The following is a 57,076-nucleotide window of genomic DNA, read 5'->3' as shown; positions in this document are numbered from 1 at the left end:
CAAGGCTGGTCAGAGGCTGATGTGGTACGCCTTGCGCAGCGTCTCGTGCACGGTCCACGTCGTACGGTCGCCCTCGCGCAGCACGCAGGCGTCACCGGGCCCGATCTCCAGCGTGGCGCCGCCCTCGACCGCCACGGTCGCTCGCCCGCTGACCACCACGAACAGCTCGTCGGCCTCGGTGTCCGTGACCACTCCGGGCGTGATCTGCCAGATCCCGCGCAGCTGCTTGCCGTCCGGCGACTCCCACAGCACCTTGCCGCTGACCTCGGGGTCACCCGACACGATCTGCCCGGGCTCGAGGGGTTCCGGTTCGAGCACGGCGTCCGGGATGTGCACGGCGAACGAGGCAGGAGCTTGATCAAATGTGGTCATGGCCGGTCACCTTAGCCACCGCTCTCGGACCTCTCGCCACCAGGACGGGATGAGAGATCGCTGCCGGTGCACCGGTCAACGACTTCCGGCCGCCCGGAGGGGTCCACGTTTGAGCGCATGCCGTCCGCGACAGGGATGTGAACATGTCACAGACTGAGTCGTCCGGCACCACCCCCCGCGTTCCGGTTCTCTCCGCCGAGGTGCGAGACGCCCTCGCCGCGCACCGGCCCGTCGTCGCCCTGGAGTCGACGATCATCGCCCATGGGCTGCCCCGCCCGCGCAATCTTCGCGTCGCCGAGGAGCTGGAGGAGATCGTGCGGTCCGCCGGTGCCGTACCCGCCACGGTCGCCGTGCTGGACGGCAGCGCCCGGGTCGGCCTGGACAAGGTCCAGTTGGAACGGGTCGCCGAGGACCCCGCGATGCGCAAGCTGGGGCATCGGGACCTCGCACCGGCCCTGGCCACGGGGGCGAGCGGTGCGACGACGGTCTCGGCGACCGCGTTCCTCGCCGCACGGGCGGGCCTGCGCGTCTTCGCGACCGGCGGGCTCGGGGGCGTGCACCGGGGCTGGACGGAGACACAGGACGAGTCCGCGGATCTGCGACTGCTGGCGCGGACGGGCATCACCGTGGTCTGCGCGGGAGTGAAGTCGATCCTGGACGTGCCGGCGACGCTGCAGCGACTGGAGACCCTCGGGGTGGGGGTGCTCGGTTACGGCACCGACCGGTTCCCCGGCTTCTATCTGAGCAGTTCGGGCGAGCCGGTCGACTGGACCGCGCGGACGCCCGAAGAGGTGGCGGACGTGATGGGGGCACAGGACATGCTCGGCGGCCCGGAGGCCGCGCTGATCGTGGCCAACCCCGTACCGCAGGACGAGCAGCTGGATCCCGTCCTGCACGACCGGGTGCTGGCCGAGGCGCTGGACGCGTGCCGCGAGCGCGGCATCGCGGGACAGGCGGTCACGCCCTTTCTGCTCGCTCATCTGATGCGGGGCACCAAGGGGGCGTCGCTGGAGGCCAACCTGGCGGCGGTCCGCGGCAATGTGGCGCTCGCGGCACGGATCGCCACGGCCTGGGCCGCCCGGTGACCGGCGGCCTTCTCGTCGTCGGGGACGTGGTCACGGACGTGGTGGCGCGGCACGGTTCGGCGCTGGTCCACGGCACGGACACGACGGCCAGGATCCGGACGCGGGCCGGCGGCGCGGGGGCCAACGTGGCCTGCTGGGCCGTACGTTCAGGAATCCGGGACGTACGGCTGGTGGCCCGCGTCGGCGCCGACTCCGCCGACTGGCACCAGGACCTCCTGCGGCGCGCGGGAGTGCGCGCACTGCTGGCCGTGGACGACGCGGCGCCGACCGGCACGGTCGTCGCACTGGTGGACCCGTCCGCGGAGCGCACCTTCCTCACCGACAGCGGAGCGGTACTCAGGCTCTCCCCCGACGACTGGTCACCTTCGATGCTCGACGGCATCGCCCATCTCCACCTGTCCGGGTACCTCCTCTTCGCGGCGACCAGTCGTGCGACGGCCCTGCTCGCCCTGCGGGAGGCGGGGCGGCGCGGCATTCCGGTGAGCATCGACCCGGCGTCGGCCGGTTTCCTCGCCCACCACGGGGTCGACCGCTTCCTCGCCCTGGCCGAGGGCGCGGATCTCCTGCTGCCCAACGCCGACGAGGCCCGGCTGCTCACCGGGCTCCCCGAACCGGCGGACGCCGCCGCCAAGCTGAGCCTGCTGGTCCGTCAGGTCGTGGTCACCCTGGGCGAGGGCGGCTGTCTGCTGGCCACCGCGGGGGCCGTGACCGCCCGTGTGCCGGCCGGGCAGGTGCCCGCAGCCGTGGACTCCACCGGGGCGGGCGACGCGTTCACCGGGGGCTTTCTCGCGGCCCGGCTGGCGGGCGCCGACGATGCGGCGGCCGCCGCCGCGGGGTGCCGGGCGGGGGCGGAGGCCGTCACGACGGTGGGCGGGCGGCCGCCGCTGCCCGCCGGACAAGGCCGGGCGCGGGACTGACTACCCGCCCTGCCGCAGTCCGGTCCAGGCGGGATGGTGCGGGTCATCGGCCCTGACGACCGCGTCCGCGCTCTCGGCGGGCGCCACCTCGTCCTCGTACCGCGCGAAGGCGGGCAGCGTCCACTGCTCGCCCTCCTCCGTGCGCCGCCGGAGCGCGCCCGGCGACAGCCGCAGGTGCACGCTCAGATCGAAGGGGAACCAGTGTCCCAGCAGCAACGGCCCGTGCAGGACCAGCACTCCGCCCTCCGGCAGGTGCCGGTACGGGCTCCGCGTGGCCCGGTCCGTCGCGGGATCCCACAGGTCGGGCAGCACCCGCCCGCTGCCACTGGGCTCCAGCGGGCCGAACACCTCCCGCCACAGGGCCCCGGTGTCGAACCAGCTGCCGTAGTAGGAGTCGGGGTCCCGCCTGCCGTACTCGTAGCGCAGAGAGGCCGGACGCAGGAACCCGTCGGTCGAGACCGGGAGTACAGCGCGGCCGAGCAGCCGCAGCCCCTGGGCGACGGACTCGGCCAGTTCGCCGGTGCGGGCGGCCGGGGCGCCGTCGACGGCGATCTTGAGCCAGGGCCCGCCGTCGGCCGGCTTCAGCGCATCGGCGTGCGCGGCAAGCCCGTCCGCCAGCCGTTCCCAGGTGATCGCTTCGAATCGCACGTGCCCATCGTGCCCCCGATGCCGAAAATCCGCGGCCCGCGCCGGTTCTGCCCGGTCCGGTCCACTACCGTCCTGCCTATGGATCTCGCATTCGCCCGCACGTTCGCCGCCGACTGGCAGGCCGCCTGGAACTCCCACGACCTGGAACGCATCCTGGCGCACTATCACGAGGACGTGACGTTCAGCTCTCCCATGATCGCGCGGTTCACCGGCGACGCCTCGGGCACGGTCCGCGGCAAGGCCGGGCTGCGCGCGTACTGGGCGCGCGGTCTCGAGCTCATTCCCGACCTCGAGTTCGAGGTGATGGACGTACGGGTGAGCGTCGACACGCTGGTGATCGACTACCGCAATCAGATCGGGGGCCGGGTGTACGAGGTGCTGACCTTCCGCGACGGCCTGGTCAGCGCCGGCCTCGGCGCGTACGGGGAGACACTCGCCCGCTGACGGTCGGCGCCCGGCGGCTCGGTGGCCGGCCGGGGCGCCAGAGAGCGGGTGCCTCGCATCACTTCTCCGTGCCGCAGTCCACCGCATCGGCGTCGTCGGAGAGCGGACTGCCCTCCGGCAGCAGATAGGTCACCCAGAGGACCACGGGCTCGGTGCCCAGGTTGCGTCCGACATGACGGTGCTTCGCCCCGGACGGCTCGATGAAGGACGTGCCCGCCGGGGTCGCCTCGACCGTGCAGTCGTCCAGGGTGCGGGTCAGCGTCCCGGACTTGACGACGACGATGAGCTGGCCGCGGTGGGTGTGCCAGCCGGTGGAACCGCCCGGCTCAACGGTGATCGTCCGGAAGGTGACGTCGGTACGCCCCTTCGGCGCCTTCACCTTCAGCTTGCCCACCGAGGTGCCCACAGCGACCACGGTGCCGCTCACCCCGCTGCCGGGGGTGGCGACGGCCGCCGCCGGTACGAAGCCGAGCGCGGCCACGCAGCCCGCTATGACGAGGCCCTTGCCCAGCCGCCCCGGCTGCCACCGCCGCCCCTGCCGTGCCTGTCGCTCCAGTTGTTCTGCCGTTCTCACGGACAACCCCCTTCAGTTCGGTGTCCCGGACATCCCAAATGCCCCGACACTACCCAGAAGTTGACCGCACGAATCACGCCACTGCGTCCGTCACGCGCCGCGCAGCTCCACCGCCAGCGGCCCCTCGCCCGAGACCTCGATCCGTCCGGCCTCCACCGCTTCGGCGAACGTCAGCTCCCCCCGCCCCAGCGCGAGACACAGCTCGGCATCGAGGACGATGCGCGCATCGGCGCGCGTGGCGGGCCCGTCCCCGTAGACCGGTTCACCCGGCGCCGGCCTCCCCGTACGCACATGGAACTCGCCCTCGTCCAGGTGCACATCGACCACCCCGCCCGCGGCCGCACCGGCGGATCCGTCCAGCGCGCGCAGCAGCGGAAGGGCGAACCAGTGCGCCCGGACCGCGTCCGTGGGCCGCCGCTCCACGAGTGCCGGCGCCCCCCACTCGGCGAGCGCGGCGAGGACGGGCAGCAGCCCATGCCCGCGCTCGGTCAGTTCGTACACCGAGGCGGCGGCGGGCGGCGGCAGCCTGCGACGGGTGACGAGCCCACCCTGTTCCATGTCCCTGAGCCGGGAGGCGAGAACATCCGTGCTGACTCCGGGAAGGTCGGCGTGCAGATCGGTGTAGCGGCGGGGACCGGCCAGCAGTTCACGGACGATCAGCAGGGTCCACCGGTCACCGACCGCGTCGAGCGCCCGGGCACCGGCACAGAACTGGTCGTAACTCCGTCGGCGGACCGGGCGGGTTGCGGGCTGTTGCTGACGTGGCATGCGACGCAGTCTAGACATGTTGTTGGACTTTCCAAGCCCAAGCTTGGTAAAACCAAGTATCGCAATCGGGTCGGGGAGGCACCGCATGGAATTCCGCCAGTCCAGCAAGCTCAACGAGGTCTGCTACGAGATCCGGGGCCCGGTCATCGAGCACGCCAACGCCCTGGAGGAGGCGGGCCACAGCGTGCTGCGGCTCAACACGGGCAATCCGGCGCTGTTCGGCTTCGAAGCGCCGGAGGAGATCGTCCAGGACATGATCCGGATGCTCCCGCAGGCCCACGGCTACACGGATTCACGCGGCATCCTGTCCGCCCGCCGGGCCGTGGCGCAGCGCTACCAGGCGATGGGGCTCAGCGAGATCGGCGTCGACGACGTCTTTCTCGGCAACGGCGTGTCCGAGCTGATCTCCATGGCGGTGCAGGGGCTTCTGGAGGACGGCGACGAGGTGCTCATCCCTTCCCCCGACTATCCGCTGTGGACCGCGGTGACGACGCTGGCCGGCGGGAAGGCCGTGCACTACGTGTGTGACGAGGCCTCGGACTGGAACCCCGACCTCGCCGACATGGCCTCGAAGATCACCGACCGTACGAGGGCCGTCGTGATCATCAATCCGAACAACCCGACCGGTGCCGTCTACCCCCGCGAAGTACTGGAAGGCATCCTCGACCTGGCCCGCCGGCACGGACTGATGGTGTTCGCGGACGAGATCTACGACCAGATCCTGTACGACGACGCCGTGCACCACAGCGTGGCGGCCCTCGCCCCCGACCTGGTGTGCCTCACCTTCAGCGGTCTCTCGAAGACGTACCGCGTCGCCGGGTTCCGCTCGGGCTGGATGGTGGTGTCGGGTCCCAAGCAGCACGCCCGCAGCTACCTCGAGGGGCTGACCATGCTCGCCTCCATGCGTCTGTGTCCCAACGCCCCGGCGCAGTACGCGATCCAGGCCGCACTCGGCGGCCGCCAGTCGATCCGGGAACTGGTGGTCCCCGGAGGCAGGCTGCACGAGCAGCGCAACCGCGCCTGGGAGAAGCTGAACGAGATCCCCGGGGTGTCTTGCGTGAAGCCGAAGGGCGCGCTGTACGCCTTCCCGCGCATCGACCCGAAGGTGCATCCGATCGTCGACGACGAGAAGTTCGTCCTGGACCTGCTGCTGCGCGAGAAGATCCAGGTCGTGCAGGGCACGGGCTTCAACTGGCCGCGGCCCGACCACTTCCGCATCCTGACCCTCCCGTACGCTGACGATCTGGACGCGGCGATCAGCCGCATCGGCCGCTTCCTGAGCGGCTACCGGCAGTGACCTTGTCGGCGACGAACGGATACCGATCGTGAGCTGTCCTGCCTGCCAGGTCCCCGTGCACACCCAGTTCGCCTCGTTCGAGCTCGTCGGGCCGATCGTCGAGGGCGGGCTCGACCCCGCGTCCGATCCCGCCTGGGCGGACTCCGGCGCGAACTCGCCGGCGGAGTACGCGCGCTGGGCAGGCCATCTGTGCGGGATGACCTGCCTGCGCATGGCGCTCGGCGCCGACGCCCCCTCACTCTTCGCGCTGCGGGACGGCGCGCTGGGGTACGGGGCCTACACGCAGGACGGCGACGGCGCGATCCGGGGCCTGGTGTACGCGCCCTTCGCCGCATACGCACGGGAGACACACGGCCTGGACGCCACGGTCCACCGGCACCTCGCACCGACCGAGATCCTGGACCTGCTGGACGAGGGCCGGTTCGTCATGGCGTCCGTGCACTACGCGATCCGCCACCCGCAGAAGCCCGCACCGGGACGCGGCGGCCACCTGGTGCTCGTGACGTCCCGCACGTCCGACGGCACGGGTGTGCACTTCCACAACCCGTCCGGCACGACGGCCGCGACCCGGGCGGCGGAGCTGCCGCTGGCCGGCTTCGAGCCCTTCTTCGCCGGGCGCGGGGTGTCGTTGCGCCCGGCGGGATGACACGCGGGCCTCGGAAACGGGAGCGGGCCCGGGGGCGTAGCCGGCCCCCGAGCCCTGTGATTGCCACCTGTACGACACGCCGGCACGTTTAAGGGTCCGTGTCAGTCTTATGTCGCCGCGTCCTGCCTTTAGACGACCGCGGACCGAAGCTCCGCGGGCCGGAGTCGAACCGGCATCTCGACGCACACGGGCACGGGCCCGGTTGATCCGGCGATAGGCGGCGCATGCTGAGTCTGGAGCAAGAGTCTGAGATTGATCGCGGTCGCCTCTGCCATTTGGGCCACCCCGGCCCGTATCCGTACGGGAAGTGCGGAAGTGCCGGGGGGAGGACTCGAACCTCCACTTGAACCGCGTCGTCACGACAAACTTCAGTTTCAGCTTTGCGCTCCTCGCGCACCCCGGCGGCTTCGACGGCCGCCGGGGATTCCATGGTCGGTCACCCGAAGAGGTAACCGAAGACCGCATCACCCACTCGCTGGTCCGTGACGTCCACGCCGTTGGCCTCCTCGCGGGCGAACTTGACGGCCTGCTGGAGCTTCTCCACCCGGTCGAGCAGTTCGTTGATCCGCCGCGCGGGCAGCGCCCCGGAGAACTTCACCGTCGTCCAGTAACCGATCGGGATGTCCTCGTAGTAGACCTCCACCTGAGCCGGGTGCTTCTCGGTGGCCTCCGCCTTCACGTGGTTGCGGGGCACCTTCTTCGTCCGCAGGGTCCGCACGGGCTCGGTCTTCCATGAGTCCGTGGACGGGTCCTGGCTCCAGGCCTCGGAGGCGTCGAGCACCGGCAGCTTGCGGACGAAGGTGTTGATGTCCGTGAGCTGCTTCTCCAGGAAGAGCAGATACGACACCGGCACACCGCTCACCAGGACTCGTCCGTCGACCGAGACGTCGGCGCGGGCCGCGCAGTTCGCCCAGTCCTTCGTGGCGGTCACGTCGAAGAGACGGGTCAGGGTCGACGCGGTCTCCCGCAGCACGTCCTCGGCCTTGATCTGCACCAGGGTCGACTCGGGCGGCAACTGCTCGCCCTCCTCGTCCTTGGGCTGATAGGTCCGGGAGATCCCGGCCAGCAGCCCGGTCTTCTGGAGGCCGTGATGCGCCGCCGTCAGGTCCTGGTGAGCCTTGGACTTGACGCCCTTCTCCACTGCGATGATCTGATTGAGTTTCGCCACGTCCAGGAAGCTAGCAAGAGCAACACCCCCCGCACCAGCCGTTTTTGCCGCACCTGAGGTATCCGCCCGGTCGGGTACGCCGGTGGGCGACGCCCGCCCGTTCGGGTGGTTTCCGCGCGACGGCCCTGTGCCGCCGCGGCGCGGCGTCCGCGGCTTGCCACAGTGAGCCCCGCGCATTCGCGCCCCTCCCCCGCATCCGGCACGAAGGTCACCCATGTCCCGTCTCCCCCGCTCCACCGGTTCGCGGAGCCCGGCCGTCCCGGGCTCCCCCGAGGTACGTCACCGCCCGCGGCACCGCGCCGCGCTCGCCGCGGCCACGGTCTGCCTCGGAGTCCTGGGTGTCGGCACACCTGTCGCATACGCCACGCTGGGCGCCGGCTCCCCAGCCGACGTCCGGCCGGCGGCAGGCGCGCGAGGCAAGGACTACGTCGAGACGCGACTGTTGTTCGGCACCGAACGCCCCGACGGCGGGCCGGACGTGACCGATCGGCAGTTCCTGGACTTCATCGACGCCGAAGTCACCCCGCGCTTCCCCGACGGGCTGACCATCCAGGACGGCCGGGGGCAGTGGCGGGACTCCAACGGGGTCATCGAGCGGGAGCGCAGTTACGAACTGACCCTGCTCTACCCGGCGTCCGAGGCCCGGGTGCGCGGTCCGCAGATCGAGCGGATCCGCAACGCCTACGAGAAGGCCTACGCCCAGGACTCCGTGGCACGGCTGGAGGAGCGCACGACGGCCGACTTCTGAACCCGGAGACGCGGCCGGCCGACTTCCGATCCCGGCCGGTGTTCACAAGAGCCGCCGCGCGGCGAGCTCGCCCCGGGCGTCGACCCGATGCTGTCGCCCGTCCTGGTTGGCGGGGCCGCCCGGAAGCGGGCCCCGTTGCGGAGCGATCCGCTCCCGCCCGGTTTCGCCGCCGCCGTCGGGGACGCCGTGCTGCCCGCCCGACCCGGCGCCTGAGCCGTCGGGTACTGTTCCGCGGCCGGGTGCGGGGGCACCGGACGTCGACCAGCAGGGAGCAAGCCGGATGGGTACGCCCGTACGTCACTTCACCGCCACGACCGAGCAGGGGGAGGTCTTCACGGTCAACATCGAGCGGGACTTCAGGTACGACCCGTACCGTGACTTCCTCGTCTGCACGCACTGCGACTGGTCGCCGTCGCTCCTGACGACCAGGCGGCTCATCGACATGGCCGGGGAGCACCTGGCGTCCGTCCACGGCGCCGCCCGAGGGCTCGCGCAGCAGGACGACGAGTCGTTCCGCAAGGCACGGCTGATCATGCTGCCCGTCGTCGCCGTGCTGCTGATCGGTCTGCTGATCTTCCTGAACAGCTGACTGCCCGGCGCCCCACCGGCGGCCGGGGTCGTCAGCCGCCGCTGAGTTCCAGGAGTGCGCCCACCGGGTCGACGTCCGGCGCGGCCCTGGGCCACCATTCGTCCTCTCCGGGGTCGGACTCGTAGCCGTACCACCGGCCGTCGTGACCGAAGCGGAGCTGGAGCGTGCCTCCGGGGTGGTTGAGGTGGTTGCGCCAGGGCTGGAAGCGCGGGAAGCCGGCCGCCGCGAGGGCCGGGCGGGCGCGGTCGAACGGACCGGCCGGGGGGTCCCACGGTGTCTCCAGGACGGCGAGCCCTTCGGCCCCGCCCTGACGCCAGGCTGCGACGGCCCTGGCCAGGTCGGTGGTGTTGCGGCCGGTGGCGGAGGCCAGTTCGCGGTAGAGGGCACGGGTGGTGGCGGTGAGTCCGGCCGTGGGGCGGGCAGCCGCCAGCCGCACCGCGTCCTGCCAGGCGGTGAGCCCGGCCAGCGGGTCGGCGCCGGTGGTGAGCAGCGCGTGGGCGCGGGCGGCCGCGTCGGTGGCCAGCTGATCGAGGGCGAGCGGGTCCCGGGCGCCGGGGAACTCGGGGTACGAGGGCGGCCGGCCCGGATGCGGTTCCACCGGGAACGGGGCGGGCAGCGGTGGCAGGAAGCGGTCGGCGAGCGCCTCCTGCGCCGACACGGAGGGGGCGGCGGGCGCTGCGGGACGCTCCCGCGCGGAGTGTGCGGCGTTACGACGGCCGAGGTCCTCCACGAGTTCGCGTTCGCCCCGGCCGCGCAGCAGCAGGAGGACGAACGGGTCGGCGTCCAGAAGTCGGGCCATCTGGTAGCAGAGGGCCGCCACGTGCTTGCAGGGCCAGCCGCGGTCGGGGCAGGAACAGCCGGGGTCGAGGTCGTCCGCTGCGGGGAGCAGGGTGACTCCGGCGGCGGCTGCCGTGTCGACGAGGGAGTGCGGCATCTCCTTGGCGAGCAGCGCGGCGAGATGACCGGGGCGGGCGGCGACCTCGTCGAGGAAGGTGTCCCAGTCGGGGTCGGTGAGCGTGCGCAGCCGGAGCTCCGCGCGGTACGGGCGGGGGCGGCTGCCGTGCACGTAGGCGACGACGCGCCCCGGGGTGACGGTGATCGCCGCGACGTTGCCGCTGTCCGCGTAAGCGCGTCCGCGGGCCAGTCGCGGTCCGTCCATCGAGAGGTCTTCCAGCGCCGCCACCCAGGCCCTGCCCCACCAGCTGTCCGCGAACGGCTGGTCTTCGCCGGAGGCACGCGCCGGCACGGCCTCGAAGGTCCGTCGCAGGTCGTCGGGGCCCGGGCGGGGCCGCGCGCCGGAGGAGGAGTGGGGCCGGGGGCTCATGAGGGCCTCCGCAGGGAGACGAGATCGGCCAGGTCACGGTCGCTGAGCTCGGTGAGCGCGGTCTCCCCGGTGCCGAGCACGGCGTCGGCCAGGGCGCGCTTGGCCAGCAGCATCTCGCCGATCCTGTCCTCGACGGTGCCTTCGGCGATCAGCCGGTGCACCTGGACCGGCTGGGTCTGCCCGATGCGGTAGGCGCGGTCCGTCGCCTGCTCCTCGACGGCGGGGTTCCACCAGCGGTCGTAGTGGATGACATGGGCGGCCCGGGTGAGGTTCAGTCCGGTGCCGGCGGCCTTGAGGGAGAGCAGGAAGACGGGCACCTCGCCGGACTGGAAGCGGTCCACCATCCGTTCCCGCTCGGCCACCGGCGTACCTCCGTGCAGGAGCTGGGTGGGAATGGCCCGCGAGGCGAGATGCGCGGAGAGCAGCCGGGCCATCGTCACGTACTGGGTGAAGATGAGTACCGAGCCGTCCTCGGCGAGGATCGTGTCGAGGAGCTCGTCGAGGAGGGCGAGCTTCCCCGACCGGCCGGTGAGCCGGGTCGGTTCCTCCTTCAGGTACTGCGCGGGGTGGTTGCAGATCTGCTTGAGCGAGGCCAGCAGCTTCATGATCAGGCCGCGCCGGGCGATGCCTTCCGATGCCTCGATGTACGCCATGGTCTCGCGGACCGTGGCCTCGTAGAGCGTGGCCTGTTCGCGGGTGAGGAAGACGGGGTGGTCGGTCTCCGTCTTGGGCGGCAGTTCGGGGGCGATGCCGGGGTCCGATTTCTTGCGGCGCAGCAGGAAGGGCCGGACCAGCCGGGAGAGCCGCTCGACCGCTTCGTCGTTGGCGAGGCCGGCGGCGGTTCCGGTGTTCTCCACGATGCGGGCGTGGCGGGCCCGGAACGCCTTGAGGGGGCCGAGCAGTCCGGGGGTGGTCCAGTCGAGCAGCGCCCAGAGCTCGGAGAGGTTGTTCTCGACGGGCGTGCCGGTCAGGGCGACCCGGGCCGGGGAGGCGATGGTGCGCAGCGCCTTCGCGGTGGAGGAGTGCGGGTTCTTCACGTGCTGTGCCTCGTCGGCGACGACCAGTCCCCAGCTCTGGGCGGCCAGCTCGGCGGCGCTGGAACGCATCGTGCCGTACGTGGTGAGGACGAAGCCGTTGTCGGGCTCGGCCAGGGTGCGGCCGGTGCCGTGGAACCGCCGCACGGGGACGCCGGGTGCGAAGCGGTTGATCTCCCGGTGCCAGTTGCCCAGCAGCGAGGCGGGGCAGATCACGAGCGTGGGTGCGGGGTGGGCGCGGTGCAGATGGAGGGCGATGAGGGTGATCGTCTTGCCGAGGCCCATGTCGTCGGCGAGGCAGCCGCCGAGTCCCAGTGAGGTCATCCGGTCGAGCCAGGCCAGACCGCGCAGCTGGTAGTCGCGCAGGGTGGCGTCGAGGCCGGGCGGCGGTGCGACGACGCTGTCGTCCGCGACGACACGGGCGCGCAGCTCGGCCAGCGCCCCGACCGGTACGGCCTCGACCTGCTCGCCGTCCACTTCGGCACTGCCGGTCAGGGCTACGGCGAGAGCGTCCACCGGGTCGAGGAGGCCGAGCTCCCGCTTGCGGGCCTTGCGTACGAGAGCCGGATCGACGACGACCCACTGGTCGCGCAACCGCACCACGGGCCGGTGCGCCTCGGCGAGCACGTCCATCTCGGCCTCGGTCAGCTTCTGGTCACCCAGCGAGAGCTGCCAGTTGAACGCGAAGAGCTGTTCGGCGTCAAAGAATGAGGTGCCGTCGGTGGCCGAGCCGGGCGCGGGCCGCACGACCGCCTGCGCGGTGAGGGAACGGGCGAGCTCCCTGGGCCAGTGCACGTTCACCCCGGCAGCCGCCAGCCGTGCCCCGCCGGCACCCAGCAGCTCGTACAACTCGTCCTCGGTGAGGGCCAGGACGTCGGGGACGGGCTGGTCAAGCAGTCGTTCCAGCGGGGCCCAGACGCGGGCGGCCCGGCGCAGGGCGAGCACGGCGTCGATCCGGGCCCGCGGGCCGAAGGGCTCGCCCGCCGTGCCGTTCCACAGGGCGGCCGCGTCGACGACGTAGGTGGGGTCGGCGAGGCTGTGCACCTGGGTGACAGCCGCTCCGGCATGCCGCGCGGTGGCCGGTGCACCGCCGTCGGGGGCCCCTGCCGTGTCCGCCTCGTCCTTCGTGTCGAAGAGCTCGTACGCGGAGAGGTCCAGGCGCAGCGAGACCCGCACGCCCGCGTCCAGTCCGGCGGCGACCTCCACCGCCCACTCGCGGGCGCCGGGCAGGTACCGGCCCTCACGGGCCGCGAAAGGCGCACCCATGGCGAACGCGGCCGCCGGGGTCCGGGGCAGGGTGTCGGCCACCGCGTCCAGGAAGGAGCTGATGAGCGGCTCGGGATCGGGGACCTGGAGCGGTGTGCGGTCGGGGAGGGGGATCGCGTATCCCTCGGCGGGCATGGCCGCTGCGACCGCGCGCAGATGGGCGACGTCCTCGGCGTCGCGCGGTCCGGCCCGCCAGGCGTCGTGGTCGTCGGCGGTCAGGCCGGGCAGCATCCGGCCGCGGGACACGAGATGGAGCGCGTGCAGGGTGGCGGCGCCCCAGCAGCGGGTGGCGGGGTGTGCGGACCGCAGGTGACGGGCCCGCGCCAGCAGGGGCACGGCCTCGGCCAGGGGAAGCAGCAGGGCGGGCACGGTGCTCGGGCGGACGTCCCCGTGCTCGCCGTGGTGCCGGGCGATCGTGATCTCGAAGGTGCGCACGCCCGATCCGTCCGCCTCGGCGGGTGCCGTCGTATCCGCCCGGGGCCCCCACAGGTCTTCCGGGTCGGGCAGCGGGCGTCCCTCCGGGTCCCAGAACGCGAGGTGCCCCTCGCGCGGGAGCGATGCCGGCAGGAAGACCGCGGCACAGCGCAGCAGGCGGCCGACGGCCGCGTCCCGCGGTGGCGTCGTGATACCCACCGGCTCCTCCCCTGCTTGTCCGGGTCCCGCTCGTGAACCCCGTGTCCTCGGTCCTGAGTGCCTGGTCGGACCGGCCGGCACAGGAGAACCCTTCGACTCGCGAGTCTAGGCGGGGGGTCTGACAGCGGGCCGGCCGCCGCCGTGCCCGCAGCTCGTACGGGGTCCGGCAGCGGCCGGAGCGTGGCGGGGCCGGGGCCCCGGCGAGTCAGTGCCGGGCGAGCGGCTTCGAGCCGGTGGGGCGGGGCCTGTCGGCCGCCGGGGGCGGCGTGGCAGGACGCAGGCGTCCGGGGCCCGAGGCCTGCGGGGCGGAGGGAGCGGGCGCGGACTGCTCGGCCGCCGGGGGCGCGTTCTCCTCCGGCGCCCGGCCCACCGCCTGCGGCGGTGCCGGCTGCTGCTGGGCCCGTTCCAGGAAGCGGAGGAGCTCCACCGGGAACGGCAGCACCAGGGTGGAGTTCTTCTCCGCCGCCACCGCGACCACGGTCTGCAGCAGCCGCAGCTGCAATGCTGCCGGCTGGGCGGACATCTCCGACGCCGCCTCGGCCAGCTTCTTGGACGCCTGGAGCTCGGCGTCCGCGTTGATGACCCGGGCGCGCCGCTCACGGTCGGCCTCCGCCTGGCGGGCCATGGAGCGTTTCATCGTCTCCGGCAGCGAGACGTCCTTGATCTCCACCCGGTCGATCTGCACACCCCATCCGACCGCGGGACTGTCGATCATCAGCTCCAGGCCCTGGTTGAGCTTCTCGCGGTTGGAGAGCAGATCGTCCAGGTCGCTCTTGCCGATGATCGACCGCAGCGACGTCTGTGCCATCTGCGAGACGGCGAACCGGTAGTCCTCCACCTCGACGACCGCGCTCGCCGCATCGACCACCTTGAAGTAGATGACCGCGTCCACCCGCACCGTGACGTTGTCCCGTGTGATCCCGTCCTGTGCCGGCACGGGCATGGTCACGATCTGCATGTTGACCTTGCGCAGGCGCTCGACGCCGGGCAGCACCATCGTGAATCCGGGTCCGCGCACATCGTCACGGAGCCGTCCGAGCCTGAGCACGACGCCCCGCTCGTACTGCTTGACGACGCGGGCGGCCGCGGCCGTGTAGACGGCACCGGCCGATACCGCCGCGACCGCTGCGATCAAGAGCTCCTGGACCATGACGGCCCCCTGCCATCCGGAGAACCGGAACATCTTTCCCATACCGAATCAAACGCTATTACCACGTTATGCCCGGTTTGGGCAGCGGGCGAACCTCCGCTCGCCCGCCCGTCCCCCGCCCGGTCGCCTCCCGGATGCCGGGCCCGCCGACAGCGGGCAGGGTGACCAGCGTCAGCACGTCGCTCCGTGGCGTACGGGGTGTCGTGACGGAGTGCGTACCGATGAGCCGGACGAGACAGACGAGGACCCGCCCATGCCCGTGACCGACCAACGACGCCGCCGCCGTCTCGGCATCGCCGCCCAGGCCGCGCTCCTGACCCTCACCGTCGCAGGCTGTTCGGGCCTCGGCCGGACCGCTGTCGGCCCGGTCGTCTACACGACCGAGCGGGACGCCGTGATCATGGTGAACAGCCCCTCCGTGAAGGGCTGCCATCGGCTCGCCCCCGCGGGAGCCAAGGAAGTGCTCAACGAGACCCTGATCGACATCATCCTGTACCGCACGCGGAACTGCACCGGCCCGGGCACGACGTACCTCGCGACCACGCTCTCCGACGTCAACGCGCCCAACGCGCTGCCGTGGCGCAGCTTCACCACCGTGCACTGACCAGCCGGGCCGACGGTGCGGACATGCACCGGGTCGCGACGCCGACAGGTCGCGCACCCGGTGCATGTCCGCACCGTCGCCCTTCACGCTCTACGGCGGACCAGTGCGGCCAGGGCCGCCGTTGCGTCCCGGCGGTCCCTCGCGATCAGGACCATCACCACGACGAGCACCGCGGGCATCACCGCGTTCGGCGGGTCGAGCAGGGTCAGCTGGACGACCGACGCCCCTGCCAGCAGCCCGCAGAAGGCGATGGCCGCCACCCCTGCCAGGACCGGGATCAGCAGCGCGATCGCCCCGGCCGTCTCCAGGCCGCCGATGGCGTACATGGCACCGTGACTCCAGCCCATCCGCTCGAACGACCCGACGGCGGACTCGTGCGCGATCAGCTTGGCGATTCCGCTGAAGCCCAGGAACAGGGCCAGGACATACCGCGCCACGGTCAGCGCGACAGCGCCCCGGCCACGGTGGCGGGTGGCGGACATGGATGCGGCAGTCGTGGGGGCGGGCGTCGTGGTCTCGGACATGAAGGTCTCCTCGGGAAAGCGGTGCGCGGTGTCGCTCACACAAGGTCAGACGCGGTTCCCGCCCAGAACTCATCGCTCCGCCGCCCGCGAATTCACCCTGCCGCCCCGCTACTTGGGAACGGCCCGCACCCAGATCCCGTCCTCGGTGAGACAGCGGTCCACGCGCAGCCCGGCGGCGTCCAGATGGCCCTCGAACTGCTCCTTCGACAGCGGCCGCGAGAGGAAGGTCTGCGTCCAGCGCGCGTCCGCGAACTCGTACTCCACGCGCACCGACCGGACCCCGTCCCCCACCGGGTCGGAGGAGAGGATCCGTGTCGTGTAACCGGCCGGGTGGACGCCCTCGCGCGGCAGATCGGCGTGGTAGTCCGAGCCCTCGCGCTGAATGAGCACCGACCCCCCGTCACGCACGTATCTCCGGCAGGTCCGCAGCAGGCCGTCCCGCACCCGGTGGTGGCCCGAGTGCACCAGGAACGACGCCAGCATGACCACGTCGAAGGTCTCGTCGCCGAGGTCCAGGGACTCGATGGGGCTGCACACCGTGCGCGCGCCGCGCACCTGCTCCAGCATGTGCCGCGACTCGTCCACCGCCGTGACGTCGAAGCCCCGCTCGACCAGCGGATGCGTCACCCGCCCCGCCCCACTGCCCAGTTCCAGGATGCTCGATCCGGCAGGGACGGCCGCGGCGATCACGTCCGGCTCATTGGCCACGGCAAGGCGGGTGTAGAGCTCGACCGCGCAGCCGTCCGGAGTGATGGCTCCGGGACCCGTCCCTGAATACCCTTCACGTACCAGTTCCTCACTCATACCTGCCCGAACGAACAGTCGGCTCCTGCCGTTCCTGTGCCTCACGCCGGCGAACCGGAGGCCGTCGAGCTGAGCCGGCTGCGCGCGGCGTCCGCCGAGGCGGATCACATCCACGGCAATGTCGACATGTACGTACGCGAGGGGCTGAAGCCCGACGCGGCGACCGTGGAGTCCCCGCGTGCCGGGCTGCTGAGCGGAGCGCCCGGTCAGCAGCCCGGGTAGCGGCCCTCGGGCCACGCGACCGTGTGCTCGAACTCCAGCGACAGGTCGTCCGCCACCTCGGCGATCACGGCCCGTCCCTCGGTCCGCACCAGCCACGACGGCGGAAGGTACGCGTCGCCGTGGCGGGCGCCGAGCACGTTGCCGCACACCGCGCCGGTGGAGTCGCTGTCGCCCGAGTGGTTCACCGAGAGCAGCAGCGCCTCGCCGACCTGGCCGGCCTCCGGGAGGACCAGGGCGCAGTACACGGCGATGGCCAGGGCCTCCTCGGCCACCCAGCCCGCGCCGAGCGACTCGACCTTCTCGGCGCTCGGCGCGCCCTGCGCGGCCAGCTCGACGGCGCCGCGCAGGGCGGCGGTCGTCTCCTCGTGCCCGGGGTGGCGGGCCAGCAGGTCCATGGCCCGCAGGACGGATCCCGGCAGGGAGTCGCCCTCCAGCAGATGCGCGACGATCGCCGCGAGCGCGCCGGCGGCACAGGCGCCCGTGGGGTGCCCGTGGGTGATCGTCGCGCACCGGGCGGCGAGTGCGAAGCTCCCGGCCACGTCCTGGCCGGTCAGGCCGAAGGGCGCGGAACGCATGACCGTGCCGCAGCCCTTGGAACCCGTGTTCACGGGGCCCGGCTCACCGACCGGGGCCGTCGGGTCGGGGGTGTACCCCGCCGCCAGGCCCGTCAGGCAGGCGTTTCCGGGAGCGCGGCGTGCGTACAGCCAGGGTTGCTGCCTGAGCCACCCGGTCCGGATGGGATCGTCCCCGCCCCGGGCCGGTGGCGCGGGATGACTCTGGGTGTCCAGCCAGCGCAGGTAGGCATGCTTGATGACCGCCGTCTCGGCGCCGCCGATGCCCTTGGACATGGCCCGGGAGTGTGCCCTGATCAGCCCCTCCGCCGTGAAGAGGGTCATCTGGGTGTCGTCGGTGACGCGTCCGACGACCCCGCCCTCGTCGGCGGTGAGCCCCTGCACGCCCTGCGCCCCGTGTGCCCGGCGGATGCCGGCGAGGGAGAGGAACTCCACGGGGTTCCCCAGTGCGTCTCCGATCGCCCCGCCCAGCAGACATCCGCGGACCCGGGCCCTGCGGACGGTGGCGTCCCCCGATGCTGTGCCGTTCACGGCCCCGCCCCCACTCTCTTCCGTCGGATCACCGCACGAGCGCCGCCTCGGGTCCATGCTGGGTAGGAGAGGCGATCGCCATGCGTACCGGTAATGAACCGACGACTGCCCGCAGTCCTCTGCGGATGCGGCTCTGGCTGAGTCTATGGGGCCTGGCCTGGGCCGTCTTCGGCCTGACGGCATTCTCCCTGACCGGCCGGCCCGGGTGGGCGGCCGCCTGCGGGGTGCTGCTCGTCCTGGTCGTGGCCGACCTGGCCGTGGTCGTCCACCACCTGCGGCAGGGCCCGCACTACCAGCCGGGCCGCACGGTCCCGCCGTACGAACCTGATCACGGTGGACGAGGCCGGTACGGGCACTGAGCGTCTCAGCCCTCCGCGTCGAAGCGGGCCGCCCTCAGGTACTCGGGGTTCGGGTCGAGAGCCGCCGCCAGGCGGAAGTGGCGCGTGGCCCGCTCCGGATGGCCGGAGCGCTCGAAGGTGCGGGCGAGGGCGAAGTGCGCGAAGGCGTTGTCCGGCTCCCGCTCCAGGACCAGTTCGAACTCGAGCTCTGCGGGGCGTAGTTGGGCCGCCGCGAAGAAGGCGCGGGCACGCAGCAGCCGGGCCGCGGTGTTCTCCGGGTGGGAGGCGATCACCGAGTCGAGCAGCTGGACCGCGCCACGGGGGTCACGCGCGGCGAGGAGCTGCTCGGCCGCACGGAAGTCGATGACGTGGGTTTCGGGGTTCCTCTCGGGCACAGTCGCATCCTTCCCTCGTCCACCGTCAGGTGAACGTCGGCCCGGCTTCCGGTGTTCCGGCCGGCCCGGGGTCAGCCGGCCGCGGCCCGCCGGGTCAGCTCGGCCCAGACCGCGTCGACCTGCGGTGCCAGGGCCTCGATCGGTCCGTCGTTGTCGATGACCAGGTCGGCCACCGCACACCGCTGTTCCCGGGTGGCCTGCGCGGCCATTCTGGCGCGCGCCTCCTGCTCCGTCATCCCGCGCAGCCGCACGAGGCGGTCGAGCTGGGTCTCCGGCGCCGCGTCGACCACGACGACGAGGTCGTAGAGCGGGGCGAGGCCGTTCTCGGTGAGCAGCGGCACGTCGTGGACGACCACGGAATCGGGGCCCGCGGCACGTTCCAGCTCGGCCGAACGGGCACCGACCAGCGGGTGGACGATCGCGTTGAGGGCGGCGAGGCGCTCGCCGTCGGAGAAGACGAGCGAGCCGAGCTTCGGCCGGTCCAGTGTCCCCTCGGGGGTGAGGATGCCGGTGCCGAACTCCTCGACGACGGCGGCGAGCCCGGGGGTCCCGGGCTCGACGACCTCGCGGGCGATCCGGTCGGCGTCGATCAGGACGGCTCCGTATCCCGCGAGCATCCGGGACACTTCGCTCTTGCCGGCGCCGATACCACCGGTCAGGCCCACTTTCAGCATGGGCGGCAGCCTAGTGCCCCGCCTGCGGCGCCTCCCGGAGCGGGTCCGGGCCGGGTCAGCCGTCGCCCTCGCGCTCGGCCAGGAACCGTTCGAACTCGAGGCCGATCTCGTCGGCGGACGGCAGGTCGACCGGCTCGGCGACCAGATTGCCGCGGGTCTCGGATCCCGCGACCGCGTCGTACTGGTGCTCAAGGCCCTCGACCAGCGAGACGAGTTCCTCGTCGCCCTGACCGATCTGGCGGTCGATCTCCGTCTGGGTGCGGTGCGCCTCGGTGCGCAGGGAGTGGGCGACGGTGGGCAGGACGAGTCCGGTCGCGGCCGTGATCGACTCCAGCGCGGTGAGCGCTGCGTCGGGGTAGGCGGAGCGGGCGACGTAGTGCGGCACATGTGCGGCGACGCCGAGGACGTCGTGTCCGGCCTCCATCAGCCGGTACTCGACGAGGGCCGCGGCGGAGCCGGGCACCTGCGCCTCGTCGAACGGGCTGCGGTGGCCGGGCATGAGGTCGGTGCGGTTGCCGTGCGGCGTGACGCCTACCGGCCGGGTGTGCGGGACGCCCATCGGGATGCCGTGGAAGGTGACGGCGAGACGGACACCGAGCCGCTCGACGATCTGCTCGACGGCGGCGGCGAACCGCTCCCACTCCACGTCGGGCTCGGGGCCGGAAAGCAGCAGGAAGGGCGCGCCGGTGGCGTCCTGGACCACCCGGACGTCCAGCGTCGGGGTCTCGTACGACGACCAGCGGTCACGCTTGAACGTCAGCAGCGGCCGCCGTGCGCGGTAGTCGACGAGTCGGTCGTGGTCGAAGCGGGCCACGACCTGATGAGGCAGCGATTCGAGCAGTCCGTCGACGATCTGCTCCCCGGTCTCACCCGCGTCGATGTATCCCTCGAAGTGGTAGAGCATGACCAGGCCGGCCGACTCCTGGGCGAGCGCCATGTCGACGACAGCCAGGCCCTTCGGCTCCCATTCGTACAAACTCTGCGGATCAAGCACGGTTACCGCTCCTCCTTGTGTTCCTGAAGAAGAACGCCCCCGGGGGCACAGGCATTCCCACCTGTGCCCCTTCACATGGGTGTTTACCCAAGTACCCGCGCGTGCAGTGCGGTGACCGCCTTTCGTGCGGAAGTGAACGCTCCGTGCTGCCAGGCGTCCGCGTGGCTCAGGTAGTCGCCGGCGAAGTACACCCGCCCCGCTGCCTGGTTGAGCGGTGCGAAGACGGGGGCGTCGGGGCCTCCCGCCAGCGAGTGCCAAGCGGCCTCCAGGTACGGGGTCTGGCGCCAGTGGTGGGAGAACGAGGTGGCGAGCTCCGTACGGTACTTCTCCCCGTGGATCTTCACGCCCTGCGCTACGGCGCGCGCCTCGCGTTCACGCGGGGTGAGCGCGGCGTACGCGTCGGCGTTGGCGCCGGTGTTGTAGTACCCGACGATGGTGCCCCGGCTGCCCTGGTGGCCGTAGGACGGGTACCAGATGTGGGCCAGGTCCATGTCCGTCTCCGTGATGCCGCCGTAGATCTGGTGATCGCTCTCCCACCAGCGGCTCCGGTACTCCAGCCCGATCTTTCCGGCCGAGGAGGGCCGGCATGCCTCCAGCGCGGTCTGGACGGCAGGGCCCAGGTTGTGGGCGGTCTTGGCGAGGATGTTGGGCGGCAGGGCGGCGACGCAGTAGTCCGCCTCGATGCTGCGGGTGCGCCCGGCCCGGGTGTAGGTGACGGTGACACCGTGGGCGGTGTCGGTGATGTCCGTGACGGCCGCGCCGGTACGGATCCTGCGCTCCCCTATCGCCCGGGTGAGCGCGGCGGGGATCCGGTCCATACCGCCGACCGGCTGGAACATCAGCATCGCCTGGTCGTACTCGAACTCGAAGGCGAAGTAGCGTCCGACGCCACTGGCGAAGACCTCGGAGGCGGACGGGACGGAGCCGAGCTCCTCTCCGGGGGTCCCCGCCGCCGCGGGATCGACGCGGTACCCGCGCCGGGGGCTGCCGGTGTAGTCGAGGCTGTCGCCGATGTCGCCGAAGTCCTTGAGGAATTCGAGCAGCCGCTCCTGGTCGTCGGCGGTGATCTGCCGGTCGAGCGCCCCCTTGTCGGTGGCCTTCGAGAGAAGTTCGGCCACGTAGCCGTACACATCGGCCTTGGCCGTGCGGTAGCGCATCGGGGCCTTCATACCCGACTTCTCGTTGTAGATATAGGCGTTGGCGTTCACGTTGGTGAACACCTCAATCGGAACGCCGAGTTCGCGGCAGTAATCGAGGGTGACCATCCATTGCGGGATCCGGCCAGGTCCGGCGTTCATGTACTGCCCGTCGGAGAACCGCGCGGTCTGCTCGACGCCATGGATGTCGGTGGTCGAATCCCCACCGCGCACGGTGAAGTTGCGGCCGCCCGTCCGGGCCCTGGCCTCCAGGACCGTACAGTCGTACCCCGCCTTGCCCAGCTCGTAGGCGGTGGCGAGACCGGCGATACCGCCGCCCACGACGACCACCTTGGCGGCGGCCTTCCCCTTCAGGTTGAAGTCGCTCCTGTTCGGCGCCCGGAAGGCGGGTTCGCGCCCTGCGGCCTGGGCTGTGGGGGCGAGGCCGAGCGCCCCCATGGTGGCGAACATCGCGCCCGCCCCGCCCGACAGTCCGACGTTGCGCAGAAATGTACGGCGGCTCGCGCCCGGTGTCGCGGGCGAGTGGTGCGAAGCATGAGTCATGTCCCGGCTCCCCTTCGGATCTTGAGGTTGCCGGGATCCTGGCAAGGGTGTGTTACGGGCCATCAGCTATTCATGTATCCCGCACGTTTCCCTGTGTTCACCCGGCATACCAAACCCGGAGCAATGGTCCAGACCTTGACGTGGCCGCAACCCGTCCCTACCGTCACTGGGCAGCAAGTTCAGACACTCGCCCTGCATTCATGTAAGAGAACGTCCTGAACCCTTCACGGGAAGGCACCCCCATGCGCACCCGCACGCTGTTCCCCACCCTGCTGGCCACCGCCCTCGCCACCGGCACACTCGCTCTCACGTCCGCCGGTACGGCGCGGGCTGCGACGGTCATCGAGGTGAGCACCGCCGCGCAGCTGAAGTCGGCGCTCACGGCGGCCGTCCCCGGCGACACGATCCACCTCGCGGACGGTACGTACACCGGAAACTTCAAGGCGCTCGTCCCCGCCGACGCCGCCGCGCGCATCACCCTGACCGGTTCGGCGGGGGCGGTCCTGACGGCCGGTGGCGGCTACGGGCTGCACCTCAACGGCGCCTCGTACTGGACGGTGAAGGGCATCACGGTCACCGGCGGCCAGAAGGGCATCGTCGCCGACAGTGCCACCGGCGTGATCATCGACTCGGTGACCGTGCACGACCTGGACATGGAGGGCGTCCACTTCCGCAAGTCCAGCAGCGACGGTGTCATACGCAACTCCCGGATCTACGCCACCGGGCACGACGGCCGCGGCATGGGCGAGGGCGTGTACGTGGGCACGGCGGGTGATCTGTCCGACCGGAGCGACCGGGTGCAGATCCTGGGCAACACGATCGGGCCGGACGTCGGTGGCGAGAACGTCGACATCAAGGAGGGCACCACGGGAGCGCGGATCGTCGGCAACACGTTCGACGGCAGCGGGCTGACCGGTGCCAACTACGACGACTCCTGGGTCGACGTGAAGGGCAACGACGTCCTGGTCGAGGGCAACCGGGGCTCGCGCACGACCAACAACGGCTACGAGACGCACACCCAGCAGAGCGGCTGGGGCTGCGGGACCGTCTTCAGGGACAACGCCTCGGACCTGTCCGGCTCGACGGGCGACAAGCAGCTCGCGGTCAACGTCACGAACTCCGGCGCGAACTGCCCCACGACGGTCTACGCGAGCAACACCGTGACGGGCGGCAGGGGGCTGGCCAACATCCCCGTCACTCCGTAGGGAGGCCCGGGGGACTCGCACCGCCCGGGGAACTCGCACCGCCCGGGGGACTCGCACCGCCCACACGGGGGCCCCGTCGCCCGAGGAGCCCGCACCGCCCACACGGGGCCGCGTCGCCCGAGTAGACCGCACCGCCGGGGACGGCCGGAAGCGCACTGGCCCCGCGCGCACGCATGAGGCCCGCCCCCCGAAGGGAGCGGGCCTCACCGTCATCTTTTCAACTCAGCCGATGACCGGCCGGAAGGTCGGAGCGTCAGCTCTGGCCGCCCGCCAGCTTCTCGCGCAGGGCAGCCAGGGCCTCGTCCGACGCCAGGGCGCCGGAGTTGTCCGCGGACTCCGAGGAGTACGAACCGCCGCCACCGCTGCCGCCCGAGGCAGCCGGAGCGCTGCCGGCCGGGGCAGCAGCGCCCTCGGCAGCAGCGGCCTCGTCGGCCTCGCGGGACTTGATGACCTGGGCCTGGTGCTGCTCGAAGCGCTGCTGCGCCTCGGCGTACTGGGTCTCCCAGACCTCGCGCTGAGCCTCGAAGCCCTCGAGCCAGTCGTTGGTCTCGGGGTCGAAGCCCTCGGGGTAGATGTAGTTGCCCTGGTCGTCGTACGACGCGGCCATGCCGTACAGCGTCGGGTCGAACTCGACCGAGGCCGGGTCGCCACCGAAGGACTCGTTGGCCTGCTTCAGCGAGAGGCTGATGCGACGACGCTCGAGGTCGATGTCGATGACCTTGACGAAGATCTCGTCGTTGACCTGGACGACCTGCTCCGGGATCTCCACGTGGCGCTCGGCCAGCTCGGAGATGTGGACCAGGCCCTCGATGCCCTCGTCGACGCGCACGAACGCACCGAACGGAACGAGCTTGGTGACCTTACCGGGAACAACCTGCCCGATCTGGTGCGTGCGGGCGAACTGCTGCCACGGGTCTTCCTGCGTCGCCTTGAGCGACAGGGACACGCGCTCGCGGTCCATGTCCACGTCGAGAACCTCGACGGTGACTTCCTGGCCGACCTCGACAACCTCGGAGGGGTGGTCGATGTGCTTCCAGGACAGCTCGGAGACGTGCACGAGACCGTCGACGCCACCCAGGTCCACGAAGGCACCGAAGTTGACGATCGAGGAGACGACGCCGGAGCGGACCTGACCCTTCTGGAGGGTCGTGAGGAACGTCTGGCGGACCTCGGACTGGGTCTGCTCGAGCCAGGCACGGCGGGACAGGACCACGTTGTTGCGGTTCTTGTCCAGCTCGATGATCTTGGCCTCGAGCTCCTTGCCCACGTAAGGCTGGAGGTCGCGGACGCGGCGCATCTCGACGAGCGACGCCGGGAGGAAGCCACGGAGGCCGATGTCGAGGATGAGACCACCCTTGACGACCTCGATGACGGTACCGGTGACGATGCCGTCTTCTTCCTTGATCTTCTCGATGGTGCCCCAGGCACGCTCGTACTGAGCGCGCTTCTTCGAGAGGATCAGGCGGCCTTCCTTGTCCTCCTTCTGGAGAACCAGGGCCTCGATCTCGTCGCCGACCTTGACGACCTCGTTCGGGTCGACGTCGTGCTTGATCGAGAGCTCGCGGCTCGGGATGACACCTTCGGTCTTGTAACCGATGTCGAGGAGAACCTCGTCCCGGTCAACCTTGACGATGACACCGTCAACGATGTCGCCGTCGTTGAAGTACTTGATCGTCTCGTCGATCGCCGCGAGGAACGCGTCCGCGTCGCCGATGTCGTTGACCGCAACCTGCGGAGTGGTGGCGGTGGTCTCGGTGCTGCTCGTCATGTGGGAAAGGGCTCCGGTACGGACAGTGAGTCGAAGTTACTGCTACGCCGTGAGCCCGTATCGCCTCTGCAGAAGCCGGACAGCCTGGGAAGCGCCGATCCCGTGAACCGGGAGGCGCCTCGTGAACCGAGGGGACATACATACAGATGCGAGCGCGGCCTGCTAGGTCTGAGGCGCGCAGGCTCGCAGCGCAACTTGTAGCATACGGGGGCAGCAGGGCACGGTCAATGCGCGAAGGCGCACACCAAGGGCGGAACGTCCCATACCCGGCACAACTCAGGTTCTCCGAGGCCACATCGCCCCCCCCGAGATGTTCCGGACACACGGGTTCCGTGCTCACAGGTCCCCCCTGGTACGTACCGCGTACGACGGGGTGAAGGCAAACTACAACGACGGGCACGATGAGCCAAGAGATCTACGCGGCCGAACCCGAGGCGACACGCCGCGTCGCCGGCGAGGCCGAGAGCAGCCGGGCCAGCCGCGGCTGGTGGGACCGCAACGCGGACGAGTACCAGAACGACCACGGCGGCTTCCTCGGCGACGACCGCTTCGTCTGGGGACCGGAGGGGCTCGACGAGGCCGAGGCGGGACTGCTCGGCCCCGCGGAGTCGCTGAAGGGCCTGGACGTCCTGGAGATCGGGGCGGGCGCCGCACAGTGTTCGCGCTGGCTGGCCGCGCAGGGCGCCCGGCCGGTCGCCCTCGACCTCTCCCACCGCCAGCTCCAGCACGCCCTGCGGATCGGCGAGGGCATCCCGCTGGTCGAGGCGGACGCCGGTGTCCTGCCCTTCCGCGACGGCTCCTTCGACCTGGCGTGCTCCGCCTACGGCGCGGTGCCGTTCGTCGCCGACCCGGTCCAGGTGTTCCGCGAGGTCCACCGCGTGCTGCGCCCCGGCGGCCGCTGGGTCTTCTCCGTCACGCATCCGGTCCGCTGGGCGTTCCCGGACGAACCGGGGCCCGAGGGCCTGTCCGTCGCCGCCTCCTACTTCGACCGCACCCCCTACGTCGAGCAGGACGAGCAGGGCGAGGCGGTGTACGTGGAGCACCACCGCACGCTCGGCGACCGGGTGCGGGACGTGGTGGCGGGCGGCTTCCGCCTGGCCGACCTCATCGAGCCGGAGTGGCCGGCGTGGAACAACCAGGAGTGGGGCGGCTGGTCGCCGCTGCGGGGCAACCTGATCCCGGGCACCGCGATCTTCGTCTGCGTACGGGACTGAGCACCGGCACACCGGTCCGCGCATGGGGCTGAGCACCGTCCGGTGACCGGGCCGCGGCCCCTCCGTACGAGACTGGGGGCGTGATCCGTACCGACGCCCTGGACCAGCTGCCCGTCCGCACCGCCGTGCCCGCGCTGCGGCAGGCGCTCGAGCACCGCGGGGTCGCGGTGCTGTGCGCGCCTCCCGGCACCGGCAAGACCACCCTCGTCCCCCTCGTCCTGGCCGGGCTGACCGGCGACGGCCCGCTGCGGCGGGTCGTGGTCGCCGAGCCGCGGCGGATCGCCGCGCGGGCCGCGGCCCGGCGCATGGCGTGGCTGCTCGGTGAACGGGCCGGTGAACGGGTCGGCTTCACCGTGCGCGGGGAGCGGCTGGTGGGGCCGGACACGGTGGTGGAGGTCGTCACCACCGGAGTGCTGCTCCAGCGGCTCCAGCGCGACCAGGAACTCGCGGGCGTCGACGCGGTGATCATCGACGAGTGCCATGAGCGTCACCTCGACGCGGACACGGTGGCCGCGTTCCTCCTGGACGTACGGGAGGCGATCCGCCCCGACCTTCGCCTGGTCGCCGCGTCGGCGACCACCGACGCACAGGGCTGGGCCCGGCTCCTCGGCGACGCACCGGTGATCGAGGCGCAGGGGGTGTCGCACCCGGTGGAGGTGGTGTGGGCCCCGCCCGCCCGTCCGGTACGGCCGCCGCACGGGATGCGGGTCGATCCGGCGCTGCTGACCCATGTCGCCGCCGTGGTGCGGCGGGCGCTGGCCGAGCAGAACGGCGACGTGCTGTGCTTCCTGCCCGGCGTCGGCGAGATCGGCCGAGTGGCCGGGCAGCTGTCCGGAGTGGCGGCGGAGGTGCTCCAGGTGCACGGACGAGCCCCGGCCGCGGTGCAGGACTCGGTGCTGGCGGGTGCGTCCGAGGGGCGGCGGGTGGTGCTGGCGACGTCGGTGGCGGAGTCGTCCCTGACCGTGCCGGGGGTGCGGACGGTCGTCGATTCGGGGCTGGCCCGGGAGCCCCGCACCGACCACGCACGCGGACTGAGCGCGCTGACGACGGTACGGGCCTCGCAGGCCGCGGGCCGCCAGCGGGCCGGCCGGGCCGGCCGAGAGGCTCCCGGAACGGTCTACCGCTGCTGGGAGCAGGCGGAGGACGGGCGGCTCGCCCGGTTCCCCTCCCCCGAGATCAAGGTGGCCGATCTGGCGGCGTTCGCCCTTCAGGCGGCCTGCTGGGGCGACCCGGACGCTGCGGGGCTCGCGCTGCTGGATCCGCCGCCGGCCGGTGCGATGGCCGCGGCCCGCGAGGTACTGACCGCGGTCGGCGCGGTGGCGGCCGACGGGCGCGTGACCGACCGGGGCGTCCGGATGTCCCGGCTGGGGCTGCATCCCCGGCTGGCCCGGGCGCTCCTGGACGGGGCGGCCGAGGTCGGCGGGCGGCGGGCCGCGGAAGTGGTCGCGCTGCTCAGCGAGGAACCGCCGCGGGACTACGGCGACGACCTGGCCGCCGCGTTGCGTACCGCACGGCTGGGCAAGGACGGTTACGCGGCCCGCTGGCGGCAGGAGGTGCGGCGGCTGGCCTCGTCCTTCACGGGTGCCGGGGCCGGCGGCTCCGGTCCGGACGATGCCGCCGTCGGCCTGGTCGCCGCCCTGGCCTTCCCCGAGCGGGTGGCGCGGGCCCGGGGTGAGGGGGCGTTCCTGATGGCGTCCGGCACGGGCGCGGAGCTGCGGGACGGCTCCCGGTTGCGCAGTGCGCCGTGGCTGGCGGTCGCGGTCGCGGACCGTCCGGCGCATGCGGCGTCCGCGCAGGTCCGGCTCGCCGCGGTCATCGACGAGGACACGGCGCGCGTGGCGGCCGGGCATCTGCGCTTCGAGGGCGAGGAGGTCGGCTGGGACGGCCGGGACGTGGTGGCCCGCCGGGTGGAGCGTCTCGGCGCCGTCGAGCTGTCGGCGCGCCCGCTGAAGCGGCCGGATCCCGCGCTGGTCCGCGAGGCCCTGGTGGAGGGGCTGCGCCGGGAGGGCCTCGGGCTGCTGCGCTGGAGCAGGGACACGGAACAGCTGCGCCGGCGGCTGGCCTTTGTCCACCGTGAGCTCGGTGCGCCGTGGCCGGACGTGTCGGACGAGGCGCTGCTGGACCGTACCGAGCAGTGGCTCGAGCCGGAGCTGTCGCGGGCCCGTCGCCGCTCGGACCTGGGCGGGATCGACGCGGGGCAGGCGCTGCGCAGGCTGCTGCCGTGGGCGACCGGGGAGGCGGCACGGCTGGACGAGCTGGCCCCGGAGCGGATCGAGGTGCCCAGCGGTTCCCGGATCAGGGTGGAGTACGGCGGGGCCCAGCCCGTGCTCGCGGTGAAGCTCCAGGAGCTGTTCGGCCTCCAGGAGACCCCGCGGCTGGCCGGTGTGCCGGTTCTGGTCCACCTGCTCTCCCCCGCGGGGCGCCCGGCGGCGGTGACGGCGGACCTGGCGTCGTTCTGGCGGGAGGGCTACAAGGCGGTGCGGGCGGAGTTGCGCGGCCGCTATCCGAGGCATCCGTGGCCGGAGGACCCGACGACGGTGGAGGCGACCCGGTTCACGAAGGCCCGGCTCAGGCGGGAGTAGCCGCCGGGCCGGGAAGCCGGTCCGGGGCGGGCCGCGACCGCAGAACGGCTCAGGCGGGAGTAGCCGCCGGGCCCGGAAGCCGGTCCGGGGCGGGCCGCGACCGCAGAACGACTCAGGCGGGAGTAGCCGCCGGGCCCGGGAGCCGGTCCGGGGCGGGCGGCGACTGCGGTTCGTCCGGCCTCCTGGAGCGGGCCTCCAGCCACAGCGACAGGGCCAGGAGCCCGCCGCCCAGGACGAGGAAGCCCCAGGGCAGGTACGAGGTCAGCAGCAGGACGAGCAGCCGCTGGGACTTGACCAGGTCGACGATGGAGACGATGTAGTCCTCGCGCATCTTCACGTGCCCGGCGAACACGGTGACGGTGTCCTGGGCCATGCCCATCGCCTTCGCGTTCCGCAGTTCCTCCTTGTGGACCTCCTCGCCGTTGACCGGGGCCCCGGTGACGGGATCGACCCAGAACATCCGCTTGGTGGTGTACCAGCGGGTCACACCGGTCTTGGCGATCTGCCCTGCGGTGATTCCCTTGATCGGCATCGTCTTCGGCATGGGGACCTCGGTCCACGGAATCGTCTGCTCGAAGTAGTAGACCTCCATGCCCCGGAAGTCCTGGGTGCCCTTGTAGTGGATGGGCGAGCTGGTGCGGGTCTGGGCGTCGAAGTACTCGTAGTCCCGCTTCTCGGTGAGGAAGGGCCACTTGAACTCGATGCCCTCGCGGCTCACCGGGTCGCCGTCGACCGCTTCGCCGGTGGCGTGGACCGGGTCCTGGCTGTGCGCGTCGAAGATGTAGCGCTCGGGGATCTTGGAGACCATCTTGCCGTCGGGGCCCTGTACGTAGGAGAGGGCGTCCCATACGACGACGTCCCGCCCGGCGCTGCGCTCGATCTTCTCGGACTCCTCCACATTGCCCTTGAGGGTCTGCACGATGGTGATCTTGTCGACCTTCTCTGCCTTGAGGGTGCTGTAGTCGAGGAGGGTCGCGGGCTTCGCCTCCAGCACGGTCTCCTGGTACTGGTTCGGCGGGATCTTCGCGAGCCGCGGGAAGGCGTACCAGCGCAACAGCGGTGACAGCGCGGCGAAGAAGACGGCGAGGGCCAGGAGTACGAGGCTGGCTCGGCGGCGCATGGGGTGTCCTCCCTCTGCATTGCGTGGTGCGGACGGCTAGTTCTTCGGGCCCGGGACCGTGGTCAGCAGGGGTTCGGGCGAGGTCTCACCGGGTGGCGCGCCGATCGCACTGATGGTGAGTACGAGGGCGAGGGCGGCAGCCAGTCCGATGGCAGCGGCGACCAGGGCACGCATACTCGGCCTCCCGGGAGCTCAGAACTGATGGGTCGTCAGGGCTGGGGCACCGTAGCAACCCGGGCCGGAGATGAGAACACGTACAACAGCCCCTTGGCCGGGTGCCGGCCAAGGGGCTGTTGCGGGCGTGGTGGGCCCGGACGCGACGCGCGTGGGTCAGGCGGCTGGGGCCTCGACCGTGAGCTCGATGACGACGGTGGCGCCGCCCTCTGTGGTCAGACGCAGCTTGTACGTGCCCGCGGCGCCGTCGGCGTAGATCTTCGGCAGGGTGAGCGTGCCGTCGGCCGCCGTGGTGAACACGAGGGTGCGGACCGGGTCCCCGTCGTCGTTCGTGAAGTACGGGCCCTTGTCGTTCTCGACCGGCTTCTCGTCGTCGGTGATCATGGTGGCGGTGACGGCGACCCGGTCGGCGGCCGCGCCCTTGTAGGTGGCCTTGGCCGTGACGTCGGCGAACGTCTGGCCCGCCACGGCGGTCAGCTCCGCGGTGCCCGTCCTGGCGATGGCGTCGGCCTGCCGCGCGGTGACGGTCGCCTTGTAGGTGACGGAGGGCAGCGAGGTGCCGGTGGCGGTCGCGCGGACGGTGAACGCGCCGGCCTTCTCGCCGGCCTTCAGCACCGGCGCGGTGACTGTGCCGTCGGCCCCGGTGGGGAGCGTGACGGTGCTCTTCCCGCCGTCGAACGTGGCGTCCGTGTCACCGGCGACCGTGAAGGTCACGGACACCTTGGCGAGCGGCTTGCCGAGGTTGCTCTTCGCCAGCACCTTGATCCGCTCGGCGAAGGCGTCGCCCGCCGTGGCGGTCAGCTCCCCGGTGCCCGCGTTCTGCACGGCGGCCAGGGCCGGAGTCGGCGTGGGCTCGGGCGTCGGGGTCGGCGTCGTCGGCGTGCCCGGGCCGCTGCCCGGGTCCGTGGGCGAGGGGCTCGGCTTCGACGGCGGTTCGGGCGTCGGGGTCGGGGTCGGCGAACCGGAAGGCGAGTGCGACGGCGACGGCGAGGAGGACGGGTTGCTGCCGTGCGGGCGGGAACCGGTGTCCGGGTGCGTTCCCGTGCTGGACTCGACCGGCAGGACGCCGGTGCCGTCCGGCACCTCGTGGGTGCCGCGGTTGTAGTAGTCGAACCAGGTCCGGACGGTACGCAGGTACTCGTCGGAGTGGTTGTAGCTCAGGACCGCCCGGTCCAGGTCGGCGGCGAGCGCCAGGTCCCGCGAGCCGGCGCACAGGTAACGCCCGGCGGCGAGCGCCGCGTCGTAGATGTTGTTGGGGTCCTTGCGGCCGTCGGCATTGCCGTCCTGGCCCCAGGTCGCCCAGGTGGACGGGATGAACTGCATCGGGCCCACCGCCCGGTCATGCGTCGAGTCCCCGTCGTAGGCACCGTTGTCGGTGTCCTTGATCAGGGCGAAGCCCTGGCCGTTGAGGGCCGGACCGAGGATCGGGGAGAGCGTGGTGCCCTGCGCGTCGACGCGGCCCCCGCGGGCCTGGCCCGACTCGACCTTGCCGATCGCGGCGAGGAGCTGCCACGGCAGCCGGCATGCGGCGTCCGTACCCGCGACGGTCTGCTGGGCCTTCTTGTACGCCGCCAGCACCGATGCCGGAATGCCCGATTCGGCGCTTCCGGTCACGGGCAGATTGACGGACGTGCCCGGCTTGTTGGGCGTGTTCAGCGGCGGCAGGTCGGTGAAGTAGGGCGAGTTGCCCGACGCGGCACCGTCACCCGAGGGCGTCGACCCCGCCGAACCGGCCGCCGGCTGGTCCCCGTCGGACGCCACCAGGGGCGAACCAGGAGCCTGCGACGCGGAAAGTGCTGCCACAGCGGCAGCGGCCACGGCAGCCGTGGTCGCCCCTCTGCGCAGTCGGCGACCGAATTGCGCTGCCATAACGTGTGGGCCCTCCCCCTCGTCGGCTGTCCGCGCTCCCCTGCGCCTGGACTCAGGCGACCCTACGGCAACTTGCGCCGCCCGGACACAGCGGCCGTACCGCTTCTTACCGGTTTCTCACCTTCCGGTCCGCAAGTTGTCCAGTTGGTGAAGGGACCGTGCAGACGGCTCACGCATACTTCCCCCATGCCGTTCACGCTCAGCCACGCCGCAGCCGTCCTCCCCGGGATCCGCCGCAACGGAACAGGGCGCGGACCGCTCCTCGCCTCGGCGCTCGTCGCCGGCTCCTTCGCCCCCGACATGACGTACTACGCGGACACCGCGATCCCGGGCGCCATGGAGTTCGGCCAGGTCACCCACGCGTGGTGGGGAGTGTTCACCGTGGACGTCCTGATCACCGCGGCGACCGTGGCCCTGTGGCTGCTGCTGCGCGAACCCCTCGTGGCACTGCTTCCCACGCCCTGGCAGGGGCGTGTGCACGCATGGATCCGCGGCGCCCGGCGCCCGCCGGAACAGGGGCCGAGGGGCCCCCGGGACGGGGCGTGGTTCGTGCTGTCGGCCGTCATCGGGGCGGGTACGCATGTGGTCTGGGACGCCTTCACCCACCACGACCGGTGGGGGGTGCGGCTGGTACCCGGGCTCGGGCAGAACACGGGCGGGTACCCGGTGTTCCAGCTGGTGCAGTACGGCAGTTCGGCCCTGGCTCTGTCACTGCTCGTGTGGTTCACCGTGACGGGGCTGCGCCGGACCGGAGCCCGGCCGGCGCCGGCGTCCGTACCGGCCCTGGACCGCCGGGCGCGGTGGTGGGCGTGCGCGTCCATCGGTCTGTGCGTACTGCTGGGCATCGTGCACCGCTGCGCCCGCTGGTACGCGTACTTCGGGCACGTGGACACACCGCTCGACATCATTCCGACCGCCTGCTTCGGCGCGGGCGCCGGACTCGCCGTCGGACTCGTGCTGTACGGGGTGTGGATGAGACTGCGGGGCCGGGGCACCGGCACACCGGCGAACCCCGTCACCGGCCCGGCCCGGAACACGAGCCGGACCGGCGACTGAGGAAACGGCGCCCCCGACGGGGGCCCGCGTCAGTGCGCGGCGGACTCCCAGTCCGTGCCCACCCCGACCGACACGTCCAGCGGCGCCCGCAGCTGCACGGCCGTCGCCATCTCGTGGCGCAGGATCTTCTCCACCTGCTCCCGCTCACCCGCCGCGATCTCCAGCACGATTTCGTCATGGACCTGGAGCAGCATCCGTGACGTCAGCTTCGCCTCGGTCAGCGCCCGGTCGACGTGGAGCATGGCGACCTTGACGATGTCGGCGGCGGTGCCCTGGATCGGCGCGTTCAGCGCCATCCGCTCCGCCGTCTCACGGCGCTGGCGGTTGTCGCTGTTGAGGTCCGGCAGATAACGGCGGCGGCCGAAGACCGTCTCCGTGTAGCCGGTGGACCTGGCCTCCTCCACCACCCGGTGCAGATAGTCGCGAACTCCGCCGAACCGCTCGAAGTAGGTGTCCATCAGGCCGCGGGCCTCGCCCGCCTCGATGTTCAGCTGCTGGGAGAGACCGAACGCGGACAGCCCGTACGCCAGCCCGTAGCTCATCGCCTTGATCTTGCGGCGCATCTCCGGGTCGACCGCGGACTTGTCGACGCCGAACACCTGCGAGGCGACCGTCGTGTGCAGGTCCTCACCGGACGTGAACGCCTCGATCAGGCCCGCGTCCTCGGACAGGTGCGCCATCACGCGCAGCTCGATCTGGCTGTAGTCCGCCGTCATCAGCGTCTCGAAGCCCTCGCCGACGACGAAGCCCCGGCGGATCGCCCGGCCCTCGTCCGTACGCACGGGGATGTTCTGCAGATTGGGATCGGTGGAGGACAGCCGGCCGGTCGCCGCCACGGTCTGGTTGAACGTGGTGTGGATACGGCCGTCCGCCGCGATCGTCTTGATCAGGCCCTCGACCGTCACCCGCAGCTTCGCCTGCTCACGGTGGCGCAGCATGATGACCGGCAGCTCGTGCTCGGTCTGCGCGGCCAGCCACGCCAGCGCGTCCGCGTCCGTCGTGTAACCCGTCTTCGTCTTCTTCGTCTTCGGCAGGCCCAGCTCCCCGAAGAGGACCTCCTGGAGCTGCTTGGGCGAACCGAGGTTGAACTCGCGGCCCACCGCGGCGTGCGCCTCCTTCACCGCCTGCTGCACGGCTCCGGCGAACTGCTGCTCCATGCCCTCCAGATGGGCCCGGTCCGCCGCGATGCCGTGCCGCTCCAGACGGGCCAGCAGGATCGACGTCGGCAGCTCCATGTCGTGCAGCAGCTCGGCCGCACCGACCTCCTTCAGCCGCGCCGTGAACGCGTCACCGAGGTCCAGGACCGCACGGGCCTGCGCCATCAGGGCATCGGCCTCGGCCTGGTCGTCCGCACCGAACGCCAGCTGGCCGTCCGACGACGCCGCCGGAGCGAGCTCACGGCCCAGGTACTCCACCGCCAGAGCATCCAGAGCGAAGGAGCGCCGGCCCGGCTTGACCAGGTACGCGGCGAGCGCGGTGTCCATCGAGACGCCCTCGGTCCGCCAGCCGTGCTCCGGGAAGACCCGCATCACGCTCTTCGCGTTGTGCATCACCTTCGGCCGGTCCCCGTCCGCGATCCACGCCGCGAACGCCTGCTCGTCGGCCGCGTCGAGCAGCGCCGGGTCGAACCAGGCGGCGGCCCCGCCGGCCGCGGCGAGCGCGATCTCGGTGACCGTGCCACTGCCGAGCGCCCAGGTGTCGACCGTGGCCATACCGAGCGGCTGGGCGCCGTGCTCGGCCAGCCACGGGGCGAGCTCCCCCGCACCCAGCACCGAACCCTCCAGCTCGATGCCCGCGGCGGGCGCCGGCGCCTCGTCCTCGGCCTTGCCCGGGTCCACCGCCAGCAGCCGCTCACGCAGGCTCGGGTTACGGATCTCCAGCACATCGAGCACCCCGGTGACCGCCGTGCGGTCGTACGGAGCACGCTCGAGATCGGACGGCGACTTCGGCAGCTCCACATCGCGGACCATCTCGGTCAGCCGCCTGTTCAGCCGCACCGCGTCCAGGTGGTCGCGGAAATTCTGCCCGGCCTTCCCCTTGACCTCCTCGGCCCGCGCCACCAGCTCGTCGAACGAACCGAACTGGTTGATCCACTTCGCGGCCGTCTTCTCACCCACCCCGGGAATGCCCGGAAGGTTGTCCGACGGGTCACCGCGCAGCGCCGCGAAGTCCGGGTACTGCTGCGGGGTGAGCCCGTACTTCTCCTCGACCTTCGCCGGGGTGAACCGCGTCAGCTCCGACACGCCCTTGGTCGGGTACAGCACCGTCACATTGTCCGTGATCAGCTGGAACGAATCCCGGTCACCGGTGACGATCAGCACCTCGAACCCAGCCGCCTCGGCCTGGGTGGCCAGCGTCGCGATGACGTCGTCCGCCTCGAAGCCGTCGATCGCGAAACGGTCCGCGTGCATCGCGTCCAGCAGCTCACCGATCAGCTCGACCTGACCCTTGAACTCGTCCGGGGTCTTCGAACGGTTCGCCTTGTACTCCGGGAACTCCTGCGAGCGCCACGTCTTGCGCGACACGTCGAACGCCACCGCGAAATGCGTCGGCGCCTCGTCACGCAACGTGTTCGCGAGCATCGACGCGAAGCCGTACACCGCGTTGGTCGGCTGCCCCGCCCCTGTCGTGAAATTCTCCGCAGGCAGCGCAAAGAACGCCCGGTACGCCAGGGAGTGCCCGTCCATCAGGAGCAGGCGCGGTCGGTTGTCTGCCGTCTTCTTCGATGCCGTCTCAGCCACACCCCGATCCTGCCACGTACCACTGACAATCCGGACCCGCGACCGCCCACCGCCGTCCGGGGACCGCTCGGCGGGCCACCCACCCGCACCGCGTGCCAGGATCGAGGAGACGGAAACACGCACAGCGGACCACGCCGGCCCGCAGCAGGCCCGAAGGGGAGCACGATGGCCACCAAGCCGCCCGCAGGAGACCCGGTCCAGGACGCGCCCCAGGTCGAACCTGCCCACCACTCCGCCGCCGGCCTGCCCGCCGTCGCCCAGAGCCTGCGCATCGCCCAGCAGCAGATGGGAGTCCGCCGCACCGCGCAGACCCTCCTCAAGGTCAACCAGAAGGACGGCTTCGACTGCCCCGGCTGCGCGTGGCCCGAGGGCGACAAGCGGCACACCGCCGAATTCTGCGAGAACGGCGCCAAGGCCGTCGCCGAGGAGGCGACCCTGCGCCGCGTCACCCCGGACTTCTTCGCCGCGCACCCGCTCGCCGATCTCGCCACCCGCAGCGGCTACTGGCTCGGCCAGCAAGGACGCATCACGCAACCCATGTACCTCCCCGAGGGCGCGGACCGGTACGAGGCCGTGACCTGGGAGCGCGCCTTCGCCGTCATCGCGGAGGAGCTCCGCGCCCTCGCCTCCCCCGACGAAGCGCTCTTCTACACCTCCGGACGCACCAGCAACGAGGCCGCGTTCCTCCTCCAGCTCTTCGCCCGCGAATTCGGCACCAACAACCTGCCCGACTGCTCCAACATGTGCCACGAGTCCTCCGGCTCGGCGCTCACCGAGACCATCGGCGTAGGAAAGGGCTCCGTCTCCCTGGAGGACCTCCACCACGCCGACCTGATCATCGTCGCCGGACAGAACCCCGGCACCAACCACCCCCGGATGCTCTCCGCCCTGGAGAAGGCCAAGGCCGCCGGAGCGAAGATCATTTCGGTGAACCCGCTGCCCGAGGCCGGACTCGAACGCTTCAAGAACCCGCAGACCCCCCTCGGCATGGTCAAGGGCACGGCACTCAACGACCTGTTCCTCCAGATCCGCATCGGCGGCGACCAGGCCCTCTTCCGGCTCCTCAACAAAATGATCCTCGACACCGAGGGCGCCGTCGACGAGGCCTTCGTGACCGCACACACCCACGGCTACGAGGAGTTCGCCGCCGCGGCCGCCGAAGCCGACTGGGAACAGACCCTCGCCGCGACCGGCCTCGACCGCTCCGCCATCGAAGAGGCCCTCACCATGGTCCTCGCGTCGAAGCGCACCATCGTGTGCTGGGCCATGGGCCTCACCCAGCACAAACACTCCGTGCCGACCATCCGCGAAGTCGTCAACTTCCTCCTCCTGCGCGGCAACATCGGCCGGACCGGCGCCGGAGTCTGCCCCGTGCGCGGCCACTCCAACGTCCAGGGCGACCGCACCATGGGCATCTTCGAGAGGCCGTCGGCGGCGTTCCTCGACGCCCTCGACAAGGAATTCTCCATCACCTCACCGCGCCACCACGGCTACGACGTCGTCCGCTCCATCCGCGCCCTGCGCGACGGCGACGCCAAGGTCTTCTTCGCCATGGGCGGCAACTTCGTCTCCGCCTCCCCCGACACCGACGTCACCGAGGCCGCAATGCGCAACGCACGCCTCACCGTCCACGTCTCCACCAAGCTCAACCGCTCCCACACCGTCACCGGCACCCGCGCGCTGATCCTGCCCACCCTCGGCCGCACCGACAAGGACGTCCAGGCAGGCGGAAAGCAGTTCGTCACCGTCGAGGACTCCATGAGCATGGTGCACGCCTCCCGCGGCAACCTCACCCCCGCCGGCCCCCACCTGCTCTCCGAACCCGCCATCGTCGCCCGCCTCGCCCGCGCCATGCTCGGCCCCGCCTCCACCACACCCTGGGAGGAGTTCGAGAAGGACTACGCGACGATCCGCGACCGCATCTCCCGCGTCGTCCCCGGCTTCGAGAACTTCAACCAGCGCGTCGCCCACCCCGGCGGATTCACCCTCCCCCACGCCCCCCGCGACTCCCGCCGCTTCCCCACCGCCACCGGCAAGGCCAACTTCACCGCCGCCCCCGTCGAGTTCCCCGAACTCCCCGAAGGCCGCCTCCTGCTGCAGACCCTGCGCTCCCACGACCAGTACAACACCACCATCTACGGCCTCGACGACCGCTACCGCGGCATCAAGGGCGGACGCCGCGTCGTCCTCGTCAACCCCGACGACGCCACCGCCCTCGGCCTCCCCGACGGCACCTACACCGACCTCGTCAGCGAATGGAAGGACGGCACGGAACGACGGGCCCCCGGCTTCCGCGTCGTCCACTACCCCACCGCCCGGGGCTGCGCCGCCGCGTACTACCCGGAGACCAACGTGCTGGTCCCCCTGGACTCCACCGCGGACACCAGCAACACCCCCGCCAGCAAGTCCGTCGTGGTGCGCTTCGAGAACATGACCTGACACCCCCGGGGCGGGCGCACTAAGCGCCCGCTCAGTCGTCTGATAAGAACAGTGCACACAAGAACGTGCACTCAGCAGCGAACCACCGCAGACGATCGGAGCCGGACCATGGGCGAGCACACCACACCCCAGTTCCCCCAGGAGATCATCGACGAGTACGCCGCCCTCGGCGTCGACCTGCCCGCCCTCTTCTCCGCAGGCCACCTCGGCGAACGCATGGGCGTCCAGATCATCGAAGCCTCCGCGGACCGCGTCGTCGGCACCATGCCCGTCGAAGGCAACACCCAGCCCTACGGACTCCTGCACGGCGGCGCCTCCGCCGTCCTCGCCGAGACCCTCGGCTCCGTCGGCTCCATGCTCCACGGCGGCGCCACCAAAATCGCGGTCGGCGTCGACCTGAACTGCACCCATCACCGAGGGGCACGAAGCGGCCTCGTCACCGGCGTCGCCACCCCCGTACACCGCGGCCGCACCACCGCCACCTACGAGATCGTCATCACCGACGAACAGGACAAGCGGGTCTGCACCGCCCGCCTCACCTGCCTCCTCCGCGACCTCCCCGGGACCAACGCCTCCTGACCCCCCACCACCCCCGCACCACCCCTGCCCGGCCGGATCCCCAACCCGGCCGGGCAGCGCCATACCCGGGCACAACCACCGCCACACACACAGAACTTGCACAACACCGGCAGCCAACGCCCTTGACCGCCCACCCCGTTCCGTGGCCCACTCATCTGCCACACCCCGCCCGCACCCCCACCACACCGCGTCGACCACACCACCCCGGCTGTAACACTGCGTAACAAACGCGCAATGTGCACCCGCCCGACGCAGCACAAAACACCCGGCCCCGCAGGCACCGGGCACTCAGGCGCGCCCTCACCCGCCCTCACACACCCCCACCACACGACAGCACCAAGATCACCCCAAGCCCCTTAACAGAGCTGCACGTTCTCAGCATGCGGTCACTTCGCCGTCCGGTAAAAAGCCGTACATGTCCACACAGCCACCTCAAGCCTTGCTCAAGGGCATAACAAGACAGTCACATCCTGCTCCACCCCCATCCCCGACCCCCACCCCTGCCCTTAGAGTCACCGCCAGTCACCGCGCCGCCGGGCGCGTCTGCAGCACGGCCCTGTACCAACCAGTACGGCCCGGCGAACGACACGGCACCTCAAGCAGAGGAGGCCGCGCCAGGGAAAGGACTTTTCGTGCGACACCGTTCTTTGCTCATCCTCACCACAGTGCTCACCACAGGAGCACTGACACTCACCGCCTGCGGGTCGCGCGACGACGACAAGAAGAGCAGCGACAGCGGCGGCACCCAGACCGTCGTCATCGGCGTCGACGCACCGCTGACCGGCGACCTCTCCGCCCTCGGCCTCGGCATCAAGAACTCCGCCGACCTCGCCGCCAAGACGGCGAACAAGGACAAGACCGTCCCCGGCATCACCTTCGAGGTCCAGCCGCTCGACGACCAGGCGCAGCCCTCCGTCGGCCAGCAGAACGCCACCAAGTTCATCGACAACAAAAAGGTCCTCGGCGTCGTCGGCCCGCTGAACTCCGGCGTCTCCCAGTCGATGCAGAAGCCGCTCAACGACGCCGGCCTCACCCAGATCTCCCCCGCCAACACGGGCACCGAGCTGACCCAGGGCGACAACTGGAAGACCGGCGACAAGAAGCGCCCCTTCAAGACCTACTTCCGCACCGCCACCACGGACCAGATCCAGGGCGCCTTCGCCGCGAAGTACCTGTACAACAACGCGAAGATCAAGCAGGTCTACCTCATCGACGACCAGAAGCCCTACGGCGCCGGTCTCGCAGCCTCCTTCAAGGCGACGTTCACCGGCCTCGGCGGCAAGATCGCCGGCTCCGACCACGTCAACCCCGACGACCGCGACTTCAACGCCGTCGTGACCAAGGTCAAGAAGTCCGGCGCCAAGGCCGTCTACTACGGCGGCGAATACCCCGCCGGCGCCCCCCTGAGCCAGCAGCTCAAGGACAGCGTCCAGATCCCCCTCATGGGCGGCGACGGCATGTACAGCGCCGACTTCATCAAGCTCAACAAGAAGGCCCAGGGCGACATCGCCACCTCCGTCGGCAAGCCCGTCGAAGAGCTCGAATCCGCCAAGACCTTCATCGCCAACTACAAGACCGCCGGATACAAGGACGCCTACGAGGCCTACGGCGGCGGCACCTACGACGCCACCTGGGCCATCATCGAGGCCGTCAAGGCCGTCGTCGCAGCCAACGACGGCAAGCTCCCCGACGACGCCCGCGCCAAGGTCCTCGAAGCCGTCGGCAAGGTCAGCTTCGAAGGCGTCACCGGCCCCGTCTCCTTCGACGAGTTCGGCGACACCACCAACACCATGATGACCGCCTACCAGGTCGACGCCGGCAAGTGGGCCTCCAAGCTCAGCGAGGCCTACAAGCCGTAACAAGCTCCCGGTCACTCCCTGACCGAGACTGACCCCAGACCGCGCGGGAGCGCTACGAGCGCTCCCGCGCGGTGCCATATCCGAACCACTCCACGGAGGCCCTGCGGTGCACGAACTGCCGCAACAGCTGGCCAATGGACTCATCCTCGGCGCGATGTACGGACTCATCGCGATCGGCTACACGATGGTCTACGGAATCATCCAGCTCATCAACTTCGCCCACGGCGAGATCTTCATGATCGGAGGCTTCGGAGCTCTCACCGTGTACCTCTGGATGCCGGCCGGCTCCAACCTCCTCGCAATCGTCCCACTCATGATCATCGGCGGCGTCATATGCTCCGTCGCCATCAGCGTCGCAGCCGAACGCTTCGCCTACCGGCCACTGCGCACCGCCCCCAGACTCGCCCCGCTGATCACCGCGATCGGACTCTCCCTCGCACTCCAGCAGGCCATCTGGAAGTGGTACCCCAACGCCACCAAGGACCGACCCTTCCCCCAGTTCAAGGGCGAAGCCTTCGACCTCTTCGGCGCCCACATCCAACGCGGTGACCTCTTCGTCCTCATCGCCGCACCCGTCTGCATGATCGCCCTCGGCCTCTTCGTCTCCAAGACCCGCTCCGGCCGCGGCATGCAAGCCACCTCGCAAGACCCCGACACCGCCAAACTCATGGGCATCAACACCGACCGCATCATCGTCATGGCCTTCGCCATCGGTGCCGCGTTCGCAGCCGTCGCCGCCGTCGCCTACGGGCTCAAGAACGGCCAGATCGGCTTCAAAATGGGCTTCATCATGGGCCTCAAGGCCTTCACCGCAGCCGTACTCGGCGGCATCGGCAACATCTACGGCGCCATGCTCGGCGGAGTCGTACTCGGCGTCGCCGAATCCCTCGCCACCGGCTACATGAGCGACGTCCCCGGCATGGACCTCTTCGGCGGCGGCGCCTGGAAGGACGTGTGGGCCTTCGTCCTCCTCATCGTCGTCCTGCTGCTCCGGCCCCAGGGCCTGCTCGGCGAACGCGTCGCGGATCGGGCGTGATACGGATGACCACCCAGAAAGCACTCATCCCGCTGCCCGCACCCCTCGCCCGGATCGCCACCGCGGCAGGCGCGGCCATCGCACTCGCCGGCACCTTCCTCCCCTGGACCTGGACCTCCGAATTCCCCGGCGACCTCACCGTCACCGGCTACCCCGGCGGCCTCCAGATCCTCACCCTCACCACCGCGATCCTCACCCTCCTCTTCACCCTCTGCGGATACGGCATCCGAGGCCTGCGCTGGCTCACCCCCGGCGGCACCAACAGCCCCGTACGCCTCCTCGCCCTCGCCACCCTCGGCACCACCGGCTACACCATCGGTGCCATCGCCTACGAACTCGGCGGCGTGGTCAACCTCGAACCCGGAGCCTGGGTCAGCGGCATCGGCGCACTCATCGCCCTCATCGCCGCCCTCGGACTCCCCAGCGACGAACCACTCCCCGCCGACGGCCCCCCGGCCAACACCTGGCAACGCTTCCGCAACAGCCTCGCCGCACCGTCGGCCCGTCGCGCCCAGACCCTCCCCGCCTGGGCCGAAATCCTCATCATCGCCGCAGCCTTCGGCGCCGCGCTGTACGTCTTCACCTACGGGATCGACATCCCCACCGAGGAATCCGAACAGTTCATCGGCTTCCTCATCACCGCAGGCTTCACCTTCACCGCACTCACCCGGGCCGGACTCATCGCCCGCATCACCGCGCTGACCACGAAGCACCGCAACGTCACCCTCGCCGCAGCCCTGGTCGCAGCCTTCTGCTTCCCCTTCACCCAGGACACCGCGGAATACGCCCTCATCGGCGCGAACATCCTCATCTTCGCCACCGTCGCACTCGGCCTCAACGTCGTCGTCGGCCTCGCAGGCCTCCTCGACCTCGGCTACGTCGCCTTCCTCGGCGTCGGCGCCTACACAGCCGCCCTCGTCTCCGGCGCACCCCTCTCCGCCATCGGCGTCCACCTCCCCTTCTGGGCCGCCGTCCTCACCGGAGCCGCAGTCTCACTGATCTTCGGCGTCCTCATCGGCGCCCCGACCCTGCGACTGCGCGGCGACTACCTCGCCATCGTCACCCTCGGCTTCGGAGAGATCTTCCGCGTCACCGTCAACAACCTCAACGGCAACAGCGGACCCGACCTCACCAACGGCTCCCAAGGCATCCCCAGCATCCCGGACCTCAACCTCTTCGGGATCGACTTCGGACTCAGCCACGACATCGGCCCCTTCACCCTCAGCAGGCCGGCCAACTACTACCTGCTGATGCTCGTCGTCACCGCCGTCGTCGTACTGGTCTTCCGCCGCTCCGGAGACTCCCGCATCGGCCGCGCCTGGGTCGCCATCCGCGAGGACGAAACCGCAGCCACCGCCATGGGCATCAACGCCTTCCGGCTCAAACTGCTCGCCTTCGCCCTCGGCGCCACCCTCGCCGGACTCGCCGGCACCGTCCAGTCACACGTCAACTACACCGTGACACCCGAGCAGTACCAGTTCGCCGGCTCCGTACCCCCGAACTCCGCCTTCCTCCTCGCCGCCGTCATCCTCGGCGGCATGGGAACCCTCAGCGGACCCTTCGTCGGCGCCGCACTGCTCTACCTCATCCCGGCGAAACTGCAGTTCATGCAGGACTACCAGCTCTTCCTCTTCGGCATCGCACTCATCCTCCTGATGCGCTTCCGCCCCGAAGGCCTGATCGCCGACCGCCGCAAGCAACTCGAATTCCACGAGAACGACGAACCCGTCCTCGTACCCGAACCACGGCAGCCCGAAGAAGCCGACGCCGGCATCACCAAGGCGGGGGCGTGACCACCATGACCACCACCACGAACACCACGACCACCGTCCTCGACGCCAGCGGCGTCACCATGCGCTTCGGCGGCCTCACCGCCGTACGCAACGTCGACCTCACCGTCAACGCGGGCGAAATCGTCGGACTCATCGGCCCCAACGGCGCCGGCAAAACCACCTTCTTCAACTGCCTCACCGGCCTCTACGTCCCCACCGAGGGCAAGGTCAGCTACAAGGGCACCGTCCTGCCGCCCAAGCCCCACCTCGTCACCAAGGCAGGCATCGCCCGCACCTTCCAGAACATCAGGCTCTTCGCCAACATGACCGTCCTGGAAAACGTCCTCGTCGGACGCCACACCAGGACCAAGGAAGGCCTCTGGTCCGCGCTCCTGCGCCTCCCCGGCTTCACCAAAGCCGAACAGGCCAGCCACGAACGCGCCATGGAACTACTCGAGTTCATCGGCCTCCAGGACAAGGCCGACCACCTCGCGCGCAACCTCCCCTACGGAGACCAGCGCAAGCTGGAAATCGCCCGCGCACTCGCCAGCGACCCCGGCCTCCTCCTCCTGGACGAGCCCACCGCCGGCATGAACCCCCAGGAAACCCGCGTCACCGAAGAACTCATCTTCGCCATCCGGGACCAGGGCATCGCCGTCCTCGTCATCGAGCACGACATGCGCTTCATCTTCAACCTCAGCGACCGCGTCGCCTGCCTCGTACAGGGCGAAAAACTCGTCGAAGGCACCGCCGAGGTCGTCCAGAGCGACGAACGCGTCATCGCCGCCTACCTCGGCACCCCCTTCGAAGGCGCCCCCGGCGCCGAAGAAGTCGCCGAAGTCGAAGCAGCCGAGGCAGAGGCCGGAGCGGCCACCACACCCGTCACCAAGGACACCACCACAACCGAGGAGGAGGACACCCGATGACCGCACTGCTCGAGGTCGAGGACCTCCGCGTCGCCTACGGCAAGATCGAAGCCGTCAAAGGCATCTCCTTCACCGTCGACGCCGGCCAGGTGGTCACCCTCATCGGCACCAACGGCGCCGGCAAAACCACCACCCTGCGCACCCTCTCCGGACTGCTCAAGCCCATCGGCGGACGCATCCTCTTCGAGGGCAAGCCACTCGCCAACATCCCCGCACACAAGATCGTCGCCCTGGGCCTCGCCCACTCCCCCGAGGGCCGCCACATCTTCCCCCGGCTGACGATCACCGAGAACCTCCTCCTCGGCGCCTACCTCCGCAACGACAAGGCAGGCATCGAGAAGGACATCCAGCGCGCCTACGACCTCTTCCCCATCCTCGGGGAACGCCGGAAGCAGGCCGCCGGAACCCTCTCGGGCGGCGAACAGCAGATGCTCGCCATGGGACGCGCCCTCATGTCCCAGCCCAAACTGCTCATGCTCGACGAGCCCTCCATGGGCCTCTCCCCGATCATGATGCAGAAGATCATGGAAACCATCGTCGAGCTCAAGGCCTCGGGCACCACGATCCTGCTCGTCGAGCAGAACGCCCAGGCCGCCCTCTCCCTCGCGGACCAGGGCCACGTCATGGAGATCGGCAAGATCGTCCTCTCCGGCACCGGAGCGGACCTCCTCCACGACGAGTCCGTCCGCAAGGCGTACCTCGGCGAGGACTGAGCCCTCATACGAAGAAGCCCGCGCCCCGGATGTCCGGGGCGCGGGCTTCTTCGTACGCGCGTACGGGTGGCTACTCGGCCGCCCGCTTCTTCTCCTCGGCGTCCTCGATCAACGCCTCCGCCAGCTGCTGCATCGACAGCCGCCGGTCCATCGACGTCTTCTGGATCCACCGGAACGCGGCAGGCTCGGAGAGCCCGTAGTCCGTCTGCAGGATGCTCTTCGCCCGGTCCACCAGCTTCCGGGTCTCCAGCCGCTGCGACAGGTCCGCGACCTCCCCCTCCAGCGCCTTCAGCTCCGCGAACCGCGACACCGCCATCTCGATGGCCGGTACGACATCGCTCTTGCTGAACGGCTTCACGAGGTACGCCATCGCCCCGGCGTCCCGGGCGCGCTCCACGAGGTCGCGCTGCGAGAACGCGGTGAGCATCAGGACGGGCGCGATGGACTCCTCGGCGATCTTCTCGGCGGCCGAGATGCCGTCGAGGACCGGCATCTTCACATCGAGGATGACCAGGTCCGGCTTGTGCTCCCGGGCGAGCTCGACAGCCTGCTGCCCGTCCCCGGCCTCACCGACGACCGAGTACCCCTCTTCTTCGAGCATCTCTTTGAGGTCGAGGCGGATGAGCGCCTCGTCCTCGGCGATGACGACGCGGGTCGTCAGCGGCGGGACGTGCGACTTGTCGTCGTCGGCGACGGGCTGGGGCGACTCGGGGGTGGTCACGGGGCTCCTTGGTTAAGACAGGGGTGCTGCTCCCAAGAGCCTACCTAGTTACGGTATGTTTGAGGCGCAGAGGGTCTTGCGGATCCTTTGTTTCGAAGGGGCCCCGGTAGCCCAGCGGTAGAGGCCATGGATTCAAAACCCATCCAGCGTCGGTTCGAATCCGACTCGGGGCACTTCTCCTTCGTTTCCAAGGCGTGGATGCGCTTGGGCGATCTTCACCCTTGCTGATGAACGCATCTTCAAGATGGGCATGCGCCATCGAAGGTCGCACAAGAATTCATCGCATGGAACAGCACAATCCGTCGATTCGCGACGAAGCGCTTGCTCTGCTGAGGAGCGGGACCACGAATCGAGCGGTTGCAGAACTCCTCAATGTGCCCCGCGGAACCATTGGCTGGTGGCTGCACGAGGACCGCAAACAGCATGGAGTGCAGTACGAGCAGCCAACCGACTGCCCGATATGCACCAACCGCGACTTCGATCGCGTTGCCTACGCCTACCTACTGGGGCTCTACCTGGGGGATGGCCACATCATCTCCAAGCCGAAGCAACATCATCTGTCAATCTTCTGCGGCGATGCCCACCCCGGCCTGATCGATGAAGCAGAATCCGCGATCCGCCGAGTAATGCCCATGCCACGTACTGGGCGACGCCACAGAAACGGCTGCGTCGAGGTCAAGTCCTTCACCAAGCACTGGACGTGCCTCTTCCCCCAACACGGCCCCGGCAAGAAGCACGACCGCCGCATCGCCCTCGAACCCTGGCAGCAGGAGATCGTCGACGCCCACCCCTGGGACTTCATCCGCGGCCTCATCCACTCCGACGGATGCCGGAACATGAACTGGACCACCAGGACGGTCGGCGGCGTGAAGAAGCGGTACGAGTATCCGCGGTACTGGTTCACCAACGTCTCGGACGACATCCGACGCCTCTACACCGACACCCTCGACAAGCTCGGCATCGAGTGGACGCACTGCACCCGCGCGGGCAAGGAGTACAACATCTCCGTCGCCCGACGGGCGTCCGTAGCCCTCATGGACGCACACGTCGGGCCGAAATACTGAGCGGACCACCCTACTTCGGGCTGTCGTCCTCGCCGATGTGGTGCACGCGCACCAGGTTCGTCGAGCCCGCGACGCCGGGCGGGGAGCCGGCGGTGATGACCACGACGTCACCCTTCTGGCAGCGGCCGATCTTCAGGAGCTCCTCGTCGACCTGCGCCACCATCGCGTCCGTCGAGTCCACGTGCGGGCCCAGGAACGTCTCCACGCCCCACGTGAGGTTCAGCTGCGACCGAGTGGCCGGGTCAGGAGTGAAGGCCAGCAGCGGAATGGGTGAGCGGTAGCGGGAGAGGCGCTTGACCGTGTCGCCGCTCTGGGTGAAGGCGACCAGGAACTTGGCGCCGAGGAAGTCGCCCATCTCCGCTGCCGCGCGGGCGACCGCGCCGCCCTGGGTGCGGGGCTTGTTGCGGTCGGTGAGCGGGGGCAGGCCCTTGGCGAGGATGTCCTCCTCGGCGGCCTCCACGATGCGGGACATCGTGCGGACGGTCTCGATGGGGTACTTCCCGACGCTCGTCTCGCCGGAGAGCATCACCGCGTCGGTGCCGTCGATGACGGCGTTGGCGACGTCGGAGGCCTCGGCGCGGGTGGGGCGGGAGTTGTCGATCATCGAGTCGAGCATCTGGGTGGCGACGATGACCGGCTTGGCGTTGCGCTTGGCGAGCTTGATCGCGCGCTTCTGGACGATCGGGACCTGTTCCAGGGGCATTTCGACGCCGAGGTCGCCGCGGGCGACCATGATGCCGTCGAAGGCGGCGACGATGTCGTCGATGTTGTCGACGGCCTGGGGCTTTTCGACCTTGGCGATGACGGGGAGGCGTCGGCCTTCCTCGTCCATGATGCGGTGGACGTCCTCGATGTCGCGTCCGCTGCGGACGAAGGAGAGGGCGATGACGTCGGCGCCGGTGCGCAGGGCCCAGCGGAGGTCTTCGATGTCTTTTTCGGAGAGGGCGGGGACGGAGACGGCGACGCCGGGGAGGTTGAGGCCCTTGTGGTCGGAGACCATGCCGCCTTCGATGACGGTGGTGTGGACGCGGGGGCCGTCGACGGCGGTGACTTCGAGGGTGACGCGGCCGTCGTCGATGAGGATGCGTTCGCCTGGGGTGACGTCGGTGTTGAGGCCGGTGTAGGTGGTGCCGCAGGTGTGGCGGTCGCCTTCCATGGGTTCGACGGTGATGGTGAAGTCGTCGCCGCGTTCAAGGAGTACGGGGCCTTCGCGGAAGCGTCCGAGGCGGATCTTCGGGCCTTGAAGGTCGGCGAGGATGCCGACGCTGCGGCCGGCTTCGTCGGATGCCTTGCGTACGTGGTGGTAGCGGTCTTCGTGTTCGGTGTAGGTGCCGTGGCTGAGATTGAGGCGGGCGATGTCCATTCCCGCGTCGACCAGGGCTTTGATCTGGTCGTATGTGTCGGTGGCGGGTCCTAGGGTGCAAACGATTTTGGCTCGGCGCATAGGGCGAGCCTAAACCTTACCTACGGGTAGTTATTTGGCTGCGCATGACTGGTCAACGTCCTTTGGGTGAAGGGTTTTTGACAAGTGTTGAATTGTGCGGCGGGGTGCTCGGATGAGCATTCGGTGGCGGGTTCGGGTGGTGCGGGGCCGGGTGGTGTGGGTGGCGGGTTCGCTGTGGCAACCGGATGCGCGGCGGGTGCGGCGGTGGGTGCGGCGGTGGGTGGTCATCGAATAGCAACCTGCCGGGGGTGTTGCCGGGGGTGGTGTGTGGGTGATTATCTACGCGCGTTGTCCACGCGTGCGTGGGGTCTACGCGCGTTGTGTACGGGCTGAACTGTGCACGGAGAGAACTGAGATGTGGGAGACGAGATGCCGCTGAACCGAAGGACGTTCCTGGGCACGTCGGCTGCGGCCGGTGCGGGTGTGGCGATCGCGGGGGGTACCGCTGCGCCTGCCGAGGCGCATGGCCGGGGGCACGGGCGTCCGCCGAAGCGGTACTCGTTCACCGTGATGGGCACGACGGACCTGCATGGAAATGTCTTCAACTGGGACTATTTCACGGACAAGGAGTTCGACGACAAGGCGCACAACGATGTCGGGCTGGCGAAGATCTCGACGCTGGTGGACCAGGTGCGCCGGGAGAAGGGCCGTCACAACACCCTGATGATCGATGCGGGTGACACGATCCAGGGCACTCAGTTGTCGTACTACTACGCGAAGATCGACCCGATCACGGCGAAGCACGGTCCGGTGCACCCGATGGCGCAGGCGATGAACGCGATCGGGTATGACGCGGCGGCGCTGGGGAACCACGAGTTCAACTACGGCATTCCGGTGCTGCGGAAGTTCGAGGAGCAGTGTGACTTCCCGCTGCTGGGGGCGAACGCGCTGGATGCGAAGACGTTGCGGCCGGCGTTCGCGCCGTATGTGATCAAGAAGCTGCGTACGCCGCACGGCCGGGATGTGCGGGTGGCGATTCTGGGGCTGACGAATCCTGGTATTGCGATCTGGGACAAGGCGAATGTCGGTGGGAAGATGGTGTTCCCGGGTCTTGAGGAGCAGGCGGCCAAGTATGTTCCGCGGCTTCGGTCGATGGGTGCGGATGTCGTGATCGTGTCGGCGCATTCGGGGAGCAGTGGGACGTCGTCGTACGGGGATCAGATTCCGTATGTGGAGAATGCGGCGGGCCTGGTGGCGGAGCAGGTGCCGGGGATCGATGCGATCCTGGTGGGTCATGCGCACTCGGAGATTCCGGAGTATTTCGTCGAGAACAAGCAGACCGGTAAGAAGGTCGTGTTGTCGGAGCCGTTGAAGTGGGGTCAGCGGCTGACGTTGTTCGACTTCGATCTGGTGTGGGAGAAGGGGCGCTGGGTGGTCGAGAAGGCCGGTGCCCAGGTGTTGAACTCCAACACGGTGGTGGAGGACCGGGAGATCACGAAGCTGCTGGTGGACGAGCATCGGAAGGTGGTGGCGTATGTCAACCAGGTGATCGGTACGTCGACGGTGGCGATGACGACGGCTGAGGCGGCGTGGAAGGATGAGCCGATCATCGATCTGATCAATGTCGTTCAGGCGGAGACGGTGAAGGCGGCGTTGGCGGGTGGTGAGTATGCGTCGTTGCCGGTGTTGTCGCAGGCTTCGTGTTTCTCGCGTACGGCGCAGATTCCTGCGGGGAATGTGACGATCAAGGATGCGGCGGGGTTGTATCCGTTCGAGAACACGCTTGAGGCGCGGTTGCTGACGGGTGTGCAGATCAAGGATTATCTGGAGTTTTCGGCGCGGTATTACGTGCAGACGGCTGCGGGTGTTCCGGTGGATACGTCGAAGCTGACGAATGCGGACAGCACGCCGGATTACAATTATGATGCGGTGTCGGGTCTGACGTATGACATCGATATCGCGAAGCCGAACGGTTCGCGGATTGTGAATTTGTCGTTCGGGGGCGAGCCGATCGATCCTGCGGCGCAGTTCGTGTTGGCGGTGAACAATTACCGGGCGAGTGGTGGGGGTAATTTCCCGCATGTGCCGGGTGCGAAGCAGTTGTGGGCTAATTCGGAGGAGATCCGGAACACGATTATTTCGTGGGTGCAGGCGAAGGGTTCGGTGGATGGTGCGGAGTTCGCTTCGGTGGACTGGCGTCTGACGCGGGATGGTTCTCCGGTGTTCTAGTCGGGGGTGTGTGGGGCGGCCGCTCGTTTCCCTTGGTGGGGGTGGGCGGCCGCTTTGTGTGTGCGGGTTGTGGTCAGTTGTTTTGGACGAGGGGGATGAGGGTGGGGTTCTGTGGGGGGATTTTGGTGTTGTGGGGGGTGAGGCCGAAGGTGGTGAAGGCGGTGCGTTGTGGGAGGGGGTAGGGGGTGGTGCCGGTGAGGTGGTTGAGGATGGTGGCGCTGCGCCAGGCGGCGAGGCCGAGGTCGGGGGCGCCTACTCCGTGGGTGTGGCGTTCGGCGTTCTGTACGTAGATGTTGCCGGTGATGGTGGGGTCGAGGTCGAGGCGGTATTGGGCGTCGATTCGGGGGCGGCCGGCGGTGTCGCGGCGTAGGTGGGTGTCGAGGTTGCCGAGGATGTGGTCGAGGGGTCGTTCGCGGTAGCCGGTGGCGAGGACGACGGCGTTGGTGGTGAGGCGGGTGCGGGTGCGTTGTTGGGTGTGTTCGAGGTGGAGTTCGATGCGGGTGGTGGCGACGCGGCCTGCGGTGCGTACGTGGACGCCGGGGGTGAGGGTGGCGTCGGGCCAGCCGCCGTGGAGGGTGCGGCGGTAGAGCTCGTCGTGGATGGCGGTGATGGTGTCGTGGTCGATGCCTTTGTGGAGTTGCCATTGGTGGGGGACGAGTTGGTCGCGTACGGGTTCGGGGAGGGCGTGGAAGTAGTGGGTGTAGTCGGGGGTGAAGTGTTCGAGGCCGAGTTTGGAGTACTCCATGGGGGCGAAGGCGGGGGTGCGGGCGAGCCAGTGGAGTTTTTCGTGGCCGGTGGGGCGGGCGCGGAGGAGGTCGAGGAAGATTTCTGCGCCGGATTGTCCTGAGCCGATGACGGTGATGTGTTCGGCTTCGAGGAGTTGTTGGCGGTGGTGGAGGTAGTCGGCGGAGTGGATGACGGGGACGGTTTTGGTGTCGGCGAGGGGTTTGAGGGGTTCGGGGATGTGGGGTTGGGTGCCGATGCCGAGGGCGATGTGGCGGGTGTGGGTGCGGCCGAGGGCTTCGGCTTGGCCGTGGGGGTCGAGTTGGGTGTAGTCGATTTCGAACAGGGCGCGTTGGGGGTTCCAGCGGATGGTGTCGATCTGGTGGTTGAAGTGGAGGGCGGGGAGTTGTTCGCTGACCCAGCGGCAGTAGGCGTCGTATTCGGCGCGTTGGATGTGGAAGCGTTCGGCGAAGTAGAAGGGGAAGAGCCGGTCGCGGGTGCGTAGGTAGTTGAGGAGGGTCCAGGGGCTGGTGGGGTCGGCGAGGGTGACGAGGTCTGCGAGGAAGGGGACTTGGAGGCTGGCGCCGTCGATGAGGAGGCCTGGGTGCCAGTGGAAGGCGGGGCGTTGGTCGTAGAAGGTGGCGGCGATGGGGGTGGGGAGGCCGTGGGCGAGGGCGGCGAGGGAGAGGTTGAAGGGGCCGATGCCGATGCCGACGAGGTCGTGGGGCTGGTCGGTCTGGGGGGTGGGCCGGTCGGTCCGGGCTGTCATCGGTGTGTGTTGCTTTCTGTGAGTTCGGTGGTGGTGCGGGTGACGAGGTCGAGGAGTTTTTTGAGGTCGTCGGGGGTGGTGTGGGGGTTGAGGAGGGTGGCTTTGAGCCAGAGGTGGCCGTGGGTGTGGGTGCGGCCGAGTACGGCGTGGCCTCGGGTGAGGAGGGTGCGGCGGATGGTGGCGACGGTGTGGTTGTCGGTGTTGGTGGGTCGGAAGAGGACGGTGGTGATGGTGGGTCTGTCGTAGAGGTCGAGGGTGGGGTTTTTGGTGATGAGGTCGGCGAGGTGGTGGGCGGCGGTGCAGGTGCGGTCGATGAGGTCGGCGAGTCCGGTGCGGCCGAGTGCTTGGAGGGTGACGGCGATTTTGAGTGCGTCGGGTCGGCGGGTGGTGCGTAGGGAGCGGCCGAGGAGGTCGGGGAGTCCGGCTTGGGTGTCGTCGTCTGCGTTGAGGTAGGGGGCGTGGTGGTGGAGGGGGTGGAGGTGGTGGTGGTCGGGGACGGCGAGGATGCCGGCTGATGCGGGTTGCCAGCCGAGTTTGTGGAGGTCGAGGGTGACGCTGTGGGCGCGGTGGAGGCCGTTGACTTTGTGGCGGTGGGTGGGGCTGAGGAGGAGGGGTCCGCCGTAGGCGGCGTCGATGTGGAGTTCGGCGCCGTGGGTGTCGCAGAGGTCGGCGATGTCGGTGAGGGGGTCGATCTGGCCGGTGTCGGTGGTGCCTGCGGTGGCGGTGACGAGGAGGGGGTGGGGTCCGTGGTGTCGGGTGAGGGTGTCGTTGAGTGCGGTGAGGTCGATGGTGCCGTTGGGTGCGGGGATGGTGAGGGGGGTGGGGAGGCCGAGGAGCCAGGTGGCGCGGGTGATGCTGTGGTGGGCGTTGGTGCCGCAGATGGTTTGTACGGTGCCGTGGCGTTCGCGGGCGAGGAGGAGGGCGAGTTGGTTGGCTTCGGTGCCGCCGGTGGTGATGAGGGCGTCGGGGTGGGGGTGGTGGGGGTAGATCTCGGCGGCGAGTGCTGCGGTGGTGTCGGCTTCGAGGGTGGAGGCTGCGGGGGCTTGGTCCCAGGAGTCCATGGAGGGGTTGAGGGCGGAGGCGGCGAGGTCTGCGGCGGCGGCGAGGGCGAGGGGTGGGGTGTGGAGGTGGGCGGTGCAGAGGGGGTCTGCGGGGTCGGCTGCGCCTTCGGTGAGTGCGCCGATGAGGGTGGCGAGGGCGTGGTGGGGGCCGGTTCCGTGTTCGGGGATGAGGGGGTCGAGGGCGGTGCGCATGTGGGTGGTGACGGTGTCGGGTCCGCCGGCGGGGAGGGGGCCGTCGCGGCGGCGGGCGCCTTCTTGGAGGGCGGTGAGGACGGTGTCGATGAGGGGGCGCAGTGCGGTGGGGCCGGTGGTGGATCCGGCGAGGGGTGGGGTGGGCATGGGTGGGTGGCCCTTCGGGTGCGCACGGGTGGACATGCCAGCTTGTCCGGGTTTCGGTGGGCGTTGCCGGGGAGCCTGGTGATCTGAACTCGAAAGGGGGATGGCTGGGCGCTTGGGGGCGTGGGTGTGGGGTGTGGGTGGTAGTGGTGCGTGCGGTCGGGGGTGGTAGATATGGGTGTGCCCGGCCTGCCCTGGGGTGAGGGCGGGCCGGGCACGGGTGGTGCGGGTGGTGCGGGGGTTGGGGTCAGTGGGCGTTGCGGACGGTGAGGGCTCGGCGCAGGTCGTCGATCTGGTCGGTGAGTTTGCGGCGGAGGGCGGGGATGAGGGCCTGGTCGGTGAGGGCTTGTTCGCCGAGGTGGAGGCTGTCGGTGTCGATGGTGTACGCGGGGAAGGCGTGGCGTCCGGCGGCTTCGGCGATGGCGGGGCCGCGGCGGACTGCGAGTGCGGTGGCGTCGGGGTAGTAGCGGGGTACGTAGGCGGTGAGGAGGTCGGTCTGTTCGGGCTGCCAGAAGCCTTGGGCGGTGGCGGTGAACAGGTAGTTGGAGAGGGTGTCGTCGGTGAACATGGCGTGCCAGGCGGCGGCCTTGGCTTCGGGGGTGGGCAGGGCGGCGCGGCAGCGGGCGGCGCCTTCCTGGCCGGTGGCGCTGGGGTCGGCTTCGAGTTCGGCGGTGATGGCCGTTTCGTCGGTGGCTCCGAGGACGGCGAGGCGGGTGAGGATGCGCCAGCGCAGTTCGGGGTCGAGTTCGGGGCCGCCGGGGACGGTGCCGTCGGTGAGCCAGCCGTGGATGGTGTCGGGCTGGGTGGCGGCGTCGATGAAGTGGCGTACGGCGGTGAGGCGGAGGCCGGGCTGGGTGCCGTCCTCGGTGCGGCGGATGAGGTCGCGGGTGAGGTCGGTGAGGGTGGCGAGGGCGGCGGGCCGGTCTTGTGGGGTGATGTAGCGGGCGGCGATCTGGGTGTCGGCGAAGGCGAGGACGCCTTGGAGGAGGGCGAGGTCGGTTTCGTGGGGGAGGTGGGTGCGGGCGGCTTCGAGGTATGTGGTGGGGGCGAGTTCGCCGTCGCGGACCATGTCGCGGGCGGCGTTCCAGATGACGGCGCGGGTGAGGGCGTCGGGGATGCCGGAGAGGCTGTTCAGGACGGTGGTCCAGGAGCCGGGGTCGAGGCGGATCTTGGCGTAGGTGAGGTCGTTGTCGTTGAGGACGACGAGGGCGGGGCGGCGGCCGGGGCGGGTGGTCGTTCCGTCCGGGGAGGTGTTGTCCGCGGGGGTGCTGTCCTGGGGGATGCCGATGTCGAAGCGGTCGCGCAGGACGAGGCGGTCGGGGCCGGACTGGGTGTCGATGGTGTGGTCGTAGGTGCCGACGGTGATGCGGTGGGGGCGGGTGCCGTGGTGGTCGACGGTGAGGGACCAGGTGGTGTCGGCCTCGGTGACGTGGGGGGTGAGGGTGTCGACTCCGGTGGTGCGCAGCCACTGGTCGGCCCAGGCGTGGACGTCGCGGTCGGTGGCGGAGGCGAGGTTGTCGATGAAGTCGGCGAGGGTGGCGTTGCCGAATTTGTGGCGGGCGAAGTGGGTGTTGATGCCGGCCAGGAAGTCCTTCTCGCCGAGCCAGGCGACGAGTTGGCGGAGGGCGGATGCGCCCTTGGCGTAGGAGATGCCGTCGAAGTTGAGCATCGCGGACGCGGTGTCGGGGACGGCGGTGGGGTCGGGGGCGACGGGGTGGGTGGAGGGGCGCTGGTCGGCGTCGTATCCCCAGCCCTTGCGGGCGACGCCGAAGTCGACCCAGGTGTCGGTGAAGCGGGTGGCTTCGGCGAGGGTCTGGTAGCCCATGTATTCGGCGAAGGACTCGTTGAGCCAGATGTCGTCCCACCAGGCGAGGGTGACGAGGTCGCCGAACCACATGTGGGCCATCTCGTGGGCGATGACCATGCCGCGGGTCTGGCGTTCGGTGTCGGTGACGGCGGAGCGGTAGATGAATTCGTCGCGGAAGGTGACGAGGCCGGGGTTCTCCATGGCGCCCGCGTTGAATTCGGGGACGAAGGCCTGGTCGTAGGAGTCGAAGGGGTAGGGCTCGTCGAACTTTTCCTGGAACCGGTCGAAGCAGGCGCGGGTGATGTCGAGGATCTCGTCGGCGTCGGCGTCGAGGTGGGGGGCGAGGGAGTTGCGGCAGTGGATGCCGAAGGGCAGTCCGGCGTGTTCGGTGGTCACGGAGTGCCAGGGGCCTGCGGCGACGGCGACGAGGTAGGTGGAGACGGGGGGTGTGGGGGCGATGGTCCAGCGGCCGTCGCCGGTGTGCTCGGCGATGCCGTTGCCGAGGACGGTCCAGCCTTCGGGTGCGGTGACGGTGAGGGCGAAGACGGATTTGAGGTCGGGCTGGTCGAATGCGGCGAAGACGCGCTGGACGTCCTCCATGAAGAGCTGCGTGTAGACGTAGGTCTCGTTGTCGGTGGGGTCGGTGAAGCGGTGCATGCCTTCGCCGGTGCGGGAGTAGCGCATGGCTGCGTCGACGCGTAGTTCGTGGGGGCCGGCGGGGAGGGCGGGGAGGGGGAAGCGGTTCTCGGTGAGGTCGGCGGGGTCCAGGGGGTGCCCGTCGAGGCTGATGGAGCGCAAGGTGGCGGGCTTGAGCTCGACGAAGGTGTCACCGGCGGCGAGGGCGGTGAACTGGATGACGGTGCGGGAGTCGAAGGTCTCCTCCCCCGCGGTCAGATCGAGGTCGATCGTGTACCGCTGTACGTCGAGGATCTGGGCTCGGGCCTGCGCTTCATCGCGCGTCAGTACGGACATGGTGGCCATGCTGCCGTATGCGGTGGGCGGTGTGCAGGGGGGTTCTCGCTGGGCTGACGCGGTCCGCCGGGGGCCTTTGAGGGCTAAGATTCTTGATGACGTGTACCTGTACGGAGGAGTTCCCGGGATGGCGAAGGACCAGGCTTCCGCGAGTTCCGGTGTGACCGGAGGTTCTGGGGGGTCCGGGGATTCCGCGGGGTCTGCCGGGTCCGCCGGGTCCGCGCGGCGGGAGGATGCGGTGGCGTCGATCGTGGCGGACTGGCGGCGGGAGCGGCCTGAGCTGGATACGGCTCCGCTGGAGGTCTTCGGCCGGCTGCACCGGGCGTTCTTGCGCTACAGCGCGGCGATCTCGCGGCCGGTGGAGCGTAAGGGTTTGTCGATGGCCGGTTTCGATGTGCTGACGGCGCTGCGGCGGGCGGGGGCGCCGTTTCGGCGTACGGCGGGTGAGCTGGCCGATTCCGGGTTGATCAGTTCGGCGGGTGTGACGTTGCGGATAGACCGTCTGGAGAAGGACGGGCTGATCCGGCGGGAGCGGGATCCGCAGGATCGCCGGGTGGTGCATTCGCGGCTGACCGATGAGGGTCTGTCGGTGATCGACGCGTTGTTCTCGGAGCATCTGGACAATGAGCGGCGGATGCTGGCGGGGTTGTCGCCGCAGGAGTGTGCGCAGTTGGCGGGGCTGCTGGAGAAGCTGGAGCGGTCTGTGCTGGCGGCGGAGTCGGGCGAGTAGCGGTTGGCGGGGGCGGGTTCGCTCCGCGGGCGCGGGTGGGCCCGGTGCGGGTGTGTCCTCAATCGCCGGACCGGCTTGATGTTGGGCGCCGCCGCCCCCGGCGCGGGTGTGTCCTCAATCGCCGGACGGGCTTGATGTTGGGCGCCGCCGCCCTCGGCGTGGAGGTGTCCTCAATCGCCGGACCGGCTTGATATGGGCCGCCGCCG

49 protein-coding genes and 2 tRNA genes are annotated in these 57,076 nt (G+C 70.1%); 25 read left to right on the top strand and 26 right to left on the bottom strand.

Features of this window, described 5'->3' with window-relative positions; all coding sequences use genetic code 11:
• Window positions 1-9: 9 nt before the first annotated feature.
• Window positions 10-372: a cupin domain-containing protein gene (locus ABZ434_RS06340; protein WP_359132504.1), complete on the bottom strand. Its 363-nt coding sequence runs from the start codon at window positions 370-372 to the stop codon at window positions 10-12.
• A 143-nt stretch (window positions 373-515) separates the two neighbouring features.
• Between ABZ434_RS06340 and ABZ434_RS06335 the strand changes: the two genes are divergently transcribed.
• Window positions 516-1,457 (top strand): pseudouridine-5'-phosphate glycosidase, encoded by a 942-nt coding sequence (locus ABZ434_RS06335; protein ID WP_359132502.1) that lies wholly within the window; start codon window positions 516-518, stop codon window positions 1,455-1,457.
• Window positions 1,454-2,374 (top strand): PfkB family carbohydrate kinase, encoded by a 921-nt coding sequence (locus ABZ434_RS06330; RefSeq protein WP_359132500.1) that lies wholly within the window; start codon window positions 1,454-1,456, stop codon window positions 2,372-2,374. The genes ABZ434_RS06335 and ABZ434_RS06330 overlap by 4 nt, the downstream gene beginning before the upstream one ends.
• Here ABZ434_RS06330 and ABZ434_RS06325 read toward each other — a convergent pair whose 3' ends face one another.
• Entirely contained in the window at window positions 2,375-3,022 is a 648-nt protein-coding gene (locus ABZ434_RS06325) for a uridine kinase (RefSeq protein ID WP_359132498.1), read from the bottom strand.
• Window positions 3,023-3,100: 78 nt separating this feature from the next.
• Here ABZ434_RS06325 and ABZ434_RS06320 point away from each other — a divergent pair, with 78 nt between their 5' ends.
• Window positions 3,101-3,466, top strand: coding sequence for a nuclear transport factor 2 family protein (locus ABZ434_RS06320; RefSeq protein ID WP_359132497.1), 366 nt, complete (start codon window positions 3,101-3,103; stop codon window positions 3,464-3,466).
• Between the two features lie 58 nt (window positions 3,467-3,524).
• Here the strand turns inward: ABZ434_RS06320 and ABZ434_RS06315 are convergent, their stop codons facing one another.
• Both ABZ434_RS06315 and ABZ434_RS06310 read right to left on the bottom strand, forming a co-directional pair.
• Window positions 3,525-4,040, bottom strand: coding sequence for a cupin domain-containing protein (locus tag ABZ434_RS06315; RefSeq protein WP_359132496.1), 516 nt, complete (start codon window positions 4,038-4,040; stop codon window positions 3,525-3,527).
• A gap of 90 nt (window positions 4,041-4,130) precedes the next feature.
• Complete coding sequence (locus tag ABZ434_RS06310; RefSeq protein WP_359132494.1) at window positions 4,131-4,808, bottom strand: helix-turn-helix domain-containing protein; 678 nt, start codon at window positions 4,806-4,808, stop codon at window positions 4,131-4,133.
• Between the two features lie 85 nt (window positions 4,809-4,893).
• On the opposite strand from ABZ434_RS06310, the gene ABZ434_RS06305 reads away from it, so the two are divergent.
• Window positions 4,894-6,105 carry a pyridoxal phosphate-dependent aminotransferase gene (locus tag ABZ434_RS06305; protein WP_359132493.1) on the top strand — a complete coding sequence of 404 codons (1,212 nt, stop codon included), beginning with the start codon at window positions 4,894-4,896 and terminating at the stop codon, window positions 6,103-6,105.
• Between the two features lie 28 nt (window positions 6,106-6,133).
• On the top strand, window positions 6,134-6,751 hold the full coding sequence (locus ABZ434_RS06300; RefSeq protein ID WP_359132491.1) for a peptidase: 618 nt from the start codon (window positions 6,134-6,136) through the stop codon (window positions 6,749-6,751).
• Window positions 6,752-7,067: 316 nt separating this feature from the next.
• Here ABZ434_RS06300 and ABZ434_RS06295 read toward each other — a convergent pair.
• Window positions 7,068-7,154: transfer RNA gene (locus ABZ434_RS06295), tRNA-OTHER, on the bottom strand.
• A gap of 33 nt (window positions 7,155-7,187) precedes the next feature.
• Window positions 7,188-7,919, bottom strand: coding sequence for a hypothetical protein (locus ABZ434_RS06290; RefSeq protein WP_359132490.1), 732 nt, complete (start codon window positions 7,917-7,919; stop codon window positions 7,188-7,190).
• Between the two features lie 214 nt (window positions 7,920-8,133).
• On the opposite strand from ABZ434_RS06290, the gene ABZ434_RS06285 reads away from it, so the two are divergent.
• Both ABZ434_RS06285 and ABZ434_RS06280 read left to right on the top strand, forming a co-directional pair.
• Window positions 8,134-8,667, top strand: coding sequence for a DUF3574 domain-containing protein (locus tag ABZ434_RS06285; RefSeq protein WP_359132489.1), 534 nt, complete (start codon window positions 8,134-8,136; stop codon window positions 8,665-8,667).
• Window positions 8,668-8,947: 280 nt separating this feature from the next.
• On the top strand, window positions 8,948-9,256 hold the full coding sequence (locus tag ABZ434_RS06280) for a hypothetical protein (protein ID WP_359132488.1): 309 nt from the start codon (window positions 8,948-8,950) through the stop codon (window positions 9,254-9,256).
• 31 nt (window positions 9,257-9,287) lie between these two features.
• On the opposite strand, the gene ABZ434_RS06275 is transcribed toward ABZ434_RS06280, so the two are convergent.
• From ABZ434_RS06275 to ABZ434_RS06265, 3 genes are all read right to left on the bottom strand, one after another.
• Window positions 9,288-10,580 (bottom strand): SWIM zinc finger family protein, encoded by a 1,293-nt coding sequence (locus ABZ434_RS06275; protein WP_359132487.1) that lies wholly within the window; start codon window positions 10,578-10,580, stop codon window positions 9,288-9,290.
• Window positions 10,577-13,507, bottom strand: coding sequence for a DEAD/DEAH box helicase (locus ABZ434_RS06270; protein WP_359132594.1), 2,931 nt, complete (start codon window positions 13,505-13,507; stop codon window positions 10,577-10,579). The genes ABZ434_RS06275 and ABZ434_RS06270 overlap by 4 nt, the downstream gene beginning before the upstream one ends.
• 211 nt (window positions 13,508-13,718) lie before the next feature.
• Entirely contained in the window at window positions 13,719-14,663 is a 945-nt protein-coding gene (locus ABZ434_RS06265; protein ID WP_359132592.1) for a slipin family protein, read from the bottom strand.
• 253 nt (window positions 14,664-14,916) lie between these two features.
• Between ABZ434_RS06265 and ABZ434_RS06260 the strand changes: the two genes are divergently transcribed.
• Entirely contained in the window at window positions 14,917-15,267 is a 351-nt protein-coding gene (locus ABZ434_RS06260) for a hypothetical protein (RefSeq protein WP_359132485.1), read from the top strand.
• Between the two features lie 83 nt (window positions 15,268-15,350).
• Here the strand turns inward: ABZ434_RS06260 and ABZ434_RS06255 are convergent, their stop codons facing one another.
• On the bottom strand, window positions 15,351-15,791 hold the full coding sequence (locus ABZ434_RS06255; protein ID WP_359132484.1) for a DoxX family protein: 441 nt from the start codon (window positions 15,789-15,791) through the stop codon (window positions 15,351-15,353).
• Window positions 15,792-15,899: 108 nt separating this feature from the next.
• Window positions 15,900-16,595: a class I SAM-dependent methyltransferase gene (locus ABZ434_RS06250; RefSeq protein ID WP_359132482.1), complete on the bottom strand. Its 696-nt coding sequence runs from the start codon at window positions 16,593-16,595 to the stop codon at window positions 15,900-15,902.
• Window positions 16,596-16,631: 36 nt separating this feature from the next.
• Between ABZ434_RS06250 and ABZ434_RS06245 the strand changes: the two genes are divergently transcribed.
• Entirely contained in the window at window positions 16,632-16,817 is a 186-nt protein-coding gene (locus ABZ434_RS06245; protein WP_359132481.1) for a hypothetical protein, read from the top strand.
• Here ABZ434_RS06245 and ABZ434_RS06240 read toward each other — a convergent pair.
• Window positions 16,802-17,920 carry an ADP-ribosylglycohydrolase family protein gene (locus tag ABZ434_RS06240; protein WP_359132480.1) on the bottom strand — a complete coding sequence of 373 codons (1,119 nt, stop codon included), beginning with the start codon at window positions 17,918-17,920 and terminating at the stop codon, window positions 16,802-16,804. The two genes, ABZ434_RS06245 and ABZ434_RS06240, sit on opposite strands and share 16 nt — an antisense overlap.
• An 80-nt stretch (window positions 17,921-18,000) precedes the next feature.
• On the opposite strand from ABZ434_RS06240, the gene ABZ434_RS06235 reads away from it, so the two are divergent.
• Entirely contained in the window at window positions 18,001-18,279 is a 279-nt protein-coding gene (locus ABZ434_RS06235) for a DUF6343 family protein (protein WP_359132479.1), read from the top strand.
• 5 nt (window positions 18,280-18,284) lie between these two features.
• On the opposite strand, the gene ABZ434_RS06230 is transcribed toward ABZ434_RS06235, so the two are convergent.
• The 4 genes from ABZ434_RS06230 to ABZ434_RS06215 form a co-directional block, all read right to left on the bottom strand.
• Complete coding sequence (locus ABZ434_RS06230; protein ID WP_359132478.1) at window positions 18,285-18,653, bottom strand: tetratricopeptide repeat protein; 369 nt, start codon at window positions 18,651-18,653, stop codon at window positions 18,285-18,287.
• Window positions 18,654-18,724: 71 nt separating this feature from the next.
• Window positions 18,725-19,327 (bottom strand): dephospho-CoA kinase, encoded by a 603-nt coding sequence (gene coaE, locus ABZ434_RS06225; protein WP_359132476.1) that lies wholly within the window; start codon window positions 19,325-19,327, stop codon window positions 18,725-18,727.
• 55 nt (window positions 19,328-19,382) lie between these two features.
• Window positions 19,383-20,321, bottom strand: a complete 939-nt coding sequence (locus ABZ434_RS06220) for a PAC2 family protein (RefSeq protein ID WP_359132475.1) — start codon at window positions 20,319-20,321, stop codon at window positions 19,383-19,385.
• 83 nt (window positions 20,322-20,404) lie between these two features.
• Window positions 20,405-21,928 carry an FAD-dependent oxidoreductase gene (locus ABZ434_RS06215; protein ID WP_359132590.1) on the bottom strand — a complete coding sequence of 508 codons (1,524 nt, stop codon included), beginning with the start codon at window positions 21,926-21,928 and terminating at the stop codon, window positions 20,405-20,407.
• A gap of 335 nt (window positions 21,929-22,263) precedes the next feature.
• Between ABZ434_RS06215 and ABZ434_RS06210 the strand changes: the two genes are divergently transcribed.
• Entirely contained in the window at window positions 22,264-23,226 is a 963-nt protein-coding gene (locus ABZ434_RS06210) for a right-handed parallel beta-helix repeat-containing protein (protein ID WP_359132474.1), read from the top strand.
• 253 nt (window positions 23,227-23,479) lie between these two features.
• Here the strand turns inward: ABZ434_RS06210 and rpsA are convergent, their stop codons facing one another.
• The gene (rpsA, locus tag ABZ434_RS06205) at window positions 23,480-24,994 is read right to left on the bottom strand and encodes a 30S ribosomal protein S1 (RefSeq protein ID WP_136330605.1); all 1,515 of its coding nucleotides are present in this window, start codon (window positions 24,992-24,994) and stop codon (window positions 23,480-23,482) included.
• 401 nt (window positions 24,995-25,395) lie between these two features.
• Here rpsA and ABZ434_RS06200 point away from each other — a divergent pair, with 401 nt between their 5' ends.
• Window positions 25,396-26,208: a class I SAM-dependent methyltransferase gene (locus ABZ434_RS06200; protein ID WP_359132473.1), complete on the top strand. Its 813-nt coding sequence runs from the start codon at window positions 25,396-25,398 to the stop codon at window positions 26,206-26,208.
• 80 nt (window positions 26,209-26,288) lie between these two features.
• Window positions 26,289-28,790 (top strand): ATP-dependent helicase HrpB, encoded by a 2,502-nt coding sequence (hrpB, locus tag ABZ434_RS06195; protein WP_359132471.1) that lies wholly within the window; start codon window positions 26,289-26,291, stop codon window positions 28,788-28,790.
• Window positions 28,791-28,902: 112 nt separating this feature from the next.
• On the opposite strand, the gene ABZ434_RS06190 is transcribed toward hrpB, so the two are convergent.
• The 3 genes from ABZ434_RS06190 to ABZ434_RS06180 all read right to left on the bottom strand — a co-directional run bounded on the left by ABZ434_RS06190 (window position 28,903) and on the right by ABZ434_RS06180 (window position 31,953).
• A complete protein-coding gene (locus ABZ434_RS06190) occupies window positions 28,903-29,910 on the bottom strand; it encodes a DUF3068 domain-containing protein (RefSeq protein ID WP_359132470.1) in 1,008 nt (335 codons plus the stop codon).
• 36 nt (window positions 29,911-29,946) lie between these two features.
• Window positions 29,947-30,084, bottom strand: coding sequence for an SPW_0924 family protein (locus ABZ434_RS06185; RefSeq protein ID WP_356324231.1), 138 nt, complete (start codon window positions 30,082-30,084; stop codon window positions 29,947-29,949).
• Window positions 30,085-30,240: 156 nt separating this feature from the next.
• Window positions 30,241-31,953 carry a lytic murein transglycosylase gene (locus ABZ434_RS06180; RefSeq protein WP_359132469.1) on the bottom strand — a complete coding sequence of 571 codons (1,713 nt, stop codon included), beginning with the start codon at window positions 31,951-31,953 and terminating at the stop codon, window positions 30,241-30,243.
• Between the two features lie 186 nt (window positions 31,954-32,139).
• On the opposite strand from ABZ434_RS06180, the gene ABZ434_RS06175 reads away from it, so the two are divergent.
• A complete protein-coding gene (locus ABZ434_RS06175) occupies window positions 32,140-33,009 on the top strand; it encodes a DUF4184 family protein (protein WP_359132467.1) in 870 nt (289 codons plus the stop codon).
• A 29-nt stretch (window positions 33,010-33,038) separates the two neighbouring features.
• On the opposite strand, the gene polA is transcribed toward ABZ434_RS06175, so the two are convergent.
• On the bottom strand, window positions 33,039-35,750 hold the full coding sequence (polA, locus tag ABZ434_RS06170) for a DNA polymerase I (protein ID WP_359132465.1): 2,712 nt from the start codon (window positions 35,748-35,750) through the stop codon (window positions 33,039-33,041).
• Window positions 35,751-35,915: 165 nt separating this feature from the next.
• Between polA and ABZ434_RS06165 the strand changes: the two genes are divergently transcribed.
• From ABZ434_RS06165 to ABZ434_RS06135, 7 genes are all read left to right on the top strand, one after another.
• Complete coding sequence (locus tag ABZ434_RS06165) at window positions 35,916-38,189, top strand: FdhF/YdeP family oxidoreductase (RefSeq protein ID WP_359132464.1); 2,274 nt, start codon at window positions 35,916-35,918, stop codon at window positions 38,187-38,189.
• Window positions 38,190-38,297: 108 nt separating this feature from the next.
• The gene (locus tag ABZ434_RS06160) at window positions 38,298-38,768 is read left to right on the top strand and encodes a hotdog fold thioesterase (protein ID WP_359132463.1); all 471 of its coding nucleotides are present in this window, start codon (window positions 38,298-38,300) and stop codon (window positions 38,766-38,768) included.
• 647 nt (window positions 38,769-39,415) lie between these two features.
• Window positions 39,416-40,627, top strand: coding sequence for a branched-chain amino acid ABC transporter substrate-binding protein (locus ABZ434_RS06155; protein WP_359132588.1), 1,212 nt, complete (start codon window positions 39,416-39,418; stop codon window positions 40,625-40,627).
• 106 nt (window positions 40,628-40,733) lie between these two features.
• A complete protein-coding gene (locus tag ABZ434_RS06150) occupies window positions 40,734-41,663 on the top strand; it encodes a branched-chain amino acid ABC transporter permease (RefSeq protein WP_306069759.1) in 930 nt (309 codons plus the stop codon).
• Window positions 41,664-41,668: 5 nt separating this feature from the next.
• Entirely contained in the window at window positions 41,669-43,456 is a 1,788-nt protein-coding gene (locus ABZ434_RS06145; RefSeq protein ID WP_359132462.1) for a branched-chain amino acid ABC transporter permease, read from the top strand.
• Window positions 43,457-43,461: 5 nt separating this feature from the next.
• On the top strand, window positions 43,462-44,361 hold the full coding sequence (locus ABZ434_RS06140) for an ABC transporter ATP-binding protein (protein WP_359132586.1): 900 nt from the start codon (window positions 43,462-43,464) through the stop codon (window positions 44,359-44,361).
• Window positions 44,358-45,074 carry an ABC transporter ATP-binding protein gene (locus ABZ434_RS06135; RefSeq protein ID WP_136330592.1) on the top strand — a complete coding sequence of 239 codons (717 nt, stop codon included), beginning with the start codon at window positions 44,358-44,360 and terminating at the stop codon, window positions 45,072-45,074. The genes ABZ434_RS06140 and ABZ434_RS06135 overlap by 4 nt, the downstream gene beginning before the upstream one ends.
• 70 nt (window positions 45,075-45,144) lie before the next feature.
• On the opposite strand, the gene ABZ434_RS06130 is transcribed toward ABZ434_RS06135, so the two are convergent.
• Window positions 45,145-45,795 carry a response regulator gene (locus tag ABZ434_RS06130; protein WP_148015825.1) on the bottom strand — a complete coding sequence of 217 codons (651 nt, stop codon included), beginning with the start codon at window positions 45,793-45,795 and terminating at the stop codon, window positions 45,145-45,147.
• A gap of 100 nt (window positions 45,796-45,895) precedes the next feature.
• Here ABZ434_RS06130 and ABZ434_RS06125 point away from each other — a divergent pair.
• Window positions 45,896-45,968 (top strand) — tRNA-Leu (locus ABZ434_RS06125).
• Window positions 45,969-46,079: 111 nt separating this feature from the next.
• Window positions 46,080-46,859, top strand: coding sequence for a helix-turn-helix domain-containing protein (locus ABZ434_RS06120; protein ID WP_359132460.1), 780 nt, complete (start codon window positions 46,080-46,082; stop codon window positions 46,857-46,859).
• A gap of 10 nt (window positions 46,860-46,869) precedes the next feature.
• On the opposite strand, the gene pyk is transcribed toward ABZ434_RS06120, so the two are convergent.
• Entirely contained in the window at window positions 46,870-48,303 is a 1,434-nt protein-coding gene (gene pyk / locus ABZ434_RS06115; protein ID WP_359132459.1) for a pyruvate kinase, read from the bottom strand.
• Window positions 48,304-48,672: 369 nt separating this feature from the next.
• Between pyk and ABZ434_RS06110 the strand changes: the two genes are divergently transcribed.
• On the top strand, window positions 48,673-50,472 hold the full coding sequence (locus ABZ434_RS06110) for a 5'-nucleotidase C-terminal domain-containing protein (RefSeq protein ID WP_359132584.1): 1,800 nt from the start codon (window positions 48,673-48,675) through the stop codon (window positions 50,470-50,472).
• A 73-nt stretch (window positions 50,473-50,545) separates the two neighbouring features.
• On the opposite strand, the gene ABZ434_RS06105 is transcribed toward ABZ434_RS06110, so the two are convergent.
• From ABZ434_RS06105 to pepN, 3 genes are all read right to left on the bottom strand, one after another.
• Window positions 50,546-51,964, bottom strand: coding sequence for a SidA/IucD/PvdA family monooxygenase (locus tag ABZ434_RS06105; protein WP_359132458.1), 1,419 nt, complete (start codon window positions 51,962-51,964; stop codon window positions 50,546-50,548).
• Window positions 51,961-53,364: an aminotransferase class V-fold PLP-dependent enzyme gene (locus tag ABZ434_RS06100; RefSeq protein ID WP_359132457.1), complete on the bottom strand. Its 1,404-nt coding sequence runs from the start codon at window positions 53,362-53,364 to the stop codon at window positions 51,961-51,963. The genes ABZ434_RS06105 and ABZ434_RS06100 overlap by 4 nt, the downstream gene beginning before the upstream one ends.
• 244 nt (window positions 53,365-53,608) lie before the next feature.
• Window positions 53,609-56,140 (bottom strand): aminopeptidase N, encoded by a 2,532-nt coding sequence (gene pepN / locus ABZ434_RS06095; RefSeq protein ID WP_359132456.1) that lies wholly within the window; start codon window positions 56,138-56,140, stop codon window positions 53,609-53,611.
• Between the two features lie 238 nt (window positions 56,141-56,378).
• Between pepN and ABZ434_RS06090 the strand changes: the two genes are divergently transcribed.
• A complete protein-coding gene (locus ABZ434_RS06090) occupies window positions 56,379-56,870 on the top strand; it encodes a MarR family transcriptional regulator (RefSeq protein ID WP_359132455.1) in 492 nt (163 codons plus the stop codon).
• The last annotated feature ends 206 nt before the right edge of the window (window positions 56,871-57,076 follow it).

Source organism: Streptomyces sp. NPDC005761, assembly GCF_040630635.1.
Classification (GTDB): domain Bacteria; phylum Actinomycetota; class Actinomycetes; order Streptomycetales; family Streptomycetaceae; genus Streptomyces.
The sequence above is the reverse complement of the archived record's forward strand: the minus strand, read 5'-3'. Positions and strand labels throughout refer to the sequence as shown.

Excerpts from the sequence above, each read along its gene's own strand:
- ABZ434_RS06190 (WP_359132470.1), bottom strand. The coding sequence starts at position 29,910 with ATGCGCCGCCGAGCCAGCCTCGTACTCCTGGCCCTCGCCGTCTTCTTC.
- ABZ434_RS06320 (WP_359132497.1), top strand. The coding sequence starts at position 3,101 with ATGGATCTCGCATTCGCCCGCACGTTCGCCGCCGACTGGCAGGCCGCC.
- ABZ434_RS06200 (WP_359132473.1), top strand. The coding sequence starts at position 25,396 with ATGAGCCAAGAGATCTACGCGGCCGAACCCGAGGCGACACGCCGCGTC.
- ABZ434_RS06285 (WP_359132489.1), top strand. The coding sequence starts at position 8,134 with ATGTCCCGTCTCCCCCGCTCCACCGGTTCGCGGAGCCCGGCCGTCCCG.
- ABZ434_RS06175 (WP_359132467.1), top strand. The coding sequence starts at position 32,140 with ATGCCGTTCACGCTCAGCCACGCCGCAGCCGTCCTCCCCGGGATCCGC.
- ABZ434_RS06310 (WP_359132494.1), bottom strand. The coding sequence starts at position 4,808 with ATGCCACGTCAGCAACAGCCCGCAACCCGCCCGGTCCGCCGACGGAGT.
- ABZ434_RS06265 (WP_359132592.1), bottom strand. The coding sequence starts at position 14,663 with ATGGTCCAGGAGCTCTTGATCGCAGCGGTCGCGGCGGTATCGGCCGGT.
- ABZ434_RS06145 (WP_359132462.1), top strand. The coding sequence starts at position 41,669 with ATGACCACCCAGAAAGCACTCATCCCGCTGCCCGCACCCCTCGCCCGG.
- ABZ434_RS06235 (WP_359132479.1), top strand. The coding sequence starts at position 18,001 with ATGCGTACCGGTAATGAACCGACGACTGCCCGCAGTCCTCTGCGGATG.
- ABZ434_RS06280 (WP_359132488.1), top strand. The coding sequence starts at position 8,948 with ATGGGTACGCCCGTACGTCACTTCACCGCCACGACCGAGCAGGGGGAG.
- ABZ434_RS06275 (WP_359132487.1), bottom strand. The coding sequence starts at position 10,580 with ATGAGCCCCCGGCCCCACTCCTCCTCCGGCGCGCGGCCCCGCCCGGGC.
- rpsA (WP_136330605.1), bottom strand. The coding sequence starts at position 24,994 with ATGACGAGCAGCACCGAGACCACCGCCACCACTCCGCAGGTTGCGGTC.
- ABZ434_RS06255 (WP_359132484.1), bottom strand. The coding sequence starts at position 15,791 with ATGTCCGAGACCACGACGCCCGCCCCCACGACTGCCGCATCCATGTCC.
- ABZ434_RS06185 (WP_356324231.1), bottom strand. The coding sequence starts at position 30,084 with ATGCGTGCCCTGGTCGCCGCTGCCATCGGACTGGCTGCCGCCCTCGCC.
- ABZ434_RS06120 (WP_359132460.1), top strand. The coding sequence starts at position 46,080 with ATGGAACAGCACAATCCGTCGATTCGCGACGAAGCGCTTGCTCTGCTG.
- ABZ434_RS06215 (WP_359132590.1), bottom strand. The coding sequence starts at position 21,928 with ATGTTCGCCACCATGGGGGCGCTCGGCCTCGCCCCCACAGCCCAGGCC.
- ABZ434_RS06250 (WP_359132482.1), bottom strand. The coding sequence starts at position 16,595 with ATGAGTGAGGAACTGGTACGTGAAGGGTATTCAGGGACGGGTCCCGGA.
- ABZ434_RS06210 (WP_359132474.1), top strand. The coding sequence starts at position 22,264 with ATGCGCACCCGCACGCTGTTCCCCACCCTGCTGGCCACCGCCCTCGCC.
- coaE (WP_359132476.1), bottom strand. The coding sequence starts at position 19,327 with ATGCTGAAAGTGGGCCTGACCGGTGGTATCGGCGCCGGCAAGAGCGAA.
- pepN (WP_359132456.1), bottom strand. The coding sequence starts at position 56,140 with ATGTCCGTACTGACGCGCGATGAAGCGCAGGCCCGAGCCCAGATCCTC.
- ABZ434_RS06340 (WP_359132504.1), bottom strand. The coding sequence starts at position 372 with ATGACCACATTTGATCAAGCTCCTGCCTCGTTCGCCGTGCACATCCCG.
- ABZ434_RS06105 (WP_359132458.1), bottom strand. The coding sequence starts at position 51,964 with ATGACAGCCCGGACCGACCGGCCCACCCCCCAGACCGACCAGCCCCAC.
- ABZ434_RS06110 (WP_359132584.1), top strand. The coding sequence starts at position 48,673 with ATGCCGCTGAACCGAAGGACGTTCCTGGGCACGTCGGCTGCGGCCGGT.
- ABZ434_RS06180 (WP_359132469.1), bottom strand. The coding sequence starts at position 31,953 with ATGGCAGCGCAATTCGGTCGCCGACTGCGCAGAGGGGCGACCACGGCT.
- ABZ434_RS06335 (WP_359132502.1), top strand. The coding sequence starts at position 516 with ATGTCACAGACTGAGTCGTCCGGCACCACCCCCCGCGTTCCGGTTCTC.
- ABZ434_RS06140 (WP_359132586.1), top strand. The coding sequence starts at position 43,462 with ATGACCACCACCACGAACACCACGACCACCGTCCTCGACGCCAGCGGC.
- pyk (WP_359132459.1), bottom strand. The coding sequence starts at position 48,303 with ATGCGCCGAGCCAAAATCGTTTGCACCCTAGGACCCGCCACCGACACA.
- ABZ434_RS06135 (WP_136330592.1), top strand. The coding sequence starts at position 44,358 with ATGACCGCACTGCTCGAGGTCGAGGACCTCCGCGTCGCCTACGGCAAG.
- ABZ434_RS06165 (WP_359132464.1), top strand. The coding sequence starts at position 35,916 with ATGGCCACCAAGCCGCCCGCAGGAGACCCGGTCCAGGACGCGCCCCAG.
- ABZ434_RS06160 (WP_359132463.1), top strand. The coding sequence starts at position 38,298 with ATGGGCGAGCACACCACACCCCAGTTCCCCCAGGAGATCATCGACGAG.
- ABZ434_RS06260 (WP_359132485.1), top strand. The coding sequence starts at position 14,917 with ATGCCCGTGACCGACCAACGACGCCGCCGCCGTCTCGGCATCGCCGCC.
- ABZ434_RS06100 (WP_359132457.1), bottom strand. The coding sequence starts at position 53,364 with ATGCCCACCCCACCCCTCGCCGGATCCACCACCGGCCCCACCGCACTG.
- ABZ434_RS06305 (WP_359132493.1), top strand. The coding sequence starts at position 4,894 with ATGGAATTCCGCCAGTCCAGCAAGCTCAACGAGGTCTGCTACGAGATC.